The sequence below is a fragment of the Polaromonas sp. genome (genome assembly GCF_036676035.1).
Lineage (GTDB): Bacteria > Pseudomonadota > Gammaproteobacteria > Burkholderiales > Burkholderiaceae_C > Polaromonas.
In genome coordinates, this window is record NZ_JAKFDR010000010.1 from 1 (window position 1) to 56188 (window position 56188).

54 protein-coding genes, 1 tRNA gene and 1 pseudogene (1 of these 56 cut by a window edge) are annotated in these 56188 nt (G+C 61.3%); 31 read left to right on the forward strand and 25 right to left on the reverse strand.

Annotated elements, in window-relative coordinates; all coding sequences use genetic code 11:
- Nucleotides 1–200: 200 nt before the first annotated feature.
- Nucleotides 201–710, forward strand: a complete 510-nt coding sequence (locus V6M61_RS01865) for a disulfide bond formation protein B (RefSeq protein WP_332774857.1) — start codon at nt 201–203, stop codon at nt 708–710.
- Here V6M61_RS01865 and V6M61_RS01870 read toward each other — a convergent pair.
- From V6M61_RS01870 to argA, 6 genes are all read right to left on the reverse strand, one after another.
- Complete coding sequence (locus tag V6M61_RS01870) at nt 664–1326, reverse strand: phosphoribosyltransferase (RefSeq protein ID WP_332774858.1); 663 nt, start codon at nt 1324–1326, stop codon at nt 664–666. The two genes, V6M61_RS01865 and V6M61_RS01870, sit on opposite strands and share 47 nt — an antisense overlap.
- Before the next feature lie 259 nt (nt 1327–1585).
- The gene (locus tag V6M61_RS01875) at nt 1586–1978 is read right to left on the reverse strand and encodes a nuclear transport factor 2 family protein (protein WP_332774859.1); all 393 of its coding nucleotides are present in this window, start codon (nt 1976–1978) and stop codon (nt 1586–1588) included.
- Nucleotides 1979–1987: 9 nt separating this feature from the next.
- Nucleotides 1988–2623, reverse strand: coding sequence for a LysE family translocator (locus tag V6M61_RS01880; RefSeq protein ID WP_332774860.1), 636 nt, complete (start codon nt 2621–2623; stop codon nt 1988–1990).
- A gap of 12 nt (nt 2624–2635) precedes the next feature.
- Entirely contained in the window at nt 2636–3115 is a 480-nt protein-coding gene (locus tag V6M61_RS01885) for a GNAT family N-acetyltransferase (protein ID WP_332774861.1), read from the reverse strand.
- Entirely contained in the window at nt 3112–3360 is a 249-nt protein-coding gene (locus V6M61_RS01890; protein WP_332774862.1) for a DUF1272 domain-containing protein, read from the reverse strand. The genes V6M61_RS01885 and V6M61_RS01890 overlap by 4 nt, the downstream gene beginning before the upstream one ends.
- A 39-nt stretch (nt 3361–3399) precedes the next feature.
- A complete protein-coding gene (gene argA, locus V6M61_RS01895) occupies nt 3400–4749 on the reverse strand; it encodes an amino-acid N-acetyltransferase (protein WP_332774863.1) in 1350 nt (449 codons plus the stop codon).
- A 174-nt stretch (nt 4750–4923) separates the two neighbouring features.
- Between argA and V6M61_RS01900 the strand changes: the two genes are divergently transcribed.
- The 3 genes from V6M61_RS01900 (at nt 4924) to V6M61_RS01910 (ending at nt 11300) form a co-directional block, all read left to right on the forward strand.
- A complete protein-coding gene (locus V6M61_RS01900) occupies nt 4924–6144 on the forward strand; it encodes a diguanylate cyclase domain-containing protein (protein WP_332774864.1) in 1221 nt (406 codons plus the stop codon).
- A 73-nt stretch (nt 6145–6217) separates the two neighbouring features.
- The gene (hrpA, locus tag V6M61_RS01905; protein WP_332774865.1) at nt 6218–10309 is read left to right on the forward strand and encodes an ATP-dependent RNA helicase HrpA; all 4092 of its coding nucleotides are present in this window, start codon (nt 6218–6220) and stop codon (nt 10307–10309) included.
- Nucleotides 10310–10472: 163 nt separating this feature from the next.
- The gene (locus V6M61_RS01910) at nt 10473–11300 is read left to right on the forward strand and encodes a hypothetical protein (RefSeq protein WP_332774866.1); all 828 of its coding nucleotides are present in this window, start codon (nt 10473–10475) and stop codon (nt 11298–11300) included.
- Nucleotides 11301–11345: 45 nt separating this feature from the next.
- On the opposite strand, the gene V6M61_RS01915 is transcribed toward V6M61_RS01910, so the two are convergent.
- The 8 genes from V6M61_RS01915 to lptF all read right to left on the reverse strand — a co-directional run bounded on the left by V6M61_RS01915 (nt 11346) and on the right by lptF (nt 18480).
- Nucleotides 11346–12392: an ABC transporter substrate-binding protein gene (locus V6M61_RS01915; protein ID WP_332774867.1), complete on the reverse strand. Its 1047-nt coding sequence runs from the start codon at nt 12390–12392 to the stop codon at nt 11346–11348.
- A 292-nt stretch (nt 12393–12684) separates the two neighbouring features.
- The gene (locus V6M61_RS01920; RefSeq protein ID WP_332774868.1) at nt 12685–13860 is read right to left on the reverse strand and encodes a pyridoxal phosphate-dependent aminotransferase; all 1176 of its coding nucleotides are present in this window, start codon (nt 13858–13860) and stop codon (nt 12685–12687) included.
- An 88-nt stretch (nt 13861–13948) separates the two neighbouring features.
- Nucleotides 13949–14893 carry a CysB family HTH-type transcriptional regulator gene (locus V6M61_RS01925; RefSeq protein WP_332774869.1) on the reverse strand — a complete coding sequence of 315 codons (945 nt, stop codon included), beginning with the start codon at nt 14891–14893 and terminating at the stop codon, nt 13949–13951.
- 131 nt (nt 14894–15024) lie between these two features.
- Nucleotides 15025–15426, reverse strand: a complete 402-nt coding sequence (locus V6M61_RS01930) for a type II toxin-antitoxin system MqsA family antitoxin (protein ID WP_332774870.1) — start codon at nt 15424–15426, stop codon at nt 15025–15027.
- 2 nt (nt 15427–15428) lie between these two features.
- Nucleotides 15429–15725: a type II toxin-antitoxin system MqsR family toxin gene (locus V6M61_RS01935; RefSeq protein ID WP_332774871.1), complete on the reverse strand. Its 297-nt coding sequence runs from the start codon at nt 15723–15725 to the stop codon at nt 15429–15431.
- 121 nt (nt 15726–15846) lie between these two features.
- Nucleotides 15847–16206 carry a sirohydrochlorin chelatase gene (locus V6M61_RS01940; protein ID WP_332774872.1) on the reverse strand — a complete coding sequence of 120 codons (360 nt, stop codon included), beginning with the start codon at nt 16204–16206 and terminating at the stop codon, nt 15847–15849.
- Between the two features lie 7 nt (nt 16207–16213).
- Nucleotides 16214–17365, reverse strand: a complete 1152-nt coding sequence (gene lptG / locus V6M61_RS01945) for an LPS export ABC transporter permease LptG (protein ID WP_332774873.1) — start codon at nt 17363–17365, stop codon at nt 16214–16216.
- On the reverse strand, nt 17362–18480 hold the full coding sequence (lptF, locus tag V6M61_RS01950) for an LPS export ABC transporter permease LptF (protein WP_332774874.1): 1119 nt from the start codon (nt 18478–18480) through the stop codon (nt 17362–17364). Before lptF ends, lptG begins: the two co-directional genes overlap by 4 nt.
- 55 nt (nt 18481–18535) lie before the next feature.
- Here lptF and V6M61_RS01955 point away from each other — a divergent pair, with 55 nt between their 5' ends.
- From V6M61_RS01955 to V6M61_RS01995, 9 genes are all read left to right on the forward strand, one after another.
- Entirely contained in the window at nt 18536–20038 is a 1503-nt protein-coding gene (locus V6M61_RS01955; RefSeq protein WP_332774875.1) for a leucyl aminopeptidase, read from the forward strand.
- A 19-nt stretch (nt 20039–20057) separates the two neighbouring features.
- Nucleotides 20058–20495 (forward strand): DNA polymerase III subunit chi, encoded by a 438-nt coding sequence (locus V6M61_RS01960; protein ID WP_332774876.1) that lies wholly within the window; start codon nt 20058–20060, stop codon nt 20493–20495.
- Nucleotides 20496–20607: 112 nt separating this feature from the next.
- Nucleotides 20608–20922, forward strand: coding sequence for a hypothetical protein (locus V6M61_RS01965; RefSeq protein ID WP_332774877.1), 315 nt, complete (start codon nt 20608–20610; stop codon nt 20920–20922).
- 213 nt (nt 20923–21135) lie between these two features.
- Complete coding sequence (locus tag V6M61_RS01970; protein WP_332774878.1) at nt 21136–22266, forward strand: branched-chain amino acid ABC transporter substrate-binding protein; 1131 nt, start codon at nt 21136–21138, stop codon at nt 22264–22266.
- Nucleotides 22267–22279: 13 nt separating this feature from the next.
- Nucleotides 22280–22411 carry a hypothetical protein gene (locus V6M61_RS01975; protein WP_332774879.1) on the forward strand — a complete coding sequence of 44 codons (132 nt, stop codon included), beginning with the start codon at nt 22280–22282 and terminating at the stop codon, nt 22409–22411.
- 114 nt (nt 22412–22525) lie between these two features.
- Nucleotides 22526–22729: a hypothetical protein gene (locus V6M61_RS01980; protein WP_332774880.1), complete on the forward strand. Its 204-nt coding sequence runs from the start codon at nt 22526–22528 to the stop codon at nt 22727–22729.
- Between the two features lies 1 nt (nt 22730).
- Nucleotides 22731–23759, forward strand: coding sequence for an SDH family Clp fold serine proteinase (locus tag V6M61_RS01985; RefSeq protein WP_332774881.1), 1029 nt, complete (start codon nt 22731–22733; stop codon nt 23757–23759).
- A gap of 390 nt (nt 23760–24149) precedes the next feature.
- The gene (locus V6M61_RS01990) at nt 24150–24464 is read left to right on the forward strand and encodes a DUF4258 domain-containing protein (protein ID WP_332774882.1); all 315 of its coding nucleotides are present in this window, start codon (nt 24150–24152) and stop codon (nt 24462–24464) included.
- 19 nt (nt 24465–24483) lie between these two features.
- On the forward strand, nt 24484–24948 hold the full coding sequence (locus V6M61_RS01995; protein ID WP_332774883.1) for a transcriptional regulator: 465 nt from the start codon (nt 24484–24486) through the stop codon (nt 24946–24948).
- A gap of 151 nt (nt 24949–25099) precedes the next feature.
- Here the strand turns inward: V6M61_RS01995 and V6M61_RS02000 are convergent.
- The 4 genes from V6M61_RS02000 to V6M61_RS02015 form a co-directional block, all read right to left on the reverse strand.
- Nucleotides 25100–25189, reverse strand: a tRNA-Ser gene (locus tag V6M61_RS02000).
- A gap of 70 nt (nt 25190–25259) precedes the next feature.
- Nucleotides 25260–25652, reverse strand: a complete 393-nt coding sequence (locus tag V6M61_RS02005; protein ID WP_332774884.1) for a DUF2237 family protein — start codon at nt 25650–25652, stop codon at nt 25260–25262.
- 4 nt (nt 25653–25656) lie between these two features.
- Nucleotides 25657–26568, reverse strand: coding sequence for an SPFH domain-containing protein (locus V6M61_RS02010; RefSeq protein WP_332774885.1), 912 nt, complete (start codon nt 26566–26568; stop codon nt 25657–25659).
- A gap of 111 nt (nt 26569–26679) precedes the next feature.
- Complete coding sequence (locus tag V6M61_RS02015) at nt 26680–27108, reverse strand: NfeD family protein (RefSeq protein ID WP_332774886.1); 429 nt, start codon at nt 27106–27108, stop codon at nt 26680–26682.
- A gap of 187 nt (nt 27109–27295) precedes the next feature.
- On the opposite strand from V6M61_RS02015, the gene V6M61_RS02020 reads away from it, so the two are divergent.
- Nucleotides 27296–29584 carry an arginine/lysine/ornithine decarboxylase gene (locus tag V6M61_RS02020; RefSeq protein WP_332774887.1) on the forward strand — a complete coding sequence of 763 codons (2289 nt, stop codon included), beginning with the start codon at nt 27296–27298 and terminating at the stop codon, nt 29582–29584.
- Between the two features lie 124 nt (nt 29585–29708).
- Nucleotides 29709–30449, forward strand: coding sequence for a GNAT family N-acetyltransferase (locus tag V6M61_RS02025; protein ID WP_332774888.1), 741 nt, complete (start codon nt 29709–29711; stop codon nt 30447–30449).
- Nucleotides 30450–30583: 134 nt separating this feature from the next.
- Here the strand turns inward: V6M61_RS02025 and V6M61_RS02030 are convergent, their stop codons facing one another.
- Together V6M61_RS02030 and fabI are read right to left on the reverse strand one after the other, a co-directional pair.
- Complete coding sequence (locus tag V6M61_RS02030) at nt 30584–32083, reverse strand: ankyrin repeat domain-containing protein (RefSeq protein WP_332774889.1); 1500 nt, start codon at nt 32081–32083, stop codon at nt 30584–30586.
- A gap of 31 nt (nt 32084–32114) precedes the next feature.
- Nucleotides 32115–32912 (reverse strand): enoyl-ACP reductase FabI, encoded by a 798-nt coding sequence (gene fabI / locus V6M61_RS02035; protein ID WP_332774993.1) that lies wholly within the window; start codon nt 32910–32912, stop codon nt 32115–32117.
- Nucleotides 32913–33040: 128 nt separating this feature from the next.
- Between fabI and V6M61_RS02040 the strand changes: the two are divergent.
- From V6M61_RS02040 to V6M61_RS02095, 12 genes and pseudogenes are all read left to right on the forward strand, one after another.
- Nucleotides 33041–34852: pseudogene (locus V6M61_RS02040) on the forward strand (extracellular solute-binding protein).
- An 8-nt stretch (nt 34853–34860) separates the two neighbouring features.
- The gene (locus V6M61_RS02045; RefSeq protein WP_332774890.1) at nt 34861–35889 is read left to right on the forward strand and encodes a microcin C ABC transporter permease YejB; all 1029 of its coding nucleotides are present in this window, start codon (nt 34861–34863) and stop codon (nt 35887–35889) included.
- Nucleotides 35890–35977: 88 nt separating this feature from the next.
- On the forward strand, nt 35978–37009 hold the full coding sequence (locus tag V6M61_RS02050; protein WP_332774891.1) for an ABC transporter permease: 1032 nt from the start codon (nt 35978–35980) through the stop codon (nt 37007–37009).
- Between the two features lie 79 nt (nt 37010–37088).
- Entirely contained in the window at nt 37089–38675 is a 1587-nt protein-coding gene (locus V6M61_RS02055; protein ID WP_332774892.1) for an ABC transporter ATP-binding protein, read from the forward strand.
- A 377-nt stretch (nt 38676–39052) separates the two neighbouring features.
- A complete protein-coding gene (gene rimP / locus V6M61_RS02060) occupies nt 39053–39643 on the forward strand; it encodes a ribosome maturation factor RimP (RefSeq protein ID WP_332774893.1) in 591 nt (196 codons plus the stop codon).
- A gap of 20 nt (nt 39644–39663) precedes the next feature.
- Nucleotides 39664–41184, forward strand: coding sequence for a transcription termination factor NusA (nusA, locus tag V6M61_RS02065; protein ID WP_332774894.1), 1521 nt, complete (start codon nt 39664–39666; stop codon nt 41182–41184).
- Between the two features lie 28 nt (nt 41185–41212).
- Nucleotides 41213–44116, forward strand: coding sequence for a translation initiation factor IF-2 (gene infB / locus V6M61_RS02070; protein ID WP_332774895.1), 2904 nt, complete (start codon nt 41213–41215; stop codon nt 44114–44116).
- A 63-nt stretch (nt 44117–44179) separates the two neighbouring features.
- Complete coding sequence (rbfA, locus tag V6M61_RS02075; RefSeq protein ID WP_332774896.1) at nt 44180–44548, forward strand: 30S ribosome-binding factor RbfA; 369 nt, start codon at nt 44180–44182, stop codon at nt 44546–44548.
- Between the two features lie 87 nt (nt 44549–44635).
- A complete protein-coding gene (truB, locus tag V6M61_RS02080) occupies nt 44636–45682 on the forward strand; it encodes a tRNA pseudouridine(55) synthase TruB (protein ID WP_332774897.1) in 1047 nt (348 codons plus the stop codon).
- A gap of 35 nt (nt 45683–45717) precedes the next feature.
- The gene (typA, locus tag V6M61_RS02085) at nt 45718–47544 is read left to right on the forward strand and encodes a translational GTPase TypA (RefSeq protein ID WP_332774898.1); all 1827 of its coding nucleotides are present in this window, start codon (nt 45718–45720) and stop codon (nt 47542–47544) included.
- Nucleotides 47545–47761: 217 nt separating this feature from the next.
- On the forward strand, nt 47762–48637 hold the full coding sequence (locus V6M61_RS02090) for a DMT family transporter (RefSeq protein ID WP_332774899.1): 876 nt from the start codon (nt 47762–47764) through the stop codon (nt 48635–48637).
- On the forward strand, nt 48634–49749 hold the full coding sequence (locus V6M61_RS02095) for an enoyl-CoA hydratase/isomerase family protein (RefSeq protein WP_332774900.1): 1116 nt from the start codon (nt 48634–48636) through the stop codon (nt 49747–49749). The genes V6M61_RS02090 and V6M61_RS02095 overlap by 4 nt, the downstream gene beginning before the upstream one ends.
- Nucleotides 49750–49760: 11 nt before the next feature.
- Here V6M61_RS02095 and V6M61_RS02100 read toward each other — a convergent pair whose 3' ends face one another.
- The 4 genes from V6M61_RS02100 to smpB all read right to left on the reverse strand — a co-directional run bounded on the left by V6M61_RS02100 (nt 49761) and on the right by smpB (nt 52244).
- Complete coding sequence (locus V6M61_RS02100) at nt 49761–50615, reverse strand: anti-sigma factor family protein (protein ID WP_332774901.1); 855 nt, start codon at nt 50613–50615, stop codon at nt 49761–49763.
- Between the two features lie 18 nt (nt 50616–50633).
- Entirely contained in the window at nt 50634–51170 is a 537-nt protein-coding gene (locus V6M61_RS02105; RefSeq protein ID WP_332774902.1) for an RNA polymerase sigma factor, read from the reverse strand.
- A 36-nt stretch (nt 51171–51206) separates the two neighbouring features.
- Entirely contained in the window at nt 51207–51584 is a 378-nt protein-coding gene (locus tag V6M61_RS02110) for a COG4315 family predicted lipoprotein (RefSeq protein WP_332774903.1), read from the reverse strand.
- 117 nt (nt 51585–51701) lie between these two features.
- Entirely contained in the window at nt 51702–52244 is a 543-nt protein-coding gene (gene smpB / locus V6M61_RS02115) for an SsrA-binding protein SmpB (RefSeq protein WP_332774904.1), read from the reverse strand.
- A gap of 81 nt (nt 52245–52325) precedes the next feature.
- Here smpB and V6M61_RS02120 point away from each other — a divergent pair, with 81 nt between their 5' ends.
- Nucleotides 52326–52772, forward strand: a complete 447-nt coding sequence (locus tag V6M61_RS02120) for a type II toxin-antitoxin system RatA family toxin (protein WP_332774905.1) — start codon at nt 52326–52328, stop codon at nt 52770–52772.
- Between the two features lie 14 nt (nt 52773–52786).
- On the forward strand, nt 52787–53116 hold the full coding sequence (locus tag V6M61_RS02125; RefSeq protein ID WP_332774906.1) for an RnfH family protein: 330 nt from the start codon (nt 52787–52789) through the stop codon (nt 53114–53116).
- A gap of 60 nt (nt 53117–53176) precedes the next feature.
- On the opposite strand, the gene V6M61_RS02130 is transcribed toward V6M61_RS02125, so the two are convergent.
- On the reverse strand, nt 53177–53704 hold the full coding sequence (locus tag V6M61_RS02130; RefSeq protein WP_332774907.1) for a DUF4124 domain-containing protein: 528 nt from the start codon (nt 53702–53704) through the stop codon (nt 53177–53179).
- 143 nt (nt 53705–53847) lie between these two features.
- Here V6M61_RS02130 and guaB point away from each other — a divergent pair, with 143 nt between their 5' ends.
- A complete protein-coding gene (gene guaB / locus V6M61_RS02135) occupies nt 53848–55317 on the forward strand; it encodes an IMP dehydrogenase (protein ID WP_332774908.1) in 1470 nt (489 codons plus the stop codon).
- Between the two features lie 123 nt (nt 55318–55440).
- Nucleotides 55441–56188, forward strand: the 5' portion of a protein-coding gene (gene guaA / locus V6M61_RS02140; protein ID WP_332774994.1) for a glutamine-hydrolyzing GMP synthase. The gene runs 875 nt beyond the window's last position; the window shows 748 of its 1623 coding nt (coding positions 1–748); the start codon lies at nt 55441–55443; the stop codon falls past the right edge of the window.

Sequence of the window (56188 nt, forward strand, 5' to 3'; positions counted from 1 at the left end):
TTTTCGGGCGGTCTGCGGCGTTGCACTGCTTGCCAATAGCCGGGCTATTGGCGGCGCACTGCGCCTTGCACCCCATCCCGAAAAGACACCTGCGCGACCCCAAATAAAGCGTGAACAGGCTCTTAGCCCCGCCCGGGAACTTATCCCCGCCCAAACTCACGAACCAGCGGACAATTGATAGATTGATTAAAGGGAATCTGATGTTTTTGACTTATTTCGACACGAAGCCACGCCGTGTGCTGGCGCTGGTTTCTGCAGTCTGTGTGGCCATGCTGGCTTTTGGCCTGTACCTGCAGCATGTGGTGGGGCTGGAGCCGTGCCCGATGTGCATCGTGCAGCGTTATGCTCTTGTTTTGATAGCTGTTGTTGCAGGTTTGACGGCGCTTTCAGGCTCAAAAGGCTTGCAAGCCACGGGTTCCGTCCTGCTCGTGCTGTTGGCGGGTTTTGGCGCTTTTGTGGCTGCCCGCCAGAGCTGGCTGCAGTGGTACCCGCCCGAAGTCGCGTCCTGCGGCCGCGATTTCTACGGCATGATTGAAACCTTTCCGCTCAAGCGCGCCATTCCCATGATCTTCCGGGGCAGCGGCGACTGCACCAAGATCGATTGGACCTTCCTCGGCGGCTCCATTGCCAACTGGTCCTTCCTGTGCTTTAGCGCCATTGCGCTCATCGCTGCCGTCCTGTTGTGGCGCTCATTTGCCAGGCGGCTTTGAGCAGGGCCTGCACTTCCTCATCCGCCGTTTGCGGAAAGTCCCGGTACCACAGACCCACCGCGTGAAACGCCAAGGGCGCCATGGCGCAGACGAGCTCGTCGACCTCGGAGCGCATGCTCTCGCAGGTCTCCAGCGCGGCGACGGGCACGGCCACCACCGTGCGTGCCGGCTTGCTCCGCTTTACCGCCATCACGGCCGCGCGCATGCTTGAGCCCGTTGCCAGGCCATCGTCCACGAGGATCACGGTGCGGTTTTCGAGGGCCAAAGCCGGGCGCTGCCCGCGGTACAGCTGCTCGCGTCGTACCAGCTCAGCCTGTTCGCGCGCGACGACGGCTTCAATGACTTCTTCCGGCACCATGCCCGCCGTTTCGCGGTTCATGACTCGCACGCCGCCACTGGTGATCGCGCCCATCGCGTACTCCTCCTGACCCGGATAGCCCAGCTTGCGCACGATCAGGACATCGAGCGGCGCGCGCAAGGCCGTGGCCACCTCAAAAGCAACGGGCACACCCCCGCGCGGAAGTGCGAGCACGATGAGACCGGGCTGGCCGCGGTAATGGGCCAGCTTGCGGGCGAGGACCTGACCGCCGTGCTGGCGGTCCCTGAACGGAGTCATGGTCGGGTCAGGCATGCGGTTTGTATTCGGAACGGCACTGGCGCCGTCTACAGAGAATTCAGTCTACGCCGGCGGATTTTTCTGTCAAATCCGGGGCGGTACCGACCACAGGCTAAGCCCAGTACTGTTCAGTTATTCGCCATGAGCCGGAATGGCAAAGCGTTGACTTGTCATTGCTGGCTTGACCCGCAATCCATGGATCCCGGATCAGGTCCGGGATGACAAACCAGGGCAAGGGCTCAACTGAACGGTATTGAGGCTAGGCCCAGTACTCGTCCACCAGCCGCTGGTCTTCGTCATAAATCCAGCACTCCGACAGCTTGCCGTCACGCACCCGGTAGCGCAGCAGGCGCTCCAGCTGCGTCGCCTGGCCATCGCGCTCGAAGCGCTCCACAGCCACGATCAGGCCGAACTGCTCGCCCGCCAGCACGTCCTTGATCTCGATCAGCTGGCGCTGGGTCCTTTCCCGGACCTGCTTGAGCAGCGCCAGGCACGCCGGCTTGCCGCGGTGGGTGCCGGCCAGCGGGCTGCGGCCGAAGTAGTGGAACACCACCTCGTCGTGGTAGCAGTCGAAGATCGCCTTCAGATCGTTGGCCACCCAGGCGTCGGCATAGCGCCGCACCACCGCATGAATCTCGCCCTGGGCCGCCATGGGCAAGCCTCAGGTGTTGCTGCGGCGGTAAAACGCCAGCGAGCCGGCCAGCGCCAGTAGCGCGCCGCCACAGAAGCGGTCCAGCCATTTGGTGGCCGAGGCCTTGAGCAGGCGCACGGCGCGCGAGCCGACGAAGGCATAGCTGAGCATCACCATGAAATCGAGTCCGGCGAAGACGATGGCAATCGAGATGTACTGCGGCGCTTGCACGGCCGCCGGGTCTATGAACTGCGGCAGCAGGGCCGAGCAGAACAGATAGCCTTTGGGGTTGGTCACGGCCACCAGAAAGGATTTTCCGAAAATCGCGCGAACGCTGTGCTGTGCGCCAGACGCTGCGCTGTCAGCCGGCAGCTCAAACCCGCCGCGCGAGCGCAGCAGCCGCCAACCCAGCCAGGAGAGGTAAGCCGCACCCACCCACTTGAGTACCGAGAACCAGAACTCGGAAGCCGCCAGCAGGGCGCCCAGCCCGAGCGCGACCGCGCCAACCAGCACAAAGTCAGACAGCACCGCGCCCAGCATGCCTGGCAAGGCGCGGCGCACGCCATAGCGCGAGCCATTGGCCAGTGCCAGCAGCACCGTAGGGCCGGGGGTGGCGATGGCGACCAGGGCGACGAGTGAGAACAGCAAGAGGGTGGTGATGTTCATATTTGAGGACGGTTAGACGCCTGTTCGGGGCAGACGGACATAGTAAATGTCCCATTCGCCTTCATCAACCTGATTGAAGCCGTGACGCTGGTAGAAACGGTTGGCGTCACTTTGCCGCAGAGCCCCCAGGCGAACGGGAAAGCCTGCCGCGTCAGCTTCCTCGCATACCAGGGCCAGCGCCGCGGCGCCCACGCCTTGCCTCTGAAAGCCGGGGCGAATGTACAAATGGTCGAGCAGCAACGCGCCGTTCGTTGGCTTGAGGACGAAAAATCCGGCGCGCTGGCCCTCTGAAAGGATGTGCCGGGTATGCGCCGGTGAAAAGCCGTTGGCCAGCCTTTCCCTGGCCCGCACAGGGTTGAACAGGCCCATGCGCTCCAGGCTTTCCCGCATGGCCTCAATGCGAAGCGCAACCAGGTCTTCAAGGTCGTCTGCGGACGCCCATGCGAACGAAATCCGATGCTGGCGTGAGGCCAGGGCCTGGTGGCTGCTCATGGCGCCGCCTGGCAGCCCGCCGGTTTGTAAACGCGTTCGGTCGAAGCCGGGTACTTGGCGAGCTTGTCAGCGGGCCGGCGCGGCCGCACGACCAGCTCACCGCCGCAGTTGGGGCAGATGCCTTTGAGTTTGGTGTCGGCGCAGTCGCTGCAAAACGTGCATTCGAAGGTGCAGATGCGCGCATCTGGCGACTCATTCGGGAGATCCTTGTTGCAGCATTCGCAGCTGGGGCGGAGTTCGAGCATGGTTCTTCCTTTTTGTTCTGAGCCGTCAAATGGCGGGCATCAACTCAGCTTTTTCACCAGCACCTGGCTCTTGCGGTCCCAGTTGTACTTGCGCTTGCGGGCTTCGGGCAGCCAGTCCGGGTCGACCTGCACAAAACCGCGCTTGAGGAACCAGTGCATGGTGCGGGTGGTGAGCACGAAGATGCTTTGCAGGCCCATGGCCCTGGCGCGCTGCTCGATGCGCTTGAGGACTTTTTCGCCATCGCCCTGGCCCTGGCTTTGGGGTGACACGGTCAGTGCCGCCATCTCGGCGGTTTTGGCCTCGGGGTAAGGGTAAAGCGCGGCACAGGCAAAGATCACGCCGTCGTGTTCGATGATGGTGTAGTGGTCGGCGTCGCGCTCGATCTCGGTGCGGCTGCGTTTGACCAGGGTGCCGTCTTTTTCGAACGGCTCGATCAGCTGCAGGATGCCGCCCACGTCGTCGGCGGTGGCCTCGCGCAGGGACTCGAGCTTTTCATCCACCACCATGGTGCCGATGCCGTCGTGCACGTAGATTTCCAGCAGCAGCGAGCCGTCAACCGCGAACGGGATGATGTGGCTGCGCTCCACGCCTGCCTTGCAGGCTGTGACGCAGTGCTGCAGGTAAAAGCTGGTGTCGGTCGGGTTTTGCGCGCCCGGCAGGGCGGCCAGCAGTTTCTCGGCGGCGTCCAGCGGCAGTTCGGTGTCGATGGGGTTGTCTTCGCTTTCGGGCTCGCCGGGTTTGACGCGTATGCCCGCAATCTCGGTGACAAAGATCAGCTTGTCGGCCTGCAGGGCGATGGCCACACTGGTGGCAACCTCTTCCATGGTCAGGTTGAACGCCTCGCCCGTGGGCGAGAAGCCGAACGGCGACAGCAGCACCATGGCGCCCATGTCCAGTGTGCGCGTGATGCCCGCCGCGTCCACCTTGCGCACCAGGCCCGAATGCTGGAAATCCACGCCGTCCACGATGCCGACCGGCCGGGCCGTGATGAAATTTCCCGAGATCACGCGTACCGTGGAGCCGGCCATGGGGGTGTTGGGCAGGCCCTGGCTGAAGGCGGCCTCGATCTCATAGCGCAGCTGGCCGGCGGCCTCCTGCGCGCAATCGAGCGCCACCTCGTCGGTGATGCGCATGCCGTGCGAGTATTTGGCGGCGTGGCCCTTGGCCTTGAGCTGCTCGTTGACCTGGGGGCGAAAGCCGTGCACCAGCACGATCTTGACGCCCATGCTCTGGATCATGGCCAGATCCTGCGCCAGGTGCTGCAGCTTGCCAGCGGCAATGGCCTCGCCGCACACGCCCACCACAAAGGTCTGGTTGCGGAACTTGTGGATGTAGGGCGCCACCGAGCGGAACCAGGGGACAAAGGTGAAATTGAAGACGGTGGACATGGGCGCGCTTTCGGGTTCAGGAAGGGGCAAGCAGCAGCCGGGCAATGAATGGCTGGCTTGCGCGGCAAAACGAAAAAGTGCAGTGAGTGTAAGGGAGGACGTCAGGTCTCCAACGGGCATGCAACCCTCCTGCAAGTTTGCATTAAACCGGCGACACAGGTATGGTTTGCGTCCATGACGCAATTAGCTATAGGGTTTTGGGGCGGCTATTTCGGAACTACGGTTTTGATGCTGGCAGGTGCGGTATTTGTCTTCATTCGTTCGCTGCGCCGGGTGGCGCTCAATGCAGCCTTGTCGGCGGTGGCATCGGCCTTTTTTGTACTGGCCTTTCTGGGCGCGTTGCCCATTGAGGATGCCGACATGCTGTCCCGCTTTCTGGCGCATGTGGCCAGCGTAGTGGCTGCGCTATTGGCGTATTTGCTGTTTTCCATGCTGGGCCTTCTGCGGCAGCGCGAGGTGCGTCGCCGTACCATGCTGGCGCTGGCTGCGCTGGCCGCTACGGTCGTGATGTCTGGCTGGCTGATGCAGCCGCAACAGGCACTGAGGCTGAGTTTGGCGATGGCCTGCCTGCTGGGCCTGACGGCGTTGATCCTGAGCTTGCGCAGTGCCTTGCGCGGTGACCGGCTGGCCTGGGTGGCGGTATCAGGGGTTTTCTGCATGCTGCTGGCGCTGGCCGGCCTCGGCTGGATTGCGCTGGACCGGGCGCATGTGCCCTGGCAGATTCATGCGCTAAGTGCCATCGCCGGAACAGCCTATCTGGCCACCATGTCGTCCGTGTTGTGGATGCGCTACGCCTACCTCATCGAATTGCACCAGGTGATGGCCTACGGGCCCAGCTATGACCCGGTGACGCGCATGCGTTCGCACAGTGGGACGGCCAATATGGTGGGAGCGGCGTTCCAGCACTACCGCGACGAGCCAGTGCCGTTGGGCGTCATTGTGGTGTCCATCGCCAATCTGCCCGTGCTTGAACAGTTGTACGGCCTGGCGGCTGTGAATCACGCACTTTTTATTTTCACAGGGCGCTTGCGGCGTGTGGTGCCTGCTCATGTGGAAATGGGGCGACTGGCTGGCGATGGGTTTTTGCTGCTGATGCGTAACTGCGGCGACAATGGCCCGCTGCTTCAGCTGGCGCGCACCGTTCAGGCGCACCTGGCCAAACCCGTGGTGCTCAATACCAGCATTGAATCTGCCTTACTGGGCAAGCAACGCACCCATTGGGCCGCTGAGGTAGGGGTCGGGGTGCAGCGGGTGTCCAGAACCGATGCACGCGCTTCGATGGCGGTGGCCATGGGGCGGGGCATGTCGCGCACTGCCTGGACCTACCCCAGCCGGGTGGCCTGGTATGACGACAGCAGCGGCGAAATTGTGGGCATGCCTGAGCATGTGCGCTGAGGGGGTGCTGCAACGCGGCTGCCGGTGCAGGCGGGAACACCGATAATTCATAGCTTTGACTGCTGATCCGTCCTTGTCTCCCTCCACGTCACCGCTCACCATCACCTTTCCCGAATCCCTACCCGTATCCGGCAAGCGCGAGGAGATCGCGGCTGCCATACAGACGCATCAGGTGGTCATCGTCTGCGGCGAGACCGGCTCGGGCAAAACCACCCAGCTGCCCAAGATTGCACTGGCCATGGGGCGCGGCAAACTCAACGCGCCGCCCGGCAAGGGTCGCCTGATCGGCCACACCCAGCCGCGCCGCATTGCCGCCTCCAGCGTGGCCAAGCGCATTGCCGACGAGCTCAAAACCCCGCTGGGCGAGGTGGTGGGTTTCAAGGTGCGCTTTCAGGACCGGCTGAGCCGCGACGCCTCGGTCAAGCTGATGACCGACGGCATCTTGCTGGCCGAAACGCAGACCGATCCGCAGCTCTTGGCCTACGACACGCTGATCATTGACGAGGCGCACGAGCGCAGCTTGAATATCGACTTTTTGCTGGGGTATTTGCGCCAGCTGCTGCCGCGCCGGCCTGACCTGAAAGTGATCATCACCTCGGCCACGATCGACGCGCAGCGCTTTGCCGACTATTTCGCTTCGGCCGCGCCGGCGCCGGGCCGCCCCAAGCCGGGCGCAGCCCCCCCGGGGGGCAGCGACGACGCGCAGCGCGGAGCGTGGGGGCCTGTTACGCCAGCGCCCGTCATCATGGTTTCGGGCCGCATGTTCCCGGTGGAGCAGCGCTGGCGGCCGTTTGAAGAGTCGCGCGACTACGATTTGAATGACGCGATTGCCGATGGCGTTGACGAACTCTGGCGCAACCCGCATGGTGGGGGCGACATTCTGATTTTCCTGCCTGGTGAACGCGAGATTCGCGAGGCCGCGGACCACTTGCGCAAGCACCTGAGCCACCAGCCCCTGCACCGCAATGCCGAGGTGCTGCCGCTGTTTGCCCGCCTGAGCCAGGCCGAGCAGGACCGGATTTTTGACAGCCACAGCGGCCGGCGCATCGTGCTGGCCACCAACGTGGCCGAAACTTCGCTGACGGTGCCGGGCATCCGCTACGTGATCGACGCCGGCACGGCGCGCGTCAAGCGCTACAGCTTTCGCAACAAGGTCGAGCAGCTCATGGTCGAGCCGATCTCGCAGGCCGCGGCCAACCAGCGCGCCGGGCGTTGCGGCCGGGTGGCCGACGGCATTTGCATACGCCTGTACGACGAGCAGGACTTTGCCGGCCGCACCCGCTTTACCGACCCCGAAATCCTGCGCAGCTCGCTCGCGGCGGTGATCTTGCGCATGAAGTCGCTGCACCTGGGGGCAGTGGAAGACTTTGCCTTTATCGAGCCGCCCCAGCGCCGCGCGATTGCCGACGGCTACCAGCTGCTGGCCGAACTGGGCGCGGTGGACGACGACAACGAACTCACGCCGGTGGGCCGCACGCTGGCCAAGCTGCCGCTGGACCCGCGCGTGGGCCGCATGATTCTGGAGGCCAAAGACCGGCAGGCGCTGGACGAGGTGCTGGTGATCGCCAGCGCCCTGAGCGTGCAGGATGTGCGCGACCGGCCCATGGACAAGCAGGCCCAGGCGGACCAGGCGCATGCCAAGTTTGACGATGAAAAGAGCGAGTTCAGCGGGTATTTGAAGCTGTGGAAGTGGCTGGGCGATACACGCGGGGGCGGGCAGCCCTCACCCCAACCCTCTCCCAGAGGGAGAGGGAGCAAGACTGAATTACTCCCTCTCCCGCTGGGAGAGGGCAGGGGTGAGGGCTCCCCGAGCCACAAACTCTCAAACCGCCAGTACGAAAGCCTGCTGCGCGAAAACTACATCAACATCCGCCGCGTACGCGAGTGGCGCGACATTCATTCGCAGCTGCACAGTGTGGTGGGAGAGCAGGGCTGGCACCTGAACAACCGGCCGGCCAGCTACGAGCAACTGCACCTGTCCATGCTGTGCGGCTTGCTGGGCAACATCGGCTGCAAGAGCGACGAGGAAGACTGGTACCTGGGCGCGCGCGGCATCAAGTTTTACCGCCATCCGGGCGCCAAACTCAGCAAAAAGCCGGGCCGCTGGATTGTGGCGGCCGAACTGGTGGAAACCACGCGCCTGTTTGGGCGCGGCATTGCGGGCATCGAACCGCAGTGGATAGAGCAGGTGGCCGGCCATCTGCTCAAAAAACAGCTGCTGGACCCGCACTGGGAAAAGAAGGCCGCGCAAGTCACGGCGCTGGAGCGCGCCACGCTGTACGGGTTGGTCGTTTACAACGGCCGGCGCGTCAATTTTGGCCGGGTTGACCCGGTGTCGGCGCGTGAAATCTTCATCCGCGAAGCGCTGGTGGCCGGCAACTGGGACACCAAGCTGCCGTTTCTGGCGGCCAACCTCAAGCTGATCCAGCAGGTGCAGGACCTGGAGCACAAGGCGCGCCGCCAGGACGTGCTGGTGGACGAAGAGCTGATCTACGCCTTTTACGACCAGCAGCTGCCCGCCGACGTGTGCAGCGGCGCGAGCTGCGAGCACTGGTACAAGGACGAGGCCAAAAAGCAGCCCAAGCTGCTGTTGCTCACGCGCGAGGAGCTGATGCGCCACGAAGCGGCGGGCATCACCACCCAGGCCTTCCCCAAGACCCTGCGCCTGGGCGGCGTGGACTGCGTGACGACCTATCTGCACGAGCCGGGCGACGCCAAAGACGGCGTGACGGTGGATGTGCCGCTGTTTGCGCTCAACCAGGTCAATGAAGAGCGCTGCGAGTGGCTGGTACCCGGCATGCTCAAGGACAAGGTGCAGGCGCTCATCAAGACGCTGCACCAGCGCCCGCGCTCGCGCCTGGTGCCGCTGCCCGAGACAGCTGCCCGCATGGCCGAGCAATTGAATCAGCCGCAGGCCTTTGGCGGCGGCTCACTGACGGACGCGGTCTTGAGGCTGGTGCGCGACGCGACCTCGCTCGACATCAAACGCGCCGACATGAAGCTGGACATGCTGCCCGCCCACCTGTTCATGAACTTCCGCGTGGTGGACGAGCATGGCCGGCAACTGGGCACGGGCCGCAATCTGGGCGCGCTCAAAGGCGAGCTGGGCTCGCAGGCGCGCGGCGCGTTTCAGGCGCTGGCCGGGCTCAAGAACTTGGCCAGCCCCGCTGTTTCGGCTCAAAACAATGAATCAAATCGGCCTCTAGCCCAGGCAGATATTGCGCAAACAGCTATCAAAAGCGTAGCAAAAAGCGGCGTCAGCCAGCCGGCGAGCTCACCCGTCAAAGTGGCGGAGCGCTACACCAGCTGGAGTTTTGGCGAGTTGCCGGAGCTCATGGAAATCCGCAAGGGCAACCAGACGCTGATCGGCTTTCCGGCCCTGATCGACCTGGGCGATGCAGTAACGATAGAGGTGTTTGACGAGCCCGATGTGGCCGCCGCCAAGCACCGCGCCGGTTTGCGGCGGCTGTTTTCGCTGCAGATCAAAGACGCACTGAAATACCTGGAAAAAAACCTGCCCGATCTGCAGAAGATGGCCACGGCCTACATGCTGGTGGGCCGTGCTGCCGACAACTCGGGCGGCGGCACGCTGGAAGAGCTGCGTGCGCAAATCATCGAAGTAGCGCTGGACCGGGCGTTTCTGCTCGACCCCCTGCCCACGGGCGAGGCTGATTTCAAACGGCGGGTGGACGACGGGCGAGGGCGCCTGACCCTGATCGCCAGCGAAGTGGCGCGGCTGGCCGCCGGCATTCTGGTCGAATACGCCGTGGCCCAGCGCAAGATCAAGGACAGCAAAAACGCGGCGGACGCCGTGGCCGATGCCAGCCAGCAGCTGCAGCGCCTGGTGCCAAAACGCTTTCTAACCACCACGCCTTACCCCCAGCTGCAGCACTTTGCCCGCTACCTGAAGGCGATCACGCTGCGGCTGGAGAAGTGGCGCGCCGACCCGGCCCGTGACGCGGCACGCCTGGCCGAGCTGCGCCCGCAGGAGCAGCGCTACTGGCGCCTGGTGGCCGAGCGCAAAGGCGCGACCGATGCGCGCATGCAGGAGTTCCGCTGGTTGCTGGAGGAGTTGCGCGTGAGCTTTTTTGCGCAGGAGTTGCGCACGCCGCAGCCGGTGAGCGTGAAACGGCTGGAAAAAGCCTGGCTTCAACTCAATAGTTGAGGCCAGGCTTCTTTGATCCACGGGATTAATTCACAAACACCTAATTCATCAATTGAATCAATGACTTGCGCTGCGGTGTCTTTCCGTTTTACCGCAATCACTGTTTTATCCGGCAATAGAGCGGTATAAATTGCTAGGCATTCAACCTGCAACCGGAGACCGTATGCCAAAGACGCTTGCACTGCTCACCATTCATGGAATGGGCGATACCCCCAAGGACTACTACGTCGGGCTCCATGACTCGATCAGGGAGGCTGTAGGTGAGGCGACGTGGAGCAAGCTTGCTTTCAAGTCTCTTTACTATCAAGACATCCTTCAAGGCAGTCAGGCTGAGATTTTCGACAGGGTGCAAGACCAGATCGGCTGGATGAAGCTGCGCAAGTTCTTGCTCTACGGGTTCTCAGACGCGGCCAGTCTTGAGTACAAGAAAGACGCCCCCCGGAGCCCGTACTTCGAAACACAGAAAGAGATTCTGCGCACGATGGATGCAGTGTTCGAAGAAGCTGGGCACACCGCAGTGCCCGTCATCATCATTGCCCAGTCCCTGGGGTGCCAAGTCATCTCAAGCTATATCTGGGACGCACAGCAACCGAAGGCAGCAGCAGGCATCTGGAGCGCGCCGCTCGGAGACGGCGTCGCCGACGGATCGCCGCAAGACCAGTTTCGCCGAATGCGAACGGTGCAGCGCCTGTACACGACGGGCTGCAACATTCCCATATTTGTGGCCGGCCACAAGAGCATCCGGGCTATTTCGCCGCCGAGCCAGGGCTTCAAGTGGCACAACTTCTTCGACGAAGACGACGTACTGGGTTGGCCGCTCCGGCCTCTAAGCCCGTCTTACAAAGAGCTTGTGGAAGACATCGCGATCAACGCTGGGGGCGGCCTGGCCGGCACACTTGCCAAGTCCTGGAACCCTTTCAGCCATGGCCAGTACTGGACCGATTCAGACGTTACGAAGCATTTGGCGTTGGCTATCAAGCAGCTTGCCTAGGAGGGCCTGGGCGCAGAATAAAGAACCCCGCCCCTGGGGCGGGGTTCAATGAATAATCGTCACCGCTGATGGCGTCACCGCCTTCAAGCCATCAAGGTATATGTAATTGAGATAATTTGGCATTTCGGTCTTGTTTGTCAGCTTGTTCTTGATGGCCCACCGTGCCTCGTCCTCCATGGCCAGTATCAGGCCCTGGTCCAGGGCCATGTTGAATCGGTACGACGGCCACGACGCTTTCAACTTCGCCGCATCTGTCTTGATATTCACGGCGATCAGTTCGCGTGCCGCATCGGGCGCGTCGCTGCAAAATCGCACACCCTTGGCCAACGCGCGCAGGACTTTCTTGATGGTCTCCGGCTGGCTGACGACATAGGCCCGGATTCCGGCAACGTTGTACAGGCTTTCGTAGATGCCCTGACCGTAGAAGGCCACGCCGTTGCTGCCGAGCTCTGTCAATGCCGTATCCAGAAACGGCTCCCAAGTGGCAATGGCGTCAACATCGCCTTTCGTGAGCGCCAAGGGAAGCTCCTCCGGCTTATAGTTGCGTATCGTCACCTCATTTGGCGACAACCTGTGCCGGGTGAGGAAGGCATCGAGAGTGAAGTGCCCTGAAGTGCTCAGCGTAACGCCTATGCGTTTTCCCTTGAGGCTCCCAGGCGTGACGACACCCCTGTCCCTTCGCCCGGCAATCCCATGGTCTTTTTCCGCCTTGAATATGGTTGCGATGACAGATACAGACCGATCGTTCATGCCAGCGAACATGATGGGAATGTCGGCAACGGTTGCCAAATGGGCCTGTCCCTGCAAGACCGCTTCCAGGGAAGCCTTGCCGCTGGAGTGGGATTGAACAACCGCCTGTATACCTTCGCTCGCGAAATAGCCTCTCTCTCGAGCCGCTATGACCGGACAGGTCCCAACATAGGCGGTGTTGGTCGCGATAGTTATTTGTTCCGGCGGTTCTGCCTGAGATGCCGGTGGTGTGCGGGTCATCCATCCATAGCCTGCGGCCAGCAACGCTACCGCAATGAGCAAGCCTGCGACCACGGACAGGGCAGCTTTGCCGCTGAATCGTCTCTCCGATTTTCTTGTCATCGTGATTCTCCTTTCAAGTCGTCAGAGCGCTCGCTGCTGTGAACAGGGATGCCAAGGCAAGCACTACAGGAGGACAAAGTTGCCGAAACTCAAGGAACGGGTCGTCGATGCAATCGTATTTTCAATGGAACGGAAAACAAAAGAAAATTGAAGCCTCAGTACGGGCGGGCAAGTTTCCAGGTCAAGAAAGGCTTGCGGCTGACTCTAACGCTTTCAACAAGCCTAGACAAGCAACTGCCGTCGAATAAGTCGTTCAAACCCGGCAGCCCTCTTTATCAGGCTGGCCCTTTGCTCACAACTTTGCCAAGCGCTCCAGCGCCAAGTTCAGCGTCTCATCTTTCTTGGCAAAGCAAAAGCGCACCACGCGCTGGTCAAAGCCGTTGCCGTAAAACGCCGACAGCGGGATCGCTGCCACGCCGATTTCGGTGGTGAGCCATTTGCAGAAATCGGCCTCGCCCAGGTTGCTGATCTCTGAAATATCCACGCACTGGAAATAGCTGCCTTCGCTGGGCAGCAGTTTGAAGCGGGTTTTAGCCAGCCCGGCGCGAAAGAGGTCGCGCTTGCGCTGGTAAAACGCCGGCAGGTCCAGGTAGGGCTGCGGGTCGGCCATGTAGGCGGCCAGCGCATATTGCACCGGGGTGTTGACGGTGAAGACGTTGAACTGGTGCACCTTGCGAAACTCGGCCGTCAGTGCAGCCGGGGCCGCGACGTAGCCGACTTTCCAGCCGGTCACGTGGTAGGTCTTGCCGAAGCTGCTGACGATAAAGGCGCGTGCCGCCAGACCCGGGAAGCGGGCGGCACTTTGGTGGATCTGGCCCTTGGCGGCGTCAAATACCATGTGCTCATACACCTCGTCGCTGATCAAGAGCACATCGGTGGGTGCGAGGATGTCTTGCAGCTTGAGCATGTCTTCGCGCGTCCACACCGTGGCGCTGGGGTTGTGCGGCGAATTGATCAGGATGGCGCGGGTTTTGGATGTGATGGCCGCCGCAATCCTGTCGAAGTCGGGCCGGAAGGTGCCCGGTGTCAAAGGCACACGCACCACGGTGCCGCCGGCCAGTTCGATATTGGGCACATAGCTGTCGTAGCAGGGCTCCAGCACAATCACTTCGTCGCCGGGGTGCACCACGGCCAGGATGGCGGTGATGATGGCCTGTGTGGCGCCGGCCGTGATGGTGATGTCGGTGTTGGCGTTGTAGTGGCGGCCGTGCAGTTGGGCCAGCTTGCCTGCAACCGCTTCGCGCAGCACGGGGACGCCGGTCATGGGCGGGTATTGGTTCAGACCCTTCGTCATGGCGTCCGTGACAGCGTTGACCAGCTGTGGGTCGCATTCAAAATCGGGAAAGCCCTGGCCCAGGTTGACGGCGCCTTTTTCCGCCGCCAGGGTGGACATCACCGTGAAGATGGTGGTGCCGACAGCGGGCAACTTGGTTTGCAGTGTGGGAGTACGTTCGAAAATGGTGGTCATGTCAGCAGCTAAATGTGGTTCTTGTTCAAGCGGCCGCTAGCGGCGCCCCCTTGAGGGGGAAGCGGCCGCAGGCCGCCTCGGAGGTGTACTAAATCTCGTAATCGTTGACCCGGCCCGCCATGGCCTTGGTGATCAGGGCGCGGTCCAGCTTGTCGCTGAGCAGCTCGGCAAACTTGTAGACGAAATTGCGCAGGTAGGCGCTGCGCTTGAAGGCCACGCGGGCCACGTTGTGGCCAAACAGCGGGCCTGCGGGCAGGGCCACCAGGTCGGCATTGGTGCCGTCGTCTCTGATCGCCATTTCGGCCACGATGCCGACACCCAGGCCCAGGCGCACATAGGTCTTGATCACGTCCGAGTCAATCGCTTCGAGCGCAATGCGCGGCTGCAGGCGCTTGTGGGCGAAGGCCTGGTCAATCTTGGTGCGCCCGGTAAAGGACGGGTGGTAGGTAATCAGGGGCTGCTGGGCCAGGTCTTCCAGCGTGATCTTGTCCTGCTTGGCCAGCGGGTGATCGAGCGGCATCACCAGCATGTGCTGCCATTCGTAGCAGGGCAGGGTTACCAGTTCCTCGTAGTGCGACAGCGACTCGGTCGCAATGCCGATTTCGGCCACCTCGTCAATCACCATCTTGGCGACCTGATCGGGCGAGCCCTGATGCAGGCTGACGTTGACTTTGGGAAAGGCTTCGCGCAGCTTGGCCACCGGCACCGGCAGCACATAGCGGGCCTGGGTGTGGGTGGTGGCGATCGACAGCGTGCCGCTGTCCTGGGCCGAGAACTGCTCGCCAATGCGGCGCAGGTTGCCGACCTCGCGCATGATGAGCTCAATGCTTTTGAGCACATGCTCACCCGGCTCGGTCACGCGTTTGAGCCGTTTGCCGTGGCGGGCAAAAATCTCCACGCCCAGCTCTTCTTCCAGCTCAATGATGGCCTTGGACACACCAGGCTGGGAGGTATGGAGGGAGCGGGCGGTCTCGGTCAGGTTGAGGTTGCGCCGCACAGCCTCTTGAACAAAGCGGAATTGGTGAAGGTTCATATCGAATTATGGCTAATTGATCGCTTCATTATGCCTGTTTTGCGCTAAGAGTGGCGGGGCAACCAAGGCGAAGCAAGGGGTGCTGAAGCGCAATTGATCAAAGCCTTCACCCAAGGGGATGGTTGCGCCCTTTATGCGGTCCTGACTTCATTCAACAGTTCGGGGTGACGGTCAAGCACCTTGAGCAACTTCACCAGTGCCAGAGGCGGCTTGGTTCTACCGTTCTCGTAACGCGAGAAGGCATTAACCCCACCGCCGAAAATTTCCGCAGCTTCCCGCTGGTCAAGCGCAAGCTTGTTTCGAACGCTGACAATGAACGCTGGATCAACAATCGATGCATTCACCTGCTTGTTGAACTCCAGCATTGCCGCGCTGGCGCGTGTCGATTCGGCCATATCGAGAACAACTTCACCACAGGCCGGGCAAAAGTCGCCGATCACTGCCGGAATCACGGTCGATTCACCTTTGTAGGTGTACGGCATGTCGCGGGTGTCATGCACCAGTTCTGCCGCTGCGCAAGATGGGCATTTCATGTTCATAGCTCCTTGAAAGACACGATGAGCACCTCATCAATGACAGTGAGTTTCAGGTAAACCTCTCCGGCTGGCGTGGCGGGCCGGTACACATCCTGCCAAACCTGGTGATCGGCGTGTGTCGTCATGCTTTTGTAGAAGTCTGCAGTCGTTAAATCCATGATGACGCCGACGATTCCTGCAAAGTTGAACCCCAACTCGGCACCGCCAGCCAGGGCCGACACAGTTGAGCGCACCTTTCCTGCTTCGATCAGTGCCTTGACGACTGACAATTTGCAGTGAGGCGTGCCTTTTTCCACGAAAGAATTTTAACCTAGTTGGTTATATTTGGCAAGTTGGTTAATAAGCCTGATATGCCGGTAGAGGGAAAGTCACGATAACCGTGTCAACTTGCACGGAAAGAACGATCACCCCAAGTGATTAGGACAGCGCAATCTCCGCCATCAGGGCCGTCAGTCGGGGGTGCTCCCCGGCGGTCGGCAGGAGTTCAACCGCGATGCCGGGGTGCTCGGCGCGGATTTGCTCTATCAAGCGCGGGAAATCTTCCCGGGCATGTTTACCTACCCCCAAAAATAGCGGGAAAGCCCTTATTTTTTGTGCGCCTGCAGCTATCAAATTAGTAGCGGCTTGGGGCAGGGTGGGCGTGCCAAGCTCCAGGTAGGCGCAGCACACCAGGGCCACCGGGTCGCGTGCGCGAATCTGCGCGGCCACAGCCTCGATCGGCTGCTGCCACTGCGGGTCACGCGAGCCGTGTGCAAACAGGATGATGCCGGTTTTCATGCTTGCGCTAGCGCCGCAACACCAGCCAGCCAAAAGCCCCCAGCGAGACCAGCATGTACAAGATGCCGGGCGTTGCCGCCGCCAGCCAGGGCTGCCAGTTTTGCAGGTTGCCAATGTAGCCAAACACATTGTTGAGCAGGAAGAAGCTGATGCCGATCATCACGCCGCTAAATACATAGGCGGCAATGCCCCCGGCGCGAAAGTGCAGGTAGGCAAAAGGCAGTGCCAGCATGACCATGACCAGGCAGCTCAAGGGGTAAAACACCTTTTTCCAGAATTCGATTTCATAGCGCTGGGCGGTCTGGCTGTTGGCGTTGAGGTGCCGGATGTACTTGAACAGGTCGACCGTGCTCATGCGCTCGGGCTTGAGCAAGGCCACCGATACCATTTCTGCGCTGATTCCGGTGGGCCAGCGATAGACTTCAAGCACGCTGCGGCTGACCCGGGCCGTCTCCCGCTTCCCGTTCTGGCCGGTGGGGGCAGTACTGGCCTGAACCTCGAATTCGGAGCGCGATGCATTGCTCAAAATCCATGAGTCATCGGCTAAAAACCGGGCCACCGGTGCTTCCGTGATGGAGACCACCAGGCCTTTGTTGTCAAACTCAAAAACCCGCACGCCCTGCATTTCGTTCTCGGAGTTCAGGGCTTTGACGTTGGCGACATAGGTGTTGTAGGGCTGTTTTTCCTTGAGCCAGGCGCCTGTCTGGCCCACCGTGATGCGGCCCTGGTAGCGGGCCTTGAGCAGTTGCCCGGCCCGGTCGGCGGCAGGCGCCAGGTAGTCGCCCACGGCAAAGCTTAAGGCCACAAAAAACGCCCCCAGGCCCAGCAGCAGTTGCAGCGCCCGCCAGGGGCCCAGCCCGCTGGTGCGCAAAATGGTGTATTCAGAGCTTTGCGCCAGCCGCGCCATGACAAAAATGGTGCCGATCAGGACCGAGATGGGCAAGAGCTCATACAAATGGCTGGGGACCTGCAGGGCCACGTACAGCAGCGCATGCTTGATCTGGTAGACATCGTCACCGCCCGTCAGGCCATTGTTTTTGCCCAGGTATTGCAGCTCGTCGACCAGGTCAAAAAAGGAAAACAGGGCCAGGAAACCCGCCGCGACCAGCGCGATGGAGAGCGCCACTTCTCCATAAACAAGGCGTCGAATGGTTTTCATGGCCGTGCCCCGGTTTGGGCGGGTGTTGCCCGGCGTGGACGCAGGGCGGCTTTGAGCGTCCAGTTGGAATGCCGCTTGGCCAGCCAGAGCAGGCCCAGCAGCAAGGCGCCGCCATGCAAGACCAGCAGCAGGTTGCCAAAGCCGATGAGCCCTTGGGAAATCCAGTTTTGCCCGAGGTTGAGCAGGTTGTTGTAGACCACAAAGGCGAACAGCACAAAAATCAGGTTGCTGCTTCGCCCGGCGCGCGGGTTCACACTGGCCAGTGCAACGGCCAGCACCACAAAATTGACGGCGGCCAATGCCAGGCCGATGCGCCAGGCCAGTTCGCTAAGGTGGCTGCGCGTTGGTGACTTGAGCAGCGTCCGCGTGGATTTTGACTTGGGCTCCTGTGCGTCGCCATTGAGCTCTGTGGCGCTGCCGGCTTTGCTGCCGTATTCCTCGAAGTCGCTGATCTTGAGCGCTGACTTGCCGATCACGGCTTCCAGCCGCTGGCCGGCCTCCAGCATCAGCATCTGGGCGTCGCCCTGGGTTTCAATGCGTCCGGAGCGGGCGGTGGTGATGGCGCTTTTGCCTTTTTCGGTCGAGGCAATGAAAACGTTGTTGCTGGCCTTGGGGCCTGCGGTTTCGCGGTCAATGAAGAACACGCGGTTGCCGCTGGCGGACTCCTGGAACTGGCCGGGTGCAATGCGCTCCAGGTCACCGCGTTTTTCATAGCGGGTTTTCATCTCCAGCGTCTGCTGGTTGGACCAGGGCCAGACAAACAGCGACATCAGGGTAATGACCAGCAGCACCGGCCAGGCAAAGCGGAACAGGGGGCCGAGAAACCCGGCCAGGCCACGCCCGCTGCTGAACCAGACCACCATTTCGCTGTCGCGGTACATGCGCGACAGCGTGCTGACCATCGCAATGAACAGGGACAGGGTCAAAATGGTGGGCAGCCGGCCCAATGCGGCATAGGCCATGATCAGCATCACATCCTGCGGGCTGATGAAGCCGCGCGAGGCCTGGCCCAGGGTGCGGATCAGGACGATGGTCATCACGATGGTGATCAGCACCACCAGCGTTGCCCCGAAACTGCGGGCCAACTCTTTGCGAATCGAAGATTGGAATAACATTGCCTGGCTATTTGTTTCTGCTTTATTTTTGTTTTTACCTGCAAGACCTTCAATTATGAACTTTGAACTCAAGACATTGACCCGTGCCCGTGTTTGCACCGAAAAATGCGATGCACTGGTGGTTCTGATACCCCAGGACTTCAGTGGCGGCAACGACGCAGTGTCCCAACTGGCCAGACAGGCCCTGGAGGCCGGGGATTTTGAAGGTAAACCGGGCAAGCTGCTCAGTGCGTACCGCGTGGCGGGCATTGCGGCCACGCGTGTGCTGCTGACTGGGGTGGGTGACGGCAGCGCCAAAAACGTGCGAACGGCCGTGGCAGCGGCCATGGGGGCGCTGAAATCGAGCAATGCGCAGCAGGCGTTGGTGTGCCTGAGCACCCTGAGTGAGCCCGGCGAAGATGTGGCCAAAGCGACGGTGCTGGCCTGCAGCGACGCTACCTACACTTATACAAACACCAAATCCAAGCCGGCCCCCCGCAAACTGCAGCGGGTGGTGCTGGGTGCGTCTGCGCTGGCGCCGCTCAAGGCCGGGTTTGAGATCGCGGCAGGACTGGTCAAGGGGCAGGAACTGGCCAGGGAATGGGGCAACCGGCCGGCCAACCATGCCACGCCCACGCTGCTGGCCGGCGCCGCCAAGGCCTTGGGCAAGCTGCCCAAAATCAAGGCCGAAATTCTCGGCCCCAAGGAAGTTGCCAAGCTGGGCATGGGCGCCTTTGCGGCGGTGGCCAAGGGGTCTGAGGAGCCCTTGCGGTTTATCGTGCTGCGCTATGACGGCGCGCCCAAGGCCGTGGCGCCCATTGTGCTGGTCGGCAAGGGCATCACCTTTGACACCGGCGGGGTTTCCATCAAGCCGGCAGCGGAGATGGACGAAATGAAGTTCGACATGTGCGGCGCGGCCAGTGTGCTGGGCACCTTCCGGGCGCTGGCCGAGCTGCAGCCCGCACTCAATGTGGTGGGCCTGATTCCCGCCTGCGAAAACATGCCCGATGGCCGCGCCATCAAGCCCGGCGATGTGGTGACCAGCATGAGCGGGCAAACCATAGAAATTCTCAATACCGACGCCGAAGGCCGGCTGGTGCTGTGTGATGCCTTGACCTACGCGGAACGCTTAAAGCCGAAGGCGGTGATCGATATCGCCACGCTGACCGGCGCCTGCGTGGTGGCCCTGGGTGGTGTGCGCAGCGGCCTGTTTTCAAGTGACGATGGCCTGGCGCAGGCGCTGGCACAGGCCGGAGAGTCGTCACTCGACCTGTGCTGGCGACTGCCATTGGACGAAGACTATGCCGATGGCCTGAAAACCAATTTTGCCGATGTCGCCAATGTGGCGGGCCGGGCCGGCGGCGCCATCACCGCGGCGAAGTTCCTCCAGCGTTTTGCCGACAAGTTTCCCTGGGCGCATCTGGACATTGCTGGAACGGCGTGGAAGGGCGGCGCCGCCAAAGGGGCCACCGGGCGCCCGGTGCCTTTGCTGGTGGAGTATCTGCTGGGCCAGGCCGGCAAAGCAGGCGCAAAAACCGGAACAAAGGCCAGGGGCAGCAAGGCCAAGGCGTCTTCCTGAAACAAAAAAGCGCCCGGACATGACCGAAATAGCCTTTCATTTCAACGTGCCTGACAAGCTGGCCTACAGCTGCCGTCTGTTGCGCAAGGCCTACATCAGCGGGGCGCAGGTGGTGGTCACGGCCGAGCCCCAGACGCTGGCCCGGCTGGACCAACTGCTCTGGACTTTTTCTCCGCTGGAGTTTGTGCCGCATTGCCAGGCTGGCGCCGACGCTGCCACGATGGCCGCATCGCCCTTGTTGCTGCTGGAGTCTCTCCAGGATTGCAGCCGCCATGAGGTGCTGGTGAATCTGGGGGCGCAAGTTCCTGAAGGTTTTGAGCGCTTTGAGCGCTGTATTGAAGTGGTCACAGGGGAAAACGATGACCGTGCGAGCGCGCGCAGCCGCTGGAAGCACTATGCCGACCGGGGTTACGCCATGAAACGGCATGACCTGGCCAGCACCGGAGACAATGCATGAGCCGCCGGGCCGCTCCCAAGGCGACAACGAAGTTGCGGCGAAGACTCACAACTGCGCGAAGCGCTTGTGACGTCGTAGCCAATACCGCAGCGCGTAGCGCGGAACTTACCCAATGAACCATTCGACCGTACCGCCGCGTTTTGTACCGACTTTGACTGAAGTGGTGCAGGCGCTTCCACAGCCCACTGCGGCCCGACCCGCAGGGGCGGCCGTACCGCCGGGCCAGCTTGAAGCGCAGATCCTGCAGCGCGTCATGCAGCGTGTGGACCTCGTCCTCGAACGGCGGCTCCGGGAGACGGTGGGCCAGCTGATTTTGGAGCACACCCAGACCCTGGCGCCCCGGCTTCGCGAGGAAATCGAGCAGGTGGTGCGCGAGTCGGTCAGCCAGGCTTTGGCGCCTGAAACCGCCCCGGACCCGAGGGCCTGATTTCGGGCCGGCAAGGTTTATACACCGCCAAAAAACCTTTTCGCGACAGCCCGGCCTGCATAAGGAAATGTATCCACCGGGTAAACCCCCTTATCGGGAATAACCTAGGGACGTTGCTATGGTGCGGGTCCGAAAATTGCGATATGTTCGCCCCGTTGAGCAAAAAAGAATAGTTTGTTCTCAACTTTTAGGTAATTTCCAAATGGAGTTTTTATGCAAATGAAATTGAAATTGACAGTTGCAGCTGCGATGGCCACATTGGCCGGTTTTGCAGCAGCGCAGGACATGGTCGTCAAAATCGGCCACGTCGCTCCCGTGTCGGGCGCACAAGCCCACTACGGCAAGGACAACGAAAACGGCGTCCGCATGGCCATTGAAGATCTGAACGCGCAAAACGTGGTCATCGGCGGCAAAAAGGTCAAATTTGAAATCGTTGCCGAAGATGATGCGGCTGATCCAAAACAGGGCACCGCTGCCGCACAAAAATTGTGCGACTCCAAAGTGGCAGGCGTTGTGGGCCACCTGAACTCAGGCACCACCATCCCCGCTTCCAAGGTTTACAACGATTGCGGCATCCCCCACGTGACGGGCGCTGCGACCAACCCCAACCTGACCAAGCCAGGCTACAAAACCACCTACCGCATCATTGCCAACGACAACGCCCTGGGCGCTGGCCTGGCGTTTTATGCCGCTGACGCACTGAAGCTGAAAAAAGTCGCCATCATCGACGACCGTTCGGCCTACGGCCAGGGTGTGGCTGAAGTGTTCAAGAAAACCGCCCTGCAAAAAGGCATGACGGTTGTTGACGAGCAGTTCACCACCGACAAAGCCACCGACTTCATGGCCATCCTGACCGCTATCAAGGCCAAAAACCCTGACGCGATCTTCTTCGGCGGCATGGACCCCCAAGCCGGCCCGATGCTGCGCCAGATGGAGCAACTCGGCCTGTCCAACGTCAAGTACTTCGGCGGTGACGGCATCTGCACCTCTGAAATCGCCAAACTGGCTGCTGGTGCCAAGACGCTGGGCAACGTGGTTTGCGCTGAAGGCGGCGCTTCGCTGGAAAAGATGCCCGGCGGCAAGGCCTGGAAGGCCCGTTACGACGCCAAGTACCCTGGTCAGTTCCAGGTTTACAGCCCGTACACTTATGACGCGACCTTCGTTCTGGTCGACGCCATGAAGCGTGCCAAGTCGGCCGATCCAAAGGTCTACACCCCCGAGTTGATCAAGACCAACTACAAAGGCGTGACCACCACGATCGCGTTTGAGCCCAATGGCGAGCTGAAGAACCCCGCCATCACCTTGTATGTCTACAAAGACGGCAAGAAATCACCTCTGAACTAATCCGTTCACAGGCATGAAAAAAGCCACCGCAAGGTGGCTTTTTTCTTTTCTTCTTTGTTCTGCTGACTTTGGATGTCGTCAGCCTATCTATGGCGAAACGGGCGGCCTCTTAACGATTTCACAGTTTATTGATGTTGGCACATGAAAACTGCCCAAATCTGGCTCAAAATGTATTCATAACGATAAAACTTGGCGCTGTTTGCGGATTGCTGATGGTCAGCGGTTTGCGAAACGGTCGCCAGCGACCCGGAGCGGCGCCATGGTCCAAACCCAATCCAGTACAGAATTTGATCTGATGTTCGCAAAAGCTATGGAACAGCCAGGCATTCAACAAATTATTGAGACGCTTGAGATTAGTCGCCGTGCCTCTGTGGTGATGGATCAGATGCGCCCAGTGGCGAGCGTTCGTTACACGACAACGACTTCTGCCGTAACCCCAGAAGCGTTCCTGGCATCCGTCTGAGATGCCTTCCTGGAGTGCAATCGCTGCCGAGATAGACGACCTACGAAAATACAACGCTCAGAATGCGTTTGATTCTGTAAGGCGTAAATACTTGGTTGCAGCTCGACAAAAAACGGGCCGTGCCGTTATTTTGTACGCCACGAAGTGGAGTACTCCTGATCCCAATGTGCCGCCCGAGATGCTGTCGATTCATGATGGTGACCTCCAAGGTCTCATGGAGGTATTTCACGGCGTTCAAGAAAAAGAACTAGACCTGATTATCCATAGCCCTGGCGGCCAAATTGATGCTGCCGATGCGATGGTGAGCTACCTGCGTAGCAAATTTACCCATATTCGCGCGATAGTTCCAAATGCCGCAATGTCCGCTGCCGGCATGATTGCATGCGCAGCGGATCGTATCGTCATGGGCAAGCACTCTTTCTTAGGCCCTGCCGATCCTCAATTTACTTTACCGACAACTCTCGGTGGTCACCGGCAGGTGGCTGTTCAGTCAATCATTGAGCAGTTTGAACGGGCAAAGAAGGAATGCATGAACGATCCGCGTGCACTTGCAGTGTGGGCGCCCATTCTTACTCAATATGGGCCGGATCTGATTGTGCAGGCCGAGCGGGCCTCCCTGTTGTCCAACACTCTTGTTGATAAATGGCTTCGGGAGAACATGTTCAAAGCCGATCCAGATGGTCCGCAGAAGGCTGCGAAAGCGGCTACTTGGCTATCGAGCCACGAAAATTTCAATAGCCACGGTCGGCATCTGGATCGCGATTCACTGCGTGCTCAGGGTTTGGTCGTCGACTCGTTAGAGGACGATGAGGAAGAGCAGGATATCTTTCTAAGCATCTTCCACGCGGCTACGTTGACGATGATGGGTACCGGTGCCGCCAAGATCATTGAAAACCATCTGGGCAAGGCGTACATCAATCAGGTTCAAACAATTTTGGTACAGCAACCGCCACAACAAGCACAGCCCGCTCCCTCGCGCCAGTATTTGCAGCCACCGCAAAAGAATCGAGGGCCAAACAGGAGGCGCTAACTCCGCTGGCGATCGCCCGAATCATCGGCACACACCGCGCCCTGCCACGGGAGCGCGCATGGGGCCCTGCAAGGGCTACGTGATCGACCACGTTAAGCCTTTAGCCTGCGGCGGCGCCGATGCGGCCGAAAATATGCAGTGGCAGACCATTGCAGAGGGCAAGGCGAAGGACAAGTGGGAGCGGAAGGTATGTGAGAAGTGGCTGGGAATATATCCAGCAACTATCAATTCAAGAGCACGGGACCAAGATCCGGTAGTACCTCCGGGTTTGTCGGCATCTTGGGAAGGTAAATCCCTGATAACGTGCACCAATACCCAAATTCTTACAAGGATTAGGGAAATTTGTCATACGGAATCAAGTCTGTGACGTTATAGTAGGGCATACTTTTTATGGGTTACGCTGTTTTCGGGAAGCTCTCGAAGTCGCAGATTCAGAAGCATATCCGGACCATCGCCAAGGATTCGTCGAAAGTTTTCCTTGTCCCGCACACCAAAGCGCGGATGAAGGAACGCAAAGTGACGATCCATGAGGTGTACGAAATCCTTCGATGCGGCTTGATTCGCAGAACTCCCGAACCGAACCCGTCAAAAGGAAGTCTGGAGTGCCGCATGGAGTTGTATGTTGCCGGCCGCAATTGTGCTGCGGTAGTGGCGCTCGATGACGACAACCCAGACTTGCTGGTTGTGACAGTGATGTTGATTTAATTTAAAAACGGAGAGTCTGATGTACCACTACACCGAAAGCGGGCTTAACAACGTTTGGCTGGAAAACGGCTTTAACGTTGTCGACACGCCATACGGCAAGGCGGTGTCAATTGATGATGCAGATGGCCTGCATGAACTGCTGGCTATCGATTTGGCCAATAAAACTGGCCGGCTGACCGGGAAAGAGTTTCGCTTCCTGCGCACAATGCTGTGCCTGTCTCAGCAGAACTTTGCCGCCATGCTCGGCCTAACGGAACAGGCGGCAAGCCTGTGGGAGCGGACTGGCAAAGTGCCAAAATCCGCCGATGCCACGATGCGCATGCTGATCCTGGAGAAGCTCAAGGGCGACGGCAAGATGAGTGAAGTCATCAACAGAATAAACACCGTGGACCGCCTGGTTAACCAGCAGATCGTTGCGACCGAGCGCAACCACAAATGGCGTTCGAAAGCTCGGGTCGAAAAGCCGGAGATGATCGCCGCCTAAGCCCCTCCCCACACCAGCCCGCCTCGAGCGGGCTTTTTTTTGTCGCCTGGCCGCCACGGGTAATAGAACGCCAAGGCCAATCCGTGATTGTGGGCATTTATGTGGGAACAGAAAGCAAAACGGGGCGCTAGGCCCCGTGTTTACTTATTTCTGGCGGAAAGGGCGGGATTCGAACCCGCGGTGAGTTTTACCCCACGCACGCTTTCCAGGCGTGTGACTTAAACCGCTCATCCACCTTTCCGCGAAGCCTTCGATTGTAGCAGTGACTAAGCCGGTTTCTGCTTCAATGCGTCCGATGCTTGGGGCGGTGCTTAATGCAGGGCACCCTGAAAGCGGTGTTTTTCCAGTTGCGCGAGAGTGACAAACTCCAGCGCCTTCCAGTGGGTGGACTCCATGATGACCGGTGGCGCGGCACCGGCTTCCAGCGCTTCGCGCCAGCGGTTGGCACACAAGCACCAGCGGTCACCGGCCTTCAGGCCGGCAAACCGGTACTGCGGGCGAGGGGTGGTGAGGTCGTTGCCGCGTGCGCTGGAGAATTCGAGAAAGCTCTGGGTGACGCGCACGCAAATCAGGTGCGAGCCCAGATCGGACTCATCCGTGTTGCAGCAGCCATCCCGGAAATAACCGGTGAGCGGATCGTAAGAGCAGGGCACCAGCTCCGTGCCCAGGACGTTGCGGGCCGTATCAGGCATGTGTTCAGGCATGGGCTCAGGCTTTTTGGGTCTGAACCATCTTCATGGCCGAGGAAATCAGCGTGCCCACCTCGGTCATGTTGCTGGGCACGATCAGGGTGGTACTGGCGTCTGCGGCCACCTTGCTATAGGCTTCCACGGCTTTTTCAGCGACCTTGAGCTGCACGGCCTGTTCGCCGCCGGGCTGGCGGATGGCCGCGGCAATGCGCTCAATGGCCTGCCCCGTGGCTTCGGCCACAGCCGTGATGGCGCCGGCCTCACCCTGGGCGTTGTTGATGGCCGCCTGCTTTTCACCTTCTGAACGTGCAATAAAGGCCTCACGCTCGCCGGTCGCGATGTTGATCTGCTCCTGCCGGCGGCCTTCCGAGGCGGCAATCAGTGCGCGCTTTTCACGCTCGGCGGTGATTTGCGACTGCATGGCGTGCAGGATTTCCTTCGGGGGCGTCAAATCCTTGATCTCGTAGCGAAGCACCTTGACGCCCCAGTTGAGGGCGGCCTCGTCAATCGCGGCGACCACCTGGGCATTGATGATGTCGCGTTCTTCAAAGGTTTTGTCGAGCTCGAGCTTGCCGATGACGCTGCGCAGCGAGGTCTGGGCCAGTTGCGTGACGGCCACGATGTAGTTGGATGAGCCGTAGCTGGCGCGCATGGGGTCGGTCACCTGGAAATACAAGATGCCGTCCACCTGCAGCTGGGTGTTGTCGCGGGTGATACAGACTTGGCTGGGCACGTCGAGCGGAATTTCCTTGAGGCTGTGCTTGTAGGCCACCCTGTCAACGAAGGGCACCAGAAAATTGAGGCCTGGCGTCAGCGCGGCGTGGTACTTGCCCAGGCGCTCCACCACCCAGGCGTTTTGCTGGGGCACGACCTTGATGCTGCGCACGATAAAAATGCCAGCCACCACAAGAATAATGAGCGCAAGTTCCATTGATTTCTCCAGTCGGGAACGGTTTAAAAGTCAGGTAAAAAATCGGGAAAGATCAGAAACGATCAGTTCAGGCCCCTTTAGGCGGCCCTGGCCTGAGGGGGGGCTGGGGAATTACATTTTTTCCAGTATCAGGCGGTTGCCCTGCATTTCCTTGATTCGGAAATTGCCGCCTTCAGGCTGGGCTGCCCCATTGGCGAGTACGGCGGTCCAGTTGGCGCCACGAAACTTCACGGTGGTCGTGCCGTCGGCATTCCATTGGGCGACCTGCACCGGCTCGCCGATGTCCAGGTTGACATCACGGTTGGTGCTGGCGGGCTCACGCGGTGGCGCCTTGCTGTGCTGCCAGTGCCAGGCGGCCACGGCGCCCCCACCCACGAGCGCGGCCACCACGATTTGGCCGATGGCGGCCAGACCCAGGTGCGCCGCCAGGGCGCCGGCGGCCAGGCCCAGGGCAACCATCAGCAGGTAAAACGTGCCCGTGATCAGCTCTACCGCCACGGCGGCCGCTGCCAGCAACCACCAGAGGGTTGATTCGCCCATGCTTGACTCCTTTTTGTAGGTCTTGTGCGACATTTTGAGGCAAATAGACCATACCGCAGAATGTTGCCGCTTTATTTCCGTACACTTCGCAGTCTTGAACCGTTCGGGCTGAACCTGTCTATGCCCATTTGAGCGTTTTTGCATGCCCTCCGACAGGTTCGGGGCCCCTCCATAGCTGTGTACCGCCATGAAATTCCGCTTTCCCATCGTCATCATTGACGAAGACTTCCGCTCCGAGAACACGTCGGGTTTGGGCATCCGCGCCTTGGCACAGGCCATCGAGTCCGAAGGTTTCGAGGTTCTGGGGGTCACGAGCTATGGTGATTTGTCGCAGTTTGCCCAGCAGCAAAGCCGCGCCAGCGCCTTCATTTTGTCGATTGACGATGAAGAGTTCACGCCCGGCCCCGATCTGGACCCGGCCGTCTTGAACCTGCGCAACTTCATCGAAGAAGTGCGCCGCAAGAACCTGGACGTGCCGATATATGTGTACGGCGAGACCAAGACCTCGCGCCACATCCCCAACGACATCCTGCGCGAACTGCACGGCTTCATCCACATGTTCGAGGACACGCCCGAGTTTGTGGCGCGCCACATCATCCGCGAGGCCAAAAGCTACCTCGAAGGCGTGCAGCCGCCGTTTTTCAAGGCCTTGCTCGACTACGCCGAAGACGGCTCGTTTTCATGGCACTGCCCGGGCCATTCGGGCGGGGTCGCCTTCCTGAAAAGCCCGGTCGGGCAGATGTTTCACCAGTTTTTTGGCGAAAACATGTTGCGGGCCGACGTCTGCAACGCCGTGGAAGAGTTGGGCCAGTTGCTGGACCACACCGGCCCGGTGGCGGCCAGCGAGCGCAATGCGGCGCGCATCTTCAATGCCGACCACTGCTTTTTCGTGACCAACGGCACCAGCACCAGCAACAAGATGGTCTGGCACCACACGGTGGCGCCCGGCGACGTGGTGGTGGTGGACCGCAACTGCCACAAGTCCATCCTGCACGCCATCATCATGACGGGTGCGATCCCGGTGTTTTTGAAGCCCACGCGCAACCATTTCGGCATCATTGGCCCGATTCCGCAGAGCGAATTCGAGCCCGAAGCCATCCGAGCCAAGATCAAGGCCAACCCCCTGCTCAAGGGCGTGGACGCCAAAAAGGTCAAGCCGCGCGTGTTGACGCTCACGCAGTCGACCTATGACGGCGTGCTCTACAACACCGAAACCATCAAGGGCATGCTCGACGGCTATGTCGACAACCTGCACTTTGACGAGGCCTGGCTGCCGCATGCGGCCTTCCATCCGTTTTATGGCAGCTATCACGCCATGGGCAAGAACCGCATCCGGCCGAAAAATGCGGTGGTGTATGCCACGCAGTCGATTCACAAGCTGCTGGCCGGCATCAGCCAGGCCAGCCATGTGCTGGTGCAGGACTCGCAAAACGTCAAGCTTGACAGGCACCTCTTCAATGAGGCCTACCTGATGCACACCTCGACCTCACCGCAGTACAGCATCATTGCCAGCTGCGACGTAGCCGCCGCCATGATGGAGCCACCCGGCGGCACGGCGCTGGTCGAAGAAAGCATCGCCGAGGCGCTGGACTTTCGCCGGGCCATGCGCAAGATCGACGACGAATACGGCAGCGACTGGTGGTTCAAGGTCTGGGGGCCGGACAAACTCGTGGAAGAGGGCATTGGGGAGGCCAAGGACTGGATCATCAAGGGTGAGTCGCGCAGCGCCAAGACGGCGAAGAATGGCGCCAACAACTGGCATGGCTTTGGCCAGATGGCGACCGGTTTCAACATGCTCGATCCGATCAAGTCGACCATCGTCACGCCCGGCCTGGACCTCAATGGCAAGTTTGCCAAAACCGGCATTCCCGCCAGCATCGTGACCAAGTTTTTGGCCGAGCACGGCGTGATTGTTGAAAAGACCGGGCTCTACAGCTTCTTCATCATGTTCACCATCGGCATCACCAAGGGCCGCTGGAACACGCTGCTGACGGCGCTGCAGCAATTCAAGGACGATTACGACAAGAACCAGCCGATGTGGCGCATCCTGCCCGAGTTCTGCCAGAAGTTTCCGAAATACGAGCATATGGGCTTGGCCGATTTGTGCCAGCATATTCATGCGCTTTATGCCAAGTACGACATCGCGCGGCTGACTACCGAGGTTTATTTGAGCGATCTGGCACCCGCGATGAAGCCCAGCGACGCCTACGCCCACATCGCTCACCGCACCACCGAGCGCGTGGAAATTGACCACCTGGAAGGGCGCATCACCGTCGGCCTGGTCACGCCATACCCGCCCGGCATTCCGCTGCTGATTCCCGGCGAGGTCTTCAACAGGAAGATCGTGGACTACCTCAAGTTCTCACGCGAATTCAACGCACAGTGCCCCGGCTTCGAGACCGACATCCACGGCCTGGTGGAAGAGGCCGATGCCGATGGCAAGGTGCGTTACTACGCCGATTGCGTGAAGAAATAAGGCCTGCCGGTTTGTGGTTTGCTTGTGAGTGTTTTTGGCTGAGGGCTTGCAAGGCATGCCTGATGTTGGCTGCCCAAACTTCGCATCATTCGTTCTGGCGCCCTCAAACAACTTCACTGAAACCATGACCTCCAGCGATATTGAAAACATAGAACGGGCAACGATTGCCGCCGTGTCACCCGAAGCCCTTGAGGAGCTGGAAGGCTGGCTTTTGCCCTTCGACAAAGGGACGGTCGGTCGAGCCAGGAGCGCCGTGCCACTTCAGCACACAGCGACCGATGACGCCGTGATCGGCCGGATTGAGGCGCGCTATGAGGCACGCGGCCTGCCGCCAGTCTTTCGCATCGCGACCGAGCCGTGTTTCGACCTCTTGCGGCGAGCGCTGATACGGCGAGGCTACCAAACGGAGCGTCCCGTGCTGGTGCAAGTGGCGTTGGCCAAAGCCATGCGCCAGGTCTCCACGCAAACGCCCGCCGAAACCGCCAGTTCACCTGACGAGGCATGGGCGGCCCTGTTCCTGGGTGAGGGCTTCGACCCTGTTGACGGCGCCAGCCGCGTCAAGACATTGAGCCGGGCGCGTGATTCGCTCTATGCCAGTGTTCGCGAGAACGGAAGAACCGTGGCCGCAGGCGCTGCGGCCTTTGGCCATGGATGGTCCAGCGTGCACGGTATGCGCACCGACCAGGCTTACCGGGGCCGGGGGCTGGCCGGACGCGTCCTGGCTGGGCTGGCCGACGCTGCGATACACAAAGGGATGGCACGCACCTTCCTGCAGGTGGAAGACGGCAATGCGTCGGCCTTGGCGCTCTACAGGCGGGCAGGGTTCGAAACGGCCTGGTGCTATGAATATTGGCGCCGGGCTTGATGGACTCAAACCCGGGCAAGGCGGGTAGCCCCGCGCATCAAAGCCATTTTGGCCTCCAGCCCAGCAGTGATGGGTGCAAGGTGCTATCAATATAGTAGCTTACTGAGCAGCCAAGCCCAGAGGAGTTGCAGCGTTCAGCCGCAGCTTGCACGTTTGACGGCATCTCCGTTTTGGGGCGAGGTATCGAGCCGTGCAGAGTCAAGGCCAGCCCGACACAAGTAGTCCGAGGCCCGGCCTTGGCGGAAGAACATCGCATAGTCAGCGGCGGTTTTGCCCAGCTTGTCCACGGCGTCAAGCCGCGCGTCCATCATGCGCAAAAGCTCCATCATCTCGATGCTGCCGTTCTCGGCGGCCATCATGAGAGGGGTTTCGCCGCGGCGCGCTGCCACCGACACGTTGGGGTCGGCGCCGCCGGCAAGCAGCAAGCGCGCCAGTTCGACGTTGTTTTTCTTCACGGCGTGGTGCAAGGCGTTGTACCAGCCGTTGATCTGTTTGTCCGGGTCGCTGCCGGACTCCAACAGGCGGCGCACCGCCTGGATTTCACCGTGGTAAGCCGCCAGCGACAAGGCAGTGTAGGCCGGGCCGGTATTCAGGTCGCGCGCCACGCCTTGCTCCGCCAACTCCAGCGCGACGTCGCCAAACCCGCCCACAGCGGCCGCGTTGTAGGGCGTGAAGCCCTTGGCATCAGCCTGGTCCTTGCGCGCGCCCAGCATCAACAGCTCCCGCACCATGTCGGCGTCGCCATTGCCTGCGGCATAGATCAGCGCCGTTTCTCGCTGCTCGCCGCTGGTGCCATTGACGTCGACACCTGCCCGCACCAGCGGCCGCAAGGCTTGCGGCACGCGCTCGGCAATGGCGAGATCCAGCCAACTGGCTTCAGCCAGAGGCGAGGTGGCGGCTTCCCGCCGCCCCCAGGGACTGCTCAGCCGCGCGGCGACGGCAGTGACGCAACTGGCGGAAATGGCGTCGTACAGGCGCATCGCCTGCATGCACGGGTCCGGGGCCCGTGCCTGTGCATGCGCTGCCCTGGCCAGAAACCACGCAGGGCTGTAGCGGACGATGCCAAATTGCGAACCATCCCGTACGGTGCAGCGCGCCTCGATGGCGAGCCGTTGCGCCCATGGCCGCTGGCCCGGATCGGTGTTGACCTCAAAAGACCAGGTGTTGCGCGCGATGAGCGGCTGTTGCGGCGGGCGCTGCAAGTTGACGGTTTGCCACCCCGACCAGTGTCCTGCCGGCTTGTCGACCGAGCGCTCGTCATAAGGGCCATCCGGGCTAAGCCCAACGCGCACCTGCTGGATGTCGCGGCAGTCAAACCAGACATTGCGCTCGCGGGCATGGGTGATCTCGCTGAGCGTGACGTGCAGGCGGCCCTCCTGCCACATGACGGTGCCGCGAGCACCCAAGCGGGCAAACGCCGGGTAGTTGTTGATGTGCGGCAGGTCCAGCGGCGCTTTGAAGGAAATGCCTGCCGGCCAGTCGTAACGTGCCGAGAGGGCGGGATCTTTCCGGAAGTGGGCCGTCCAGGAATCCAGCCACGCGCATTGTCCAGGCCACCACCCGACGCAGGCCCCAGTTGCCGCCGCCAGGGCGACGCCTGCAATCAGCAGCGCGGCCGTGGCCCGCTTCAGCATTGGCCGACGGTCTTGCACCGGTTGTCGAAAATCACTCGCCGCCGGCCGGCTCGGCGATGCCGCCCACCACGTGGCTGAAGCCGCCGTCCACATAGGTGATTTCGGCGCTGACGCCGGCCGCCAGGTCGCTCAGCAGGAAGGCGGCGACGTTGCCGACGTCGTCAATCGTCACGTTGCGGCGGATCGGCGAGGCTTCGGCCACTACGCTGAGAATCTTGCCAAAGCCCTTGATGCCGCTGGCGGCCAGGGTCTTGATCGGGCCGGCGCTGATGCCGTTGACGCGCATGCCCTTGGGGCCCAGCGATTCGGCCAGGTAGCGCACCGAGGCCTCCAGGCTGGCCTTGGCCAGGCCCATGGTGTTGTAGTTGGGCACGGTGCGCACCGCGCCCAGGTAGGTCAGGGTCAGCAGGGCGGACTTGTCGTTGAGGTAAGGCAGGGCGGCCTTGGCCATGGCCGGAAAGCTGTAGGCACTGATGTCGTGGGCGATCTTGAAGCCTTCGCGGCTCAAACCTTCAAGAAAATCACCGGCAATCGCTTCGCGTGGCGCGTAGCCAATGCTGTGCACAAAGCCGTCAAAGGTTGGCCAGGTTTTGGACAGGTCGGTAAACAGTTTCTCGATCTGCGCGTCGTCGCCCACGTCGCAGTCAAAAATCAGGCTGGAGCCGAAGTCGGCGGCAAATTCGGTGATGCGGTCCTTGAAGCGCTCGCCGACGTAGCTGAAAGCCAGCTCGGCGCCTTGTGCGTGGCAGGCCTTGGCAATGCCGTAGGCAATGGAACGGTTGGACAATACGCCCGTGATCAGCAGTTTTTTGCCAGCGAGGAATCCGATGTTTGTGCCCATGCTTGTGCTCCGTGATATGCAGATTGAGTGCAGGTTGACCGGCAAAAAATAGTGAGGCCCTTGCGGCCGCGGGATTTTTACCGGCTTAAGTGATGCAGAATTGTCGCATGCGAAGAATGCTGGTCTGGTTGGCGCGATATGGCACGTTATGCAGCGCGTTGTGGGGGGCGTCACCCGTCTGGGCCACCCATGGCTACGCGTTATGGGGCGACCTCAAATACCCGGCCGGCTTTGCCCATTTCGATTACGTCAACCCGCAGGCTCCCAAGGGCGGCGAACTGCGGCTGGTGAGCAACCTGCGGGTCTCCACCTTTGACAAATACAACCCGTTCACCATCAAGGGCAGTGCGCCGGCTTACCTGGCCGGGCTGATGTTTGACTCGCTGCTGATCGGCTCGCTGGACGAAACCGGCTCGGGCTACGGGCTGCTGGCCTAGCAGGTGGAGGTGGCCGCAGACGGCTTGAGCGCGACCTTTCATCTGCGCAAGGAAGCACGCTTTCATGACGGCCTGCCGGTCCTGGCTGCCGACGTCAAGTACAGCTATGACATGCTGATGGGCCCCTACACTTCGCCGGGCTACAAAACCGCGCTGGAAGACGTGGCCGGACTGGACGTGGTGGATCAGCGCACGGTGCGCTTTCGCTTCAAAAAGCCCAACCGCGAGCTGCCATTGACGGTGGGCGGCTTGCCGGTTTTCAGCCGTGCCTGGGGCGCCGTCAACGGCAAGCCCAAGCCCTTTGACCAGATCGTGACCGACATTCCCATCGGCAGCGGCCCCTACAAGATAGGCCCCGTGCGTTTTGGCAAGGACATTACCTATGTGCGCGACCCCAACTACTGGGCCAAGGACCTGAATGTGCGGCGCGGCAGCGCCAACTTTGACCGCATGACCGTCAAGATCTACCGCGACAACACGGCCCGGCTCGAAGCGCTCAAGGCCGGCGAGTTTGACCTGATGCGTTTTTTTTCAGCGGGCGACTGGGCGCGCCGCGTCAATGGCAAGCGCTTTGAGGCGGGCGAGCTGGTCAAGGGCGAGTTCAGGCACCGGCTGCCATCGGGTTTCCAGAGCTTCGTGCTCAACTCGCGCAAGGACAAGCTCAAGGACCCGCGCGTGCGCCAGGCTCTGGGCCTCGCGCTCGACTACGAGTGGATGAACCGGCAGATGTTCTACGGCTCCTACCAGCGAGTCAATGGCCTGTTCGGCAACACCGACTGCGCTGCCAGCGGCACGCCCGGCCCCGAGGAACTGGCCCTGCTGGAGCCGTGGCGCGGCAAAATTCCAGATAGCACGTTTGGCCCCATGACGGTGCCTCCCCGGACCGACGGCGATTCGTCGCTACGCGCCAACCTGCGCAAGGCGCGCGAGCTGCTGAAGCTGGCCGGCTGGGAAGTGCGGGGCGGCGCGCTGCGCAATGCCAAGGGCGAACCCATGGTGCTCGAATACCTGGACAGCAACGAAGGCAGCGCGCGCGTCGTCTCACCCTGGATGCGAGCGCTGGAAAAGCTCGGCATCAAACTGACCTTTCGCCAGGTGGACTTTGCGCTCTATCAGCAGCGCCTGGACCAGTTCGATTTCGAGATCATTTCATTGGCCTACCAGGGCACGCACAACCCGGGCCAGGAGTTTGCCGACATGTTTGGCAGCAAGGCCGCCAAAACCGAAAACTCAGGCAATTTCCCCGGCGTCAGCAGTCCGGCCGTTGATGCACTGATTACCAGAATGACAGCGGCCAAAACCAAGGCCGAGCTGCTACCGGCCTGCCGGGCGCTGGAGCGCGTGATCAGCCACAGCCATTACCTGATCCCCGAGTGGGCGGCCGGGACGCACCGCATGGTGTTCAATGACAAACGCCTGGCGCGGCCCGCCGTCACGCCACCGTATTCCCAGGGCGAGACCTGGGCCATGGACACCTGGTGGGCTAAATAATCATCTCCATGTTCACTTACATCCTCAAACGCCTGCTGCTGATGATTCCCACGCTGTTGGGTGTGTTGCTCATCACCTTTTGCGTGATCCAGTTTGTGCCCGGTGGCCCGGTCGAGCAGTACCTGGCCGAGGCCAAGGCCGGCAGCGGCACGGGCGCGGAGGGTGGCGGCCTGAGCTACCGCGGCTCGCAGGGGGTGGACCCCAAACGCATTGAGCAGATCAAGGCGCTTTACGGCTTTGACAAACCGGCCCACGAACGCTTTGGGCAGATGCTGGGCCAGTTCGCGCGCTTCGACCTCGGCAAAAGCTTTTTCCAGAACAAGAGCGTGTCGTCGCTGATCTGGGAAAAACTGCCGGTGTCCATCAGCCTGGGCCTGTGGACTTTTTTCATCAGCTATGGGGTGGCGGTGCCGCTGGGCGTGGCCAAGGCGGTGCGCGCCGGCTCGCGCTTTGACCTGGTCACCACGCTGCTGGTGCTGGTGGGCTACGCGATCCCGGGTTTTGTGCTCGGTGTGGCGCTGCTGGTGATTTTTGGCGGCCAGCTCGAATGGTTTCCGCTGCGCGGGCTGACCTCCAGCGGCTGGGACGAACTCAGCTGGGGCGGCAAGGTGGTGGACTACCTTTGGCACATCGCCTTGCCCGTCACCGCCATGGTGCTGGGCAGCTTTGCCGTTACGGCCATGCTGACCAAGAACGCCTTTCTGGAGGAAATCCGCAAGCAGTATGTGGTGACGGCGCGCGCCAAGGGACTGTCCGAGCGGCAGGTGCTGTGGAAACATGTGTTTCGCAACGCGCTGATCCCCATCATCACCGGCTTTCCGGCGGCGTTCATCGGCTCGTTTTTTGCGGGCTCGTTGCTGATCGAAACCCTGTTTTCGCTCGATGGGCTGGGGCTTTTGAGTTATGAGAGCGTGATCCGGCGCGACTACCCGGTGGTGCTGGGAACGCTGTACCTGTTCACCCTGATCGGCCTGGTGACCAAGCTGATTTCAGATTTGTCCTATGTGTGGGTGGATCCTCGTGTCAAGTTCGATTGATAGTGCAGAAGCAAAGCAATTTTCCGACGGGCCGCCCCTAGGAAAATTAGCCCCCTCGGGGGGCAGCGCAGTACGCGAAGCGACAAGCGTGGGGGCATCATTGTCTCCGGGTCGGCGCGCCTGGCTGAGATTCAAGCGCAACCGGCTCGGTTTCTGGAGCCTGGTTCTTTTTTGCGGCCTGGTCGTGCTCAGCCTGTTTGCCGAAGTGCTGTCCAGCGACCGCCCCTTGCTCGTGCGCTATGAGAACAGCTACTACTTTCCCATGGTGCGCGACTACCCCGAGAAAGTCTTCGGCGGCGACTTTGAAACCACCACCGACTACCTGGACCCCTTTATTCGGGAACGGCTGGGGCAGGGCGGCAACTGGGCCATTTACGCACCCAACCCCTATGGCCCGAAAACGATCAATTACTTTGCCAAGGAACCCAACCCCTCGCGGCCCATGGCGGCCAACTGGCTGGGCACCGACGACCGGGGCCGCGACCTGCTGGCCCAGCTGATCTATGGCTTTCGGGTCAGCGTGCTGTTTGCGCTGGCCCTGACGTTTTTCGGCGTGGTGCTGGGGGTGCTGACCGGCGCCCTGCAGGGCTACTTTGGCGGCAAGACCGACCTGGCTTTCCAACGCTTTATTGAAATCTGGGGGTCCATGCCCGAGCTGTACCTGCTGATCATCTTCAGCGCGGTGTTTGCACCCAGCCTGGCCTTGCTGCTGGTGCTGCTCAGCCTGTTTGGCTGGATGGGCCTGTCGGACTATGTGCGGGCCGAGTTTTTGCGCAACCGGCAACTCGACTACGTGCGCGCGGCCAGAGCCCTGGGGCTGTCAAACTGGCAGATCATCCGCCGCCATATCCTGCCCAATAGCCTGACGCCCGTCGTGACCTTTTTGCCGTTTCGCATGAGCGCCGCCATTCTGGCGCTGACCTCGCTGGACTTTCTGGGCCTCGGCGTGCCGCCCGGCACCCCGTCGCTGGGCGAATTGCTGAGCCAGGGCAAGGCCAGCATCGATGCCTGGTGGATTTCACTGTCGACCTTTGCCGTGCTGGTCGTGACCCTGCTGCTGCTGACCTTCATGGGCGATGCGCTGCGCGATGCGCTCGATCCCAGAAAGGCGGAAAAATGAGCGCCACAGGACCGCTCCAAGGCGCGAAGGCCCCCTCGGGGGGCAGCGCAGTACGCGTAGCGACAAGCGTGGGGGCTCTATGACGGCTTTGTTAGACGTCAAAAATCTGTGCGTGACTTTTGGCGGCAAGGAAGTCGTGCACGGCATCAATTTCACCATCCAGCCCGGTGAAAAACTGGCGTTGGTCGGCGAGTCGGGCTCCGGCAAGACGGTCACGGCGCTGAGCCTGCTGCGCCTGGTGCAAAACGCCGAGCTCCGCGGCACCGCGACCTTCAACGGGCGCGACCTGCTGGCCTTGCCTGCGCGCGAGCTGCGGGGCATGCGCGGCGAAGAGATCGCCATGATCTTTCAGGAGCCGATGACGGCGCTGAACCCGCTGTTCAGCGTGGGCGACCAGATTGCTGAAGTTTTGCAGCTAAAACAGGGCTTGACCGGCGCGGAATGTGCGCAAGAAGCAATCAAATTGCTAGCAGATACCGGCATTCCCGAGCCTGCACGGCGGGCCCGCTCGTTTCCGCACCAGCTGTCGGGCGGCCAGCGCCAGCGCGCCATGATCGCCATGGCGCTGGCCTGCCGGCCCAAACTGCTGCTGGCCGACGAGCCCACCACCGCACTCGATGTCACGCTGCGTGGCCAGATTCTGGATTTGCTGGGCGACCTGCAGCGGCAAAACGGCATGGCCGTCCTGATGATCACGCACGACCTGAATCTGGTGCGCCGCTTCGCCGACCGCATCGCCGTGATGGAAAACGGCCACATCGTGGAGCAGGGCCCGGTGGCGGCGGTGTTTGCCAAGCCGCAGCACGCCTACACCCGCAAACTGATTGACAGCAAGCCGACCCGGGATGTGGCCCAGGCGCTGCCCGACCCGTCGCGGGCGCCCGTCATGCAGGCCGACAAGCTGTGCGTGGCTTACCCGGTGCCGCGGCCCGGCATCCGGGGCTGGTTCAAACGCGGCGAGTTTGTGGCGGTCAAGGACGCAAGTTTTCGCATTCCCGCCGGCCAGACGCTGGGCGTGGTGGGCGAGTCGGGCTCGGGCAAGTCCAGCCTGGCCCTGGCGGCGCTGGGCCTGCACCCCTTTTCAGGAACGCTGCAGGCGGCAGGCAAGCACTGGAGCCGGCAAGCCGCCAGCAACAAGGCGATCCGGCGCGCCGTTCAGGTGGTGTTTCAGGATCCGTTTTCGTCCCTGTCGCCGCGCATGACGATCGAAGCCATTGTGGAGGAGGGCCTGCTGGTGCATGAGAGTGCCATGACGCCGGCCGAGCGGCGGCAGCGCGTCGAGCAGGCGCTGGCCGATGTGGGCATGAGCGAAGCCCAGTTTCCCGGCTTGCTGCAGCGCTATCCGCACGAGTTTTCAGGTGGCCAACGCCAGCGAATCGCAATCGCCCGGGCGCTGATTGTCCGGCCCGAACTGCTCATCCTGGACGAGCCGACCAGCGCGCTGGACGTGACAATCCAGAAGCAGGTGCTGCAATTGCTTCAACGGCTGCAACGCGAACGCGGCCTGAGCTACCTGCTGATCACCCACGATGTGGAGGTGATCCGCGCCATGGCGCATCAGGTGATGGTCATGAAAGATGGCGATGTGCTTGAATCCGGCAGCGTCGGGGACGTGCTGGACAGGCCCCAACACCCTTACACACAGGTTTTGGTGGCTCAGATTTGACGGTCATCAAATTCAATAAATGACTTTAAGTAAATTGCATAACATATTGATATTAAACAATTTATTGTGAATTAAGGCTGCCCAGGCTTTGCTGTCTCATTTGCAGGACAGTTTTTGCCACTCAAGGGTTGCTGCCGCCCCTTCAAAGCCTGTTGCGAACAGGGATGAATGCATTGCTATTTTGTAAAATTACCCTGGTGGTGGTAGCGTGATGCCGACTACAAGCTGAAGCCGTCCAGTTGAAGTCAGGCACGAAAATTGTTTGCATGAAATGGTGCGGCGCGTTACAATATGCGCTTCACGACCAAATGGGCGGGTTTTCACCGCCCATTTTTTTTGGGCGTTTGTTTTTGCATGCTGGGGTTTTAAAAGACTGAATGGCCTTACACGACACGATTGAGCAAACAGTGACCGGACTGGGTTATGAGCTGGTGGACATTGAGCGCACCGGCGGTGGTTTGCTGCGCGTCACGATCGACATGCCTTATGTCCCCGGCAATGAGCAGTTTGTCAATGCCGAAGACTGCGAGAAGGTCACCCGCCAGCTGCAGTTTGTGCTCGAAGTCGAAGGCGCCGAGTATTCGCGCCTTGAGGTCAGCTCGCCGGGCATTGACCGGCCCCTGCGTCATGAAAAAGATTTTGAGCGTTTCATCGGTGAGCAGATTGACATCACCCTGAAAGCGCCGATTGGTGTGGCGGCCAGTGCCGGGTCGCCGGTGGCGGCCAACCGCAAAAAATTCCGCGGCACGCTGGAGCGCGCCGACAAGGAGCGCCCTGAAGCCGGGTGGCAGATTGTGTGGAGCGATGAGCCCGCTCCCAAACCCGGGCAGAAGGTAAGCAAGAAGAAGGCGCCCGCACCGCTGCAGGCGCTGGGCTTCACGCTGGATGAGATTGCCCAGGCGCGTTTGGCGCCTATTGTTGACTTCAAGGGACGCAAACCGAAAAGCGCCCCGGCTACAGAGATATAAAAGAAAGGCAGGCTTGTGAAATGAATCGCGAACTGTTGATGTTGGTTGATGCCATATCGCGTGAGAAAAATGTTGAACGTGACGTCGTCTTTGGCGCCGTCGAGCTGGCGCTCGCCTCAGCCACCAAAAAGGTGTACGAAGGCGAAGTCGACATTCGCGTGGCGATCGACCGTGATAGCGGCAACTACGAAACTTTCCGTCGCTGGCTGGTCGTGCCCGATGAGGCCGGTCTGCAAAACCCCGATGCGGAAGAGCTGATCAGCGATGCGCGCGATGAAATCGCCGACATCGAAGAAGGCGACTACATTGAAAAACCGGTTGAGAGCCTGCCGATCGGCCGGATTGGCGCGCAAGCGGCCAAGCAGGTCATTCTGCAAAAAATCCGTGACGCCGAGCGCGAAATGCTGCTCAACGACTTCATGTCGCGTGGCGACAAGATTTTTGTCGGCACCGTCAAGCGCATGGACAAGGGCGACATCATCGTCGAGTCCGGCCGGGTGGAAGGCCGCCTGCGCCGCGGCGACATGATCCCGAAGGAAAACCTGCGCTCCGGCGACCGCGTCCGCGCCATGATCATGGAAGTCGACACCACGCTGCGTGGCGCGCCCATCATCCTGTCGCGCACCGCCCCCGAGTACATGATCGAGCTGTTCCGTCAGGAAGTGCCCGAGATCGAGCAGGGCCTGCTGGAGATCAAATCCTGCGCCCGCGACCCCGGCTCGCGCGCCAAGATCGCCGTGCTGTCGCATGACAAGCGCGTGGACCCGATCGGCACCTGCGTGGGCGTGCGCGGCACCCGCGTCAACGGCGTGACCAACGAACTGGCCGGCGAGCGTGTCGACATCGTGCTGTGGAGCGAAGACCCGGCCCAGTTTGTGATTGGCGCGCTGGCGCCGGCCAACGTGTCTTCCATCGTGGTGGACGAAGAGCGTCACGCCATGGACGTGGTGGTCGACGAGGAAAACCTGGCCATTTCGATCGGCCGGGGTGGCCAGAACGTGCGCTTGGCGGCCGAGCTGACCGGCTGGAAAATCAACATCATGACCGCTGACGAGTCCGCCCAGAAGCAGGCCAGCGAGACCGACACCAGCCGCAAGCTGTTCATGGAAAAGCTCGATGTGGACGAGGAAATCGCCGACATCCTGATCTCCGAAGGCTTCACCAGCCTGGAAGAGGTCGCTTACGTGCCGCTGCAGGAAATGCTGGAGATCGAGTCTTTTGACGAAGATACGGTCAACGAGCTGCGCACCCGCGCCAAAGATGCATTGCTGACCATGGAAATCGCCAAGGAAGAAGGCGTTGAAGAAGTTTCGCAGAACCTGCGTGACCTTGAAGGCCTGACCCCCGAGCTGATCGCCAAGCTGGCTGAATCGGGTGTTCACACCCGCGACGACCTGGCCGACCTGGCTGTGGACGAATTAACCGAAATCACTGGCCAGTCTGCGGACGAAGCCAAAGCCCTGATCATGATTGCCCGCGCCCACTGGTTTACCGGTGACGCTGCCGACACCGCTGCACCTGCAACGGCCCAAGAGCAATGATCATGGAGGCCAGTCAGGAAAACAAAATATGTCCAGTACCACTACCGTCGCTGAATTCGCAGCTGAACTGAATAAACCCACCGCCACGCTGATCGAGCAATTGACCAGTGCGGGCGTTGCCAAGGCGCAAGCCAGTGATCATTTGTCGGAGGCCGACAAGCAGAAGCTGCTCGGCTATCTGCAGGCCAGCCATGGCACCGTCACGGCTGAACGCAAAAAAATCACCCTGGTCAAGAAATCGACCACCGAGATCAAGCAGGCGGATGCCACGGGCAAGGCCCGCACCATCCAGGTTGAAGTGCGCAAGAAACGCACCTTTGTCAAACGCGATGAAGGCGCGGATGTGACCGTTGACGACCTGCAGCCTGAAGTCGCGGCTCCGCAAGCGCCCGTCATTGACGACGCCGAGCTGATCCGCCGCGAAGAGGAAGCCAGCCGCCACGCCGAGCTGCTGCGCCGCCAGGAAGAAGAGCTGGCTGAAAAACGCCGCCTGCGCGAAGAGCAGGACGCCAAAGAGGCTGCACGTGAGCTGGAACGCCAGGCCGCCGAGCAGCAGGCCTTGGCCGCTGCCCAAGCTGCTGATGCCGCCAAAAAACAAGCCAAACCCGTCGCCGGAAAAGCCCCGCAAGCGCCCACAGCCGCAGTGTCCGAGGCTGCCAAGGCGGCCGATGTAGCCGCTGCCGAGCAGGCTGCCACCAAGGCAGCCGAAGCCACCGCCACCCAGGCGGCCGCCAAGGCCAAGGCCACGGCAGAGTTCCAGGCCGACGCGGCCCGGGCCCAGGATCTGCAGGAACGGCGTCGCAAGGCGGAAGCCGAAGCGGCTGGCATTCGCGCCATGATGTCCGCGCCCAAGCGCGTGCTGGTGCCTCATGTCGATCCGAAAACCGCCATGAAGGGCACACTGCACAAACCAGCCGCGGCGCCGGGCGCTGCTGCCAAACCGGCAGCCGGTGCAGCGGCGCCTGCTGCGGCCGGTGCCGCGGGCAAAAAAGAGGTCAAGTCGGAGAACCTGTCTTCGACCTGGAAAGACGATGCGGCCAAGAAGAAAGAAATCAAGACGCGTGGCGCACCCGCCATTCCGGGGCGCGGCAGTTTCCGCGCGGGTCCGCGTGGCCGCCGCTCCAGCGACCGGGACGCCCGTCCCGAATCCACCTTTGTGGCGCCGACCGAGTTCAAGGTGCTTGAAGTTCACGTGCCTGAAACCATCACGGTCGCCGAGCTGGCGCACAAGATGAGCGTCAAGTCGTCCGAAGTGATCAAGCACCTGATGAAACTGGGCCAGATGGTCACCATCAACCAGCCGCTGGATCAGGACACCGCCATGATTGTGGTGGAAGAGATGGGTCACAAAGCCATGATGGCGGCCCTGGACGATCCGGAAGCCTTCACCGACGACGATGTGCAGGGCCAGGAAGCCGAGTCGCTGCCACGCGCGCCGGTGGTCACCGTCATGGGCCACGTGGACCATGGCAAGACCTCGCTGCTCGACCACATCCGCCGCGCCAAAGTGGCTGCGGGCGAGGCCGGCGGCATTACCCAGCACATTGGGGCCTACCACGTGGAAACGCCGCGCGGCGTGATCTCGTTCCTGGACACGCCAGGTCACGAGGCGTTCACCGCCATGCGTGCCCGCGGCGCCAAGGCGACCGACATCGTGATTCTGGTGGTCGCCGCCGATGACGGTGTGATGCCGCAGACCAAGGAAGCCATCAAGCACGCCAAGGCGGCCGGCGTTCCTATTGTCGTGGCCATCAACAAGATCGACAAGCCGGATGCCAACCTGGACCGTGTCAAGGGTGAGCTGGTCACTGAAGAAGTGATTCCCGAAGAGTTCGGTGGTGATTCTCCCTTTGTGCCGGTTTCAGCCCGCACCGGTGCGGGCATCGACACCTTGCTGGAGCAGGTGCTGCTGCAGGCCGAGGTGCTGGAACTGCGCGCGCCGGTCGAGGCCCTGGCCAAAGGCCTGGTCATCGAGGCGCAACTTGACAAGGGCCGCGGCCCTGTGGCGACGGTGCTGGTGCAGTCCGGCACGCTGAAAACCGGTGACGTGGTGCTCGCAGGCTCGACCTATGGCCGTGTGCGTGCGATGCTGGACGAAAACGGCAAGACCATCAAAACGGCAGGTCCGTCCATTCCGGTGGAAATCCAGGGCCTGACCGAAGTGCCGCAAGCCGGTGATGAATTCATGGTGATGACAGACGAGCGTCGCGCCCGTGAAATCGCCACCTACCGCGCCGGCAAGTTCCGCAATACCAAGCTGGCCAAGCAGCAGGCCGCCAAGCTGGAGAACATGTTCTCCGACATGACGGCAGGCGAAGTCAAAATGCTGCCCATCATCGTCAAGGCCGACGTGCAGGGTTCGCAGGAAGCGCTCAGCGCATCGCTGCTCAAGCTCTCGACCGACGAGGTCAAGGTCCAGCTGGTGTACTCCGCGGTCGGTGGCATTTCCGAATCGGACGTGAACTTGGCGATTGCTTCGAAAGCCGTGCTGATCGGGTTCAACACCCGGGCTGACGCCCAGGCCCGCAAGCTGGCCGAGAACAACGGCGTTGACATCCGTTACTACAACATCATTTATGACGCTGTGGACGAACTCAAGGCCGCCATGTCGGGCATGCTGACGCCGGACAAAAAGGAAGAAGTCATCGGTACCGCCGAAATCCGCCAGGTGTTCAAGGTCAGCAAGATCGGCTCCATTGCCGGCTGTATGGTTACCTCGGGTCTGGTGCGCCGCACCGCGCGTCTGCGCCTGCTGCGCGAGAACGTGGTCATCTTCACCGGCGAGCTCGATTCGCTCAAGCGCTTCAAGGACGATGCGAAAGAGGTCAAGGAAGGCTTTGAGTGCGGCTTGAACATCAAGAACTACAACGACATCCAAGAGGGTGACGTGCTGGAGTTCTTTGAAATCAAGGAAGTGGCACGAACCTTGTAAACGACAGGCCGCCTGCAAGCCCTGCGGCCGGCAGGCGGCCGTCAGACCAAGATCATTTTCTTCATGCGTAAAAAGTCTTCCACCCCCAACCGCGGTTTTCGCGTTGCCGACCAGATCCAACGCGATCTGACGGAGCTGATCGCGCGCGAGCTGAAAGACCCGCGGGTAGGGATGGTCACGATTCAGGCCGTCGAAGTCACGCCCGACTACGCACATGCCAAGGTGTTTTTCAGTGTGCTGGTGGGCGATCCGAAAGAGTGCGAAACAGCACTCAACCAGGCCGCCGGTTTTTTGCGCAACGGCCTGTTCAAGCGCCTGATGATTCACACCGTGCCCACCCTGCATTTCCAGTTTGACCGCACCACCGAACGTGCGGCCGACATGAACGCCTTGATTGCCAAGGCGGTCTCTTCCCGCGCAAAAGACGACTGACCGGGTTCTTGGCCCTCCGACAGGCTCGGGGCAGCTGGAACCAACCAGGCGCGCGGCAGGGCCGTGCGCTGAGCCTGTCGATACTTTATGACGCAAACCATCCGTTCCCGCCAGAAAATACAGCGACGTCCCGTGCATGGCGTGCTGCTGCTTGACAAGCCGCTGGGCCTGTCGAGCAATCAGGCCTTGCAGAAGGCCAAGTGGCTGCTGCGCGCCGACAAGGCGGGGCACACGGGCACGCTGGACCCACTGGCCACGGGGGTGTTGCCGCTGTGTTTTGGGGCGGCCACCAAATTCAGCCAGATCCAGCTCGATGCGGACAAGACCTACGAAGCGCTGCTGCTGCTGGGGCAAAAAACCAGCACCGGCGATGCCGAAGGCGATGTGATTGAAACCCGGCCGGTGCCGGCCATCACCCCGCAGCTGCTGGAAGACATGACGCGCCGCTTCACCGGCCCGCTGACGCAGATTCCGCCCATGTATTCAGCGCTCAAGAAAGACGGCAAGGCACTCTATGAGTACGCGCGCGCCGGCGAGGATGTGGCGCGGGAAGCCCGCCACATCACCATCCACAAGCTGAATATGCTTGCAGCCCAGGATGAACGTGCGCCGGCAGCTATCAAAATCATAGTAACCTGCAGCAAAGGCACTTACATCCGCACCCTGGGTGAAGACATTGGCGAAGCCATCGGCTGCGGCGCGCATCTGGGCGCCTTGCGCCGGCTGGCAACCGGAGGCTTTGGGGTGAACCAATGCGTCAGCTTGCCGGCGTTCGAGGCCATGACCGAGCCCGAACGCGAGGCCTGTCTGCTGCCCACGCAGTCGCTGGTCGCCGCGTACCCGTCTGTCACATTGGACGCCGATAATGCAGGGCGGTTTTTGAGTGGCCTGCGCCGCCGGGGAACGCCCGGGCAGTGGGGCAGTGATGCGCCGCTGGTGCAGGTCTATGGCGCCGAACCCCCGGCGTTCCTGGGTTCGGCCCACATCACCGCGGATGAACTCATTCCGCAGCGTTTGCTGAGCCCGGTTGAAATACAGGACATTTTGCAAGCCGCCAGAACGCAGGCCGAACGTTCCAAACCCGATTTCGCTGCGGCGCCGGCAGGCGTTGCCGCTCCTTCTTTCCAACATTAACCCGTACCCGTTTCGAGTTTTCCTGAAAGCCAACCATGAGCCACAAACAAATCCGCAATATCGCCATCATCGCCCACGTTGACCATGGCAAAACCACCATGGTTGACCAGTTGCTGCGCCAGTCCGGCACCTTTGCCGAGCACGAGAAAGTGGTCGACACCGTGATGGACAACAATGCCATCGAAAAGGAACGCGGCATCACCATCCTGGCCAAGAATTGCGCCGTGACCTGGGAAGGCACGCACATCAACATCGTGGACACCCCCGGCCACGCCGACTTCGGCGGTGAAGTGGAGCGTGCGCTGTCGATGGTTGATGGCGTGGTGCTGCTGATCGATGCGCAAGAAGGCCCCATGCCCCAGACGCGTTTTGTGACCAAGAAGGCGTTGGCCCTGGGCCTCAAACCCATCCTGGTCGTGAACAAGGTCGACAAGCCGGGCGCCAACCCCGACAAGGTGGTCAACGCCGCTTTCGACCTGTTCGACAAGCTGGGCGCCACCGATGAGCAGCTGGATTTTCCCGTGGTCTACGCCTCCGGCATCAACGGCTGGTCTTCGCTGGAAGAGGGCCCGCCGAACGAACAGTGGGGCCCTGACATGTCGGCCCTGTTCAACACCATCCTCAAGCATGTGCCGGCCCAAAAGGGCGATCCTGCCGCGCCGCTGCAACTGCAAATTTCCGCGCTTGACTTTTCGACCTTTGTGGGGCGGATTGGCGTCGGCCGCATCAGCCAGGGCACGATCAAGCCCATGATGGACGTGGTGGTGATGGAAGGCCCGGACGGCAAAGCCGTCAAGGGCCGGATCAACCAGGTGTTGACCTTCCAGGGCCTCGAACGCGTGCAGGCCACGGAAGCAGGCCCCGGCGAAATCGTGCTGATCAACGGCATTGCTGACATCGGCATTGGCGTGACCATCACGGACCCGGTCAATCCGGCGCCGCTGCCCATGCTCAAGGTCGATGAACCGACCCTGACCATGAACTTCTGCGTCAACACCAGCCCGTTGGCCGGCCGCGAGGGCAAGTTCGTCACCAGCCGCCAGATCTGGGACCGCCTGCAAAAGGAACTGCAACACAACGTGGCCCTGCGCGTCAAGGAAACCGATGAAGAAGGTATCTTCGAAGTCATGGGCCGCGGCGAACTGCACTTGACGATTTTGCTGGAAAACATGCGCCGCGAAGGTTACGAGCTGGCTGTGTCCAAGCCGCGCGTCGTCTACAAAGACGTGGACGGCGTGCGCCACGAGCCCATCGAAATGGTGACCGCCGACATCGAAGACCAGCACCAGGGTGGCGTGATGCAGGCTTTGGGCGAGCGCAAGGGTGAACTGGTCAACATGGAGCCGGACGGCCGTGGCCGCGTGCGCCTGGAATACCGCATCCCGGCACGGGGCCTGATCGGCTTCACCAATGAATTCCTGAACCTGACGCGCGGCTCGGGCCTGATCTCCAACATCTTCGACAGCTACGAGCCGCACAAGGGCGACATCGGCGGCCGTAAAAACGGCGTGCTGATTTCCATGGACGATGGTGAAATCTTCACCTACGCGCTGGGCAAGCTGGACGACCGCGGCCGCATGTTCGTCAGGGCCAACGACCCGGTGTACGAGGGCATGATTGTCGGTATCCACAGCCGCGACAACGACCTGGTGGTCAACGCCACGCGCACCAAGCAGCTGACCAACTTCCGCGTCAGCGGCAAGGAAGACGCGATCAAAATCACCCCTCCAATCGAATGCACGCTGGAATACGGCGTGGAATTCATTGAAGACGATGAATTGGTCGAAATCACGCCGAAGTCCGTCCGTCTGCGCAAGCGTTACCTCAAAGAGAGCGATCGCAAACGCGCAGGCAGGTCTTGAGCGGTCTTGAGCCCCCACGGTCGCTCACTGCGTGTAGCTTCCTGCCCCCCGAGGGGGCCGCTGCGCCTGCGGCCCGGCTAAGCCGGTTCCGCGGCCCCTGCTGGAGTGGGGCGGCAGCCGGTGTAGCGGGTTGAATCGCTTGAAAACCAGGCCGCTGTGTGTGCAAGCTCCAGCGGCCTTTTATGTTCGCATAGCAGCCTGAATTGATTGCAAGCCCATGAAACTCACGCATTCCCGCGCTGTCATCCTGATGATTTTCGTGGCCATGATGTGGTCGATTGCCGGTGTCGTGACCCGCCACCTGGAGTCGGCCCGCAGCTTTGAAGTCACGTTCTGGCGCAGCTTTTTCACGCTGGCGTCGCTGCTCGTCATCCTGCCGTTTTTCCAGGGCAAGGCGGTTTTCACGAAGATCCGCAACGGTGGCTACGCGTTCTGGCTGTCGGGCGTCTGCTGGAGCGTGATGTTCACGGCCTTCATGGTCGCGCTCACGCTCACCACGGTGGCCAATGTGCTGGTGACCATGGCGGTCAGCCCTTTCATCACGGCCTTGCTGGCCCGCGCGTTCATCGGCCACCGCATTCCCGCGCGAACCTGGCTGGCCATTGCGATGGCGGGCGCCGGCATTGCCTGGATGTATGGCGGGCAGATGGACCTGTCCAGCCACATCGGTGGAACCCTGGTGGCGTTGATGGTGCCTTTGGCCAGCGCCAGCAACTGGACGGTGGTGCAGCACAGCCGCGCCCATGGCAAGAATGTCGACCTGGTGCCCGCGGTGCTGTTGGGCGCGGTGATTTCATCGCTGGCAACCTTGCCGTTGTCGTTTCCGTTTTCCGCAACGCCGCATGACATCGGCCTGCTGGCCCTGCTGGGCCTGGTTCAGCTGGCCATTCCCTGCGTGCTGTCGGTGATGTGCGCCGGCGTGCTCAAGGCGCCCGAAGTCGCCTTGCTGGCGCTGCTGGAAGTTATTTTCGGAATTTTGCTGGCCTGGGTCGGTGCCAACGAGGTGCCGGGCGCCAGCGTCTTGACCGGCGGCAGCCTGGTCATTGCTGCGCTGGTGATCAATGAACTGATTGGATGGAGGCAGAGGGTATGAATGCAGAAGTCAAAACCGAGGTGCTGGTCGAGCGGCGCGGCAATGCCGGGCTCATCACCCTGAACCGCCCCAAGGCGCTCAATGCGCTGTCGCTGCAGATGATCCGGGACTTGGCAAAGGCCTTGCTGTCCTGGCGCGACGATCCGTCGGTTCAAGTGGTGGCGATTCGCGGCAGCAACAAGGTGGGCCGCCCCGGCAGCCCCGAAGCGCTCTTTGGCGGGTTTTGTGCGGGCGGCGACATCCGGTTTTTTCATCAGATAGCACTGGTCGGTGATCCGGCACTGGACGATTTTTTCACTGAGGAATACAGCCTCAACCACCTGATTCACAGCTACCCGAAGCCCTACATCGCCTTCATGGACGGCGTCGTCATGGGTGGGGGCATGGGCATCAGCCAGGGCGCCAAGGTGCGCATCGTGACCGAGCACACCAAGATGGCCATGCCCGAAACCAATATTGGGCTCTTCCCGGATGTGGGGGGCGGCTACTTCCTGAGCCGCTGCCCGGGCAGCGTGGGCGAGTACCTGGCGCTGACGGGTGAGGTGATCAGAGCGGATGACGCGCTGGCTTACGGGCTGGCCGATGTCAGGCTGGAAGCGGCCCGGCTGCCCGACTTGTGGGAGGCCCTGGCCAGCCAGTCATTTGACAACGCGGCCGCGGTGGATCAATGGATTGCTACCAATTTGATAGCTACTAAACCAAGCAATTCGGCGGCTATCACTCAAATTGACGCTTTCTTTTCTCTGCCAACCGTCAAGGACATCATCGATGCGCTGGAGGCTGCCCCCGACGCGTGGGCCAGGCACACGGCGGCGACGCTGCGCAAGCGCTCACCCCTGATGCTGCATGTGGTGCTCGAGCAAATCCGCCGGGCACGCCACATGCGTCTGGCTGACGACTTGCGCATGGAGCGCGACATGGTGCACCACTGCTTTCACCTGCGCCCCGGCGCCGCGAGCGAGACCGTGGAGGGCATACGGGCGCTGGCCGTGGACAAGGATCATTTGCCCCGCTGGAACCCGGCACGCATTGAGGCGGTGACGCCCGAGATGGTGGCGCCGTTTTTTGCAAGCCCCTGGTCTGCAGAGGCGCACCCCTTGCGCCAGCTTTGACGGCCCGATAGTCAGAGCTGCTGGTAAACCAGCTCGGCCAGTTTCATCAGTTCATCCCGGGACACCGGGCCGCTCATCGCATAGCCAAAGCCCTGGTCAACCCAGTAAAAACCGGGGACCGGGCCGTCGCTGCTGTAGCGAAAAGCCGTGTCCTGGCTGCCGGGTTTGGCCTGCGACGCCGCACGGGCCGGCACGCCACCCGCATCCACCGCCCCGAGGTACAGCGTGACGCGAACGCCGGCGGTGTTCTCGAACATGAACTGGGCGCGTGCACCGCTGCCACCGGGCAGCAGGCGTCCGCCCACCAGCGCGTAGCCCTGAGCGGCCAGCGAGGGTACTTTCAAGGGCTTGCCCAGCCGCTTGGACAGCCATTGCACGAGGTGGTCCTGCTGGGCCGCACCGACTTCCACCGGATGGCGTACTTCAGGTGAGTACACGGCATGTGCCAAAGCCGCCTGGCGAATGAATTCCTGGCCCGCCCTGAGCTGGCTGGCCGCCATTTTTTGGGAGGCGTCACCTGGCCAGCCGCCTTGCCACTGGCCATGGGCCAGCCAGCCGACGCCAAACGCCAGCATGACCGATGCCGCCATGCCACCCCAGCGCCACCAGTGATCGATTTTCTGACGCACTTGCGCACTACGGTTTGCAGCCGCCAGCAAGGTCTCCGGAACCGGCTCGTCAAGCAGCGGACGGTGCAGTTCACGCAAGGCATTTCTCTGCGCCTGCCAGGCGGCGAGGGTTTCGCGGGCAGCCGGATCGGCCATCGCACGCGCCAGCGCGGCCGCGCGTGCATCGGCCGGCAACTGCTTGTCGACCAGGGCATTGAGCTCGTCCAGCGAGGGTTTGTCAGCAGTTGGCTTGTCCATGGCTGTGTTCAACGCATTTCATTTGAGACGCCGCAGGGCGGCCACATTTCCGGAGCTGTCCGGCACGGCAGGCGTTTTGGCCGGGCTGTCCATCAGTTCGCGCAAGCGGGTACGTGCGCGTGACAGGCGTGACATCACGGTGCCTACCGGTGCACCCACAATGCGGGCCGTTTCTTCGTAGCTCATGTCTTCCAGGCTGACCAGCAGCAGCACCGCCCGCTGGTCTTGCGGCAGGCGCATCAGGCAGCGCTGCAAATCCATGGCTTGCTCCTGGCCGGCATCAGGCGCTGCCAGCTCGTTGGACAGATCATCGATATCCAGGGCAACCATGCCGGCTTGCCGGCTTGAACGCCTGAGCTGGTTCACAAACAGGTTATGCATCAGGGTAAACAGCCAGGCGCGCAAATCAGAACCCGCCACCCAGAACCGCCATTTTTTGCAGGCACGCTCCAGCGTGTCCTGCACCAGGTCATCGGCCGTCCAGGCATCGCCCGTGAGGGCCCGCGCATAACGCCGCAGGCCGGGAATCTGGGCAATTAGCTCAGAGCGGTTCATGCGCTGCGGGTAGGGCGGCCATGGCAGTCCCTGAACTCAAGGCTTGGCGGTGTGCCACAGGTTCAGTACGCCTTCGCCCGTCTTGTCACCGGCTTTCATGTCCTTGATCCAGTAATGCAGTGGCTTGCCCTTGACGGCCCACTGTTTTTTGCCATCGTCGCGGGTGATGACCGTGTAGTCGCCGCTAGGCTTGTCCATCTCGGTAGCCATCAAAGGGGGCCAGTTGGTGGCGCAGGGGCCATTGCAGACAGATTTACCGCTGCCGGCGACATCCCGGTCAAAGGTGTACAGCGTCATGCCATTGGGACCCACGAGCACCCCATCAGCGACTTTGGCCGGGCTGCTGCTGCCGGGCATGTAGGCGCAGCCACCCAGAAGGGCGGCGGTCAATGTTGCAATGCTTAGAAATTTCATGGAGCTCTCCGGGAAGTAGTTAAGCAGAAGATGTCTGCAACCGGATAAACACCCTGCGCGGCGGCTTTATTCCATCCACCCCAAAATAAGTTTGCACTACGCTTCTTTAACGGCTTTTTAGCGGTTTCTGGATTTCATGGCGCGCTCGACCTCGCGCTTGCCTTCGCGGTCCTTGATGGTGTCGCGCTTGTCGTGCTCGCCTTTGCCTTTGGCCAGGCCAATCTCGCATTTGACCTTGCCGGCCTTCCAGTGCATGTTCAGCGGCACCAGCGTGAAGCCTTTTTGTTCGACCTTGCCCACCAGCCGGCGGATCTCGTCCTTGTGCATCAGCAGTTTTTTGGTCCGCACGGCGTCGGGCCGCACATGGGTCGAGGCCGTGCCCAGCGGGTTGATCTGGCAGCCAATGATGAACAGCTCACCGCCGCGGATGACCACGTAGCCATCGGTCAGCTGCACCTTGCCTTCGCGCACCGACTTGACTTCCCAGCCTTCCAGCACCATGCCGGCTTCAAACCGCTCTTCAATGTGGTAGTTGAAAACGGCTTTTTTGTTGTCGGCGATGCGTATGGCGGCCGCCGCCTTTTCGGCAGCTTTGCCGGCGGGCTTTCCTGAAGACGCTGCGGCTGGTTTTTTGGAGTGGGATGCTTCTTTGGTGGCCATAACTAAAAGATAAGGGCTTTCATTGCCGAGTGCTGAGTACAGCGACTAATACAATTGCAGTTGCGCCCAGATACCCATTGTATGAAAACCGTTCACAAGTCCGTTCTTATCTGGTACAGCCCCGCTGAAATGTTTGCGCTGGTCACTGACGTGGCCAGCTACCCGCAGTTTTTGCCCTGGTGTGATCATTCCCGTGTGGTGCAACAGGACGCCGGCGGCATGACGGCCGAGCTGGGCATTTCGTTCAGTGGCATCAAACAGAGCTTCACCACCCGCAACAGCCATCACCAGGATCACAAGGTGGACATGCAGCTGGTCAAAGGGCCGTTTTCAAAACTCTATGGTCACTGGACTTTCAGCGAGCTGGGCGATGGCAGCCAGCGTGCCTGCAAGGTTAACTTCTCCCTGCACTATGGCTTTGACAACGCCGCACTGGCGGCATTGGTGGGGCCTGTGTTTGACAAGATTGCCGGCAGCCTCGTGGATGCTTTTGTGAAAAGGGCCGGCCAGGTTTACGGCGAGGCCTGAGGGGTAGGGCTCACGTGAAGGTATCGCTGATTTATTCACCCGCCCCCAGGCAGGTCCGCGAGTGGCTGCTGGACCTGGCGCAGGGCAGCACGGTCGCGCAGGCTATTGCCAGCTGCGGGGTGCTTGCGGAATTCCCGGAGCTCGATGCCGGCCATTTGACGGTGGGGATCTGGGGCCGCAAGGTCAGCGCCGGGCAGGCCTTGCGCGAGCATGACCGGGTGGAGATTTACCGCGGCTTGCGGGTCGACCCCAAAATCGCCCGCCGCGAGCGCTTTAGCCGCCAGGGGGCCAAACGAGCCGGCCTGTTTTCCAAAACCAGGGCGGGCGGCAAGGCCGGGTATTGAGCCGGGTGAGCCCCAGTACTTGTCCTTGACGCCGCAGCCACTTCATTGGACAGAAGCCATTTACTTGCACTCTTTGCTGATGAGGTCCTGCAGGCGCTTGGTTTCCGCGGCCCTTGCCGTGTCGTCCATGAATTCGCGTTCACCCTTGGCGTTGGTGGTGGAAACCCGCACACCTGATTGAACGGTTGCAAGACCGCGCTTGGCACGTTCGCAGTTTTCAGTTCTCGCTACGGCCACTTTTTCTTCCTCGGCTTTGCGTTTGGCCGCCTCTTCCTCTTCAGCCTGTTTTCTCTTGGCTTCCAGCTGAGGGTCTTTGCCAGACAGCTTGGGGGCGCTGGATTTGGGCGCCGGAGCCGATGCGGCGGCGGCCGGCTGACTGGCGGCAACCGCCTCCGAAACCGGCAGACGCGCACTGCTGGCAGGCCGCTTGAGGATATTTTTCTCCTGGATTTCGGCGCCAGGCGGACGGTCGCTGAACACTTTGCGTCCGTCCTTGTCTATCCACTGCCATTGGGCAGACGCGGTCAGGGCAAACGAGCATCCAGCCAGGGTCAAAAGAAGGGTTTTTGTGGCAAGTTTGAGGTCCATCCGCGCAGTGTAGCGCCGTGACAAGGCAATTTGCGAAAGGCCCCTGCGCAAAGGCGCGGTTTTCACGCGCTGTTACATCGAATTAACCCGCTAGGGTTTGTACCGACCGACGCGGGTACAATCGTGTTTTTGGAGCTTACCTTATGCGCCTACTCGGCAAAGCGCTCACCTTCGACGACGTATTGTTGGTGCCAGCATTCTCCCAAGTCCTGCCCAAGGACACTTCGCTTTCCACCCAGTTTTCCCGCAACATCCGCCTGAACCTGCCGCTCGTGTCGGCTGCGATGGATACGGTGACTGAAGCCCGTCTGGCGATTGCCATCGCCCAGGAGGGCGGCATTGGCATCGTGCACAAAAACCTCACACCGCAGGAGCAGGCCGCGCATGTGGCCAAGGTCAAGCGCTATGAGTCGGGGGTGGTGCGCGATCCCGTGGTCATCACGCCCGAGCACACCGTGCTGCAGGTGCTGGAATTGTCCGAGCAGCTCGGCATCTCTGGTTTTCCGGTGTGCGACGGCGGCAAAGTGGTCGGTATCGTGACCAGCCGTGACCTGCGCTTTGAAACCCGCTACGACGTCAAAGCCCACCAGATCATGACGCCGCGCGAGAAGCTGGTTACGGTCAAGGAAGGCACTTCTGCCGCCGAAGCCAAGGCCTTGCTCAACAAGCACAAGCTCGAACGCGTGCTGGTGGTCAACGACGCCTTTGAGCTCAAGGGCCTGATCACGGTCAAGGACATCACCAAGCAAACCAATTTCCCCAATGCCGCACGCGACGCCTCGGGCCGCCTGCGCGTGGGTGCTGCGGTCGGTGTCGGCGAAGGCACGGAGGAGCGAGTTGAAGCGCTGGTCAAAGCCGGTGTCGATGCCATCGTGGTCGATACCGCCCACGGCCACAGCCATGGCGTGATCGAGCGCGTGCGCTGGGTCAAAAAGAATTACCCGCAGATTGACGTGATCGGCGGCAACATCGCCACCGGCGCGGCGGCGCTGGCGCTGGCCGAAGCCGGTGCCGACGCGGTCAAGGTCGGCATTGGTCCCGGCAGCATCTGCACCACCCGCATCGTGGCCGGCGTCGGTGTGCCGCAGATCATGGCGATTGACAATGTGGCCACGGCGCTGCGCGGCAGCGGCGTCCCCCTGATTGCCGACGGTGGCATCCGCTACAGCGGCGACATCGCCAAGGCAATTGCCGCTGGCGCCAGCACGGTGATGATGGGCGGCATGTTTGCCGGCACCGAGGAAGCGCCCGGTGAGGTCATTTTGTACCAGGGCCGCAGCTACAAGAGCTACCGCGGCATGGGCAGCATTGGCGCCATGCAGCAGGGCAGTGCCGACCGTTATTTCCAGGAAGCCACCACCGGTAACCCGAATGCCGACAAGCTGGTGCCCGAGGGCATTGAAGGCCGCGTGCCCTACAAAGGCTCCATGGTGGGCATCGTGTACCAGATGGCCGGCGGCCTGCGGGCCAGCATGGGCTACTGCGGCTGTGCCACGATTGAAGACATGGGCAACCAGGCTGAGTTTGTGGAAATCACTTCCGCAGGCATCCGCGAAAGCCATGTCCACGACGTGCAGATCACCAAGGAAGCGCCGAACTACCGGGCTGATTAGGCCCCCACGCTTGTCACTTCGTGTACTACGCTGCCCCCCGAGGGGGCTAATTTTCCTAGGGGCGGCCCGTCGGAAAATTGCCTCTCCGGCTCAAAGCGGTTTAGCAGAGACTGATTGAATCAAATGCAGCACCAGAAAATCCTCATTCTCGATTTCGGTTCCCAGGTCACCCAGCTCATCGCCCGCCGCGTGCGCGAAGCGCATGTGTTCTGCGAGGTCCATCCCTGTGATGTGACGGATGACTGGGTGCGCGACTACGCCAAGGACGGCTCGCTCAAGGGCATCATCCTGTCGGGCAGCCACGCCAGCGTGTACGAAGACACGACCGACAAGGCGCCGCAAGCCGTCTTTGAGCTGGGCTTGCCGGTGCTGGGCATCTGCTACGGCATGCAGACCATGGCGCACCAGCTGGGCGGCAAGGTCGAGGGTGGCCACAAGCGCGAGTTCGGCTCTGCCGACGTTCGCGCCCGCGGCCACACCGCGCTGCTCAAGGACATCGCCGACTTCACCACGGCCGAAGGGCAGGGCATGCTCAACGTCTGGATGAGCCACGGCGACAAGGTCACCGAGATGCCGCCCGGCTTCAAGCTCATGGCCAGCACCGATTCCTGCCCGATTGCCGGCATGGCCGACGAAGACCGCCGCTTTTATGCGGTCCAGTTCCATCCGGAAGTCACGCATACCAAACAGGGCACCGCGATTTTGCGGCGTTTTGTGCTCGGCATCTGCGGCACACGGCCCGACTGGATCATGGGTGACTACATCAGCGAGGCCGTTGAAAAAATCCGTGAGCAGGTCGGTGATGAAGAAGTCATTCTGGGCCTGTCCGGCGGGGTGGATTCATCCGTCGCGGCCGCCCTGATTCACCGCG

What these genes read in the sequence shown, in the direction of transcription:
- typA (WP_332774898.1), top strand. Translation starts at nt 45,718, where the DNA reads ATGAGCCACAAACAAATCCGCAATATCGCCATCATCGCCCACGTTGAC.
- lptG (WP_332774873.1), bottom strand. Translation starts at nt 17,365, where the DNA reads ATGAAAACCATTCGACGCCTTGTTTATGGAGAAGTGGCGCTCTCCATC.
- V6M61_RS01910 (WP_332774866.1), top strand. Translation starts at nt 10,473, where the DNA reads ATGCCAAAGACGCTTGCACTGCTCACCATTCATGGAATGGGCGATACC.
- V6M61_RS01900 (WP_332774864.1), top strand. Translation starts at nt 4,924, where the DNA reads ATGACGCAATTAGCTATAGGGTTTTGGGGCGGCTATTTCGGAACTACG.
- V6M61_RS01990 (WP_332774882.1), top strand. Translation starts at nt 24,150, where the DNA reads ATGGGTTACGCTGTTTTCGGGAAGCTCTCGAAGTCGCAGATTCAGAAG.
- V6M61_RS01960 (WP_332774876.1), top strand. Translation starts at nt 20,058, where the DNA reads ATGACCGAAATAGCCTTTCATTTCAACGTGCCTGACAAGCTGGCCTAC.
- V6M61_RS02105 (WP_332774902.1), bottom strand. Translation starts at nt 51,170, where the DNA reads ATGAACCGCTCTGAGCTAATTGCCCAGATTCCCGGCCTGCGGCGTTAT.
- V6M61_RS02045 (WP_332774890.1), top strand. Translation starts at nt 34,861, where the DNA reads ATGTTCACTTACATCCTCAAACGCCTGCTGCTGATGATTCCCACGCTG.
- V6M61_RS01880 (WP_332774860.1), bottom strand. Translation starts at nt 2,623, where the DNA reads ATGAACATCACCACCCTCTTGCTGTTCTCACTCGTCGCCCTGGTCGCC.
- V6M61_RS02010 (WP_332774885.1), bottom strand. Translation starts at nt 26,568, where the DNA reads ATGGAACTTGCGCTCATTATTCTTGTGGTGGCTGGCATTTTTATCGTG.
- guaB (WP_332774908.1), top strand. Translation starts at nt 53,848, where the DNA reads ATGCGCCTACTCGGCAAAGCGCTCACCTTCGACGACGTATTGTTGGTG.
- V6M61_RS01985 (WP_332774881.1), top strand. Translation starts at nt 22,731, where the DNA reads ATGCCTTCCTGGAGTGCAATCGCTGCCGAGATAGACGACCTACGAAAA.
- V6M61_RS01925 (WP_332774869.1), bottom strand. Translation starts at nt 14,893, where the DNA reads ATGAACCTTCACCAATTCCGCTTTGTTCAAGAGGCTGTGCGGCGCAAC.
- V6M61_RS02020 (WP_332774887.1), top strand. Translation starts at nt 27,296, where the DNA reads ATGAAATTCCGCTTTCCCATCGTCATCATTGACGAAGACTTCCGCTCC.
- V6M61_RS01940 (WP_332774872.1), bottom strand. Translation starts at nt 16,206, where the DNA reads ATGAAAACCGGCATCATCCTGTTTGCACACGGCTCGCGTGACCCGCAG.
- V6M61_RS01955 (WP_332774875.1), top strand. Translation starts at nt 18,536, where the DNA reads ATGAACTTTGAACTCAAGACATTGACCCGTGCCCGTGTTTGCACCGAA.
- V6M61_RS02120 (WP_332774905.1), top strand. Translation starts at nt 52,326, where the DNA reads ATGAAAACCGTTCACAAGTCCGTTCTTATCTGGTACAGCCCCGCTGAA.
- V6M61_RS02030 (WP_332774889.1), bottom strand. Translation starts at nt 32,083, where the DNA reads ATGCTGAAGCGGGCCACGGCCGCGCTGCTGATTGCAGGCGTCGCCCTG.
- truB (WP_332774897.1), top strand. Translation starts at nt 44,636, where the DNA reads ATGACGCAAACCATCCGTTCCCGCCAGAAAATACAGCGACGTCCCGTG.
- lptF (WP_332774874.1), bottom strand. Translation starts at nt 18,480, where the DNA reads ATGTTATTCCAATCTTCGATTCGCAAAGAGTTGGCCCGCAGTTTCGGG.
- V6M61_RS02015 (WP_332774886.1), bottom strand. Translation starts at nt 27,108, where the DNA reads ATGGGCGAATCAACCCTCTGGTGGTTGCTGGCAGCGGCCGCCGTGGCG.
- V6M61_RS01870 (WP_332774858.1), bottom strand. Translation starts at nt 1,326, where the DNA reads ATGACTCCGTTCAGGGACCGCCAGCACGGCGGTCAGGTCCTCGCCCGC.
- V6M61_RS01965 (WP_332774877.1), top strand. Translation starts at nt 20,608, where the DNA reads ATGAACCATTCGACCGTACCGCCGCGTTTTGTACCGACTTTGACTGAA.
- V6M61_RS02055 (WP_332774892.1), top strand. Translation starts at nt 37,089, where the DNA reads ATGACGGCTTTGTTAGACGTCAAAAATCTGTGCGTGACTTTTGGCGGC.
- V6M61_RS01920 (WP_332774868.1), bottom strand. Translation starts at nt 13,860, where the DNA reads ATGACCACCATTTTCGAACGTACTCCCACACTGCAAACCAAGTTGCCC.
- V6M61_RS02025 (WP_332774888.1), top strand. Translation starts at nt 29,709, where the DNA reads ATGACCTCCAGCGATATTGAAAACATAGAACGGGCAACGATTGCCGCC.
- V6M61_RS01995 (WP_332774883.1), top strand. Translation starts at nt 24,484, where the DNA reads ATGTACCACTACACCGAAAGCGGGCTTAACAACGTTTGGCTGGAAAAC.
- V6M61_RS01890 (WP_332774862.1), bottom strand. Translation starts at nt 3,360, where the DNA reads ATGCTCGAACTCCGCCCCAGCTGCGAATGCTGCAACAAGGATCTCCCG.
- V6M61_RS02100 (WP_332774901.1), bottom strand. Translation starts at nt 50,615, where the DNA reads ATGGACAAGCCAACTGCTGACAAACCCTCGCTGGACGAGCTCAATGCC.
- V6M61_RS01970 (WP_332774878.1), top strand. Translation starts at nt 21,136, where the DNA reads ATGCAAATGAAATTGAAATTGACAGTTGCAGCTGCGATGGCCACATTG.
- rbfA (WP_332774896.1), top strand. Translation starts at nt 44,180, where the DNA reads ATGCGTAAAAAGTCTTCCACCCCCAACCGCGGTTTTCGCGTTGCCGAC.
- nusA (WP_332774894.1), top strand. Translation starts at nt 39,664, where the DNA reads ATGAATCGCGAACTGTTGATGTTGGTTGATGCCATATCGCGTGAGAAA.
- rimP (WP_332774893.1), top strand. Translation starts at nt 39,053, where the DNA reads ATGGCCTTACACGACACGATTGAGCAAACAGTGACCGGACTGGGTTAT.
- V6M61_RS02130 (WP_332774907.1), bottom strand. Translation starts at nt 53,704, where the DNA reads ATGGACCTCAAACTTGCCACAAAAACCCTTCTTTTGACCCTGGCTGGA.
- V6M61_RS01865 (WP_332774857.1), top strand. Translation starts at nt 201, where the DNA reads ATGTTTTTGACTTATTTCGACACGAAGCCACGCCGTGTGCTGGCGCTG.
- V6M61_RS01915 (WP_332774867.1), bottom strand. Translation starts at nt 12,392, where the DNA reads ATGACAAGAAAATCGGAGAGACGATTCAGCGGCAAAGCTGCCCTGTCC.
- V6M61_RS02110 (WP_332774903.1), bottom strand. Translation starts at nt 51,584, where the DNA reads ATGAAATTTCTAAGCATTGCAACATTGACCGCCGCCCTTCTGGGTGGC.
- V6M61_RS01975 (WP_332774879.1), top strand. Translation starts at nt 22,280, where the DNA reads ATGAAAAAAGCCACCGCAAGGTGGCTTTTTTCTTTTCTTCTTTGTTCT.
- argA (WP_332774863.1), bottom strand. Translation starts at nt 4,749, where the DNA reads ATGTCCACCGTCTTCAATTTCACCTTTGTCCCCTGGTTCCGCTCGGTG.
- infB (WP_332774895.1), top strand. Translation starts at nt 41,213, where the DNA reads ATGTCCAGTACCACTACCGTCGCTGAATTCGCAGCTGAACTGAATAAA.
- V6M61_RS02090 (WP_332774899.1), top strand. Translation starts at nt 47,762, where the DNA reads ATGAAACTCACGCATTCCCGCGCTGTCATCCTGATGATTTTCGTGGCC.
- V6M61_RS02005 (WP_332774884.1), bottom strand. Translation starts at nt 25,652, where the DNA reads ATGCCTGAACACATGCCTGATACGGCCCGCAACGTCCTGGGCACGGAG.
- V6M61_RS01930 (WP_332774870.1), bottom strand. Translation starts at nt 15,426, where the DNA reads ATGAAATGCCCATCTTGCGCAGCGGCAGAACTGGTGCATGACACCCGC.
- V6M61_RS01980 (WP_332774880.1), top strand. Translation starts at nt 22,526, where the DNA reads ATGGTCCAAACCCAATCCAGTACAGAATTTGATCTGATGTTCGCAAAA.
- V6M61_RS01885 (WP_332774861.1), bottom strand. Translation starts at nt 3,115, where the DNA reads ATGAGCAGCCACCAGGCCCTGGCCTCACGCCAGCATCGGATTTCGTTC.
- smpB (WP_332774904.1), bottom strand. Translation starts at nt 52,244, where the DNA reads ATGGCCACCAAAGAAGCATCCCACTCCAAAAAACCAGCCGCAGCGTCT.
- V6M61_RS02095 (WP_332774900.1), top strand. Translation starts at nt 48,634, where the DNA reads ATGAATGCAGAAGTCAAAACCGAGGTGCTGGTCGAGCGGCGCGGCAAT.
- V6M61_RS01875 (WP_332774859.1), bottom strand. Translation starts at nt 1,978, where the DNA reads ATGGCGGCCCAGGGCGAGATTCATGCGGTGGTGCGGCGCTATGCCGAC.